We start from the raw sequence: 54,463 nt of genomic DNA, 5'->3' as shown, positions 1-54,463 counted from the left end.
TGCTCTCCGACGAGCCCTCGTCGTCCAAGCGGATCCAGAAGTTCGCCGAGGACGGCAGCCGCTGGATGGTCGCCGTCCGCATGGTCTCCGAGGGGGTCGACGTGCCGAGGCTGGCGGTCGGCGTCTACGCCACCACCACGGCGACGCCGCTCTTCTTCGCGCAGGCGGTCGGCCGCTTCGTGCGTGCCCGCGCCCGCGGCGAGACGGCGTCGATCTTCGTGCCGTCGGTGCCCGCGCTGCTCGAGCACGCCGGGCAGCTGGAGCTCGAGCGCGACCACGTGCTCGGCCGCCCGGTGCGCGACGCCGACGACCTCTTCGCCGCGGAGGACGACCTGCTCGCGCGCGAGCAGCAGTCGGAGGCGGCCTCCGACGACCTGCAGCAGCTCCCCTTCGAGGCGATCGGCTCCAGCGCGACCTTCGACCGGGTGCTCTACGACGGCGCCGAGTTCGGCCACGCCGGCGAGGTGCACGTCGGTTCCGAGGAGGAGATGGACTTCCTGGGGATCCCCGGGCTGCTCGACGCCGACCAGGTGCGCGACCTGCTGCACCTGCGGCAGCGCGAGCGCGCGAGCCACCGCAAGGCCGAGGTGCCGCGGCAGCACGACGAGCCGCGCGAGCAGGTGACGCACGAGCAGCTCGCGACGATGCGGCGCGAGCTCAACGGCCTGGTCGCCGCGTGGTACCACCGCACCGGCCAGCCCCACGGCGTCACCCACGCGACGCTGCGCAAGGAGTGCGGCGGCCCTCCGGCCGCGGCCGCCTCGGCCGACCAGCTCCGCGCCCGCATCGAGCGGCTGCGCGACTGGGCCCGACGCGGCTGACCGACCCGCCGACCCGCCCCAGATGTACGCCGACCCGCCTGAGATGTACGCCGACCCGCCCCAGATGTACGCCGACCCGCCTGAGATGCCGTCATCTCAGGCGGATGGGCGGCTCACTCAGCCGGCGTCGCCGGTCGCCACGAGCTGAGCCTCCGCGGCGCCGTGCTCCTGGGCGTGCTCCGGGCGCGACAGGTGGTGCCGGCCGAGCAGCAGCACCGCGGCGCCCACCAGCACGGCGGCCGCGCCCATCCAGAAGGGCGCGTGCACCGAGACGTCCTCGCCCAGCCGCCCCGCGGCGTACGGCGCCACGGCCCCGCCCGAGAAGCGCACGAAGCTGTACGCCGCCGACGCGACCGGTCGCTCGACCGGGGCGGCGCCCATGACGGCCTCGGTGATCACCGTGTTGTTGACGCCGAGGAAGCCGCCCGCCAGCACCACGCTGATCACCAGGGCGGGCTTGGAGTCGGTCAGCAGCGCCATGGCGGCCAGGTCGGCGGCGAAGAGCACGAGCGAGACCACGACGGTGGGCACGGTGCCGTAGCGCCGCTGCAGCACCGGCGCCAGCCACACCGAGGTCACGGCGAGCATCAGTCCCCAGCCGAAGAACACCCAGCCGACCTGGGCCGCGGGCAGGTCCAGCGGGAAGGGCGTGAAGGCGAGCAGGGTGAAGAAGCCGACGTTGTAGAAGAGCGCCGTCAGGGCGATGGTCAGCAGGCCGGGGTGGCGCAGGGCGCGGAACGGGTCGGCCAGCGTCGTACGCCGTTGCGCCGGCGGGGTCGAGGGCAGCAGCACCGCCGTGGCGAGGAGCGCGACCCCCATGAGCACGGCGACGCCGAAGAAGGGTGCGCGCCAGCTGAGGGAGCCGAGCTGGCCGCCCACGATCGGGCCCATGGCGATGCCCAGCCCGAGGGCGGCCTCGAAGAGGATGACCGCCTGGGCGACGGAGCCGCTCGCGGAGACGACGATCGTCGAGAGGGCCGTGGCGATGAAGAGCGCGTTGCCCAGTCCCCAGCCCGCGCGGAAGCCCACGATGGCGCCGACGGTGTCGGAGGCGCCGGCGAGGGCGGAGAAGACGATGATCAGCGCGAGCCCGAGCAGCAGCGTGCGCTTGGCGCCGAGCCGCGACGAGACCACGCCGGTCACGAGCATCGCCACGCCCATCACCGCCATGTAGCTGGTGAAGAGCAGCGACACCTGGCTGGGGGAGGCGCCGAGCTCGTCGGCGATGGGCTTGAGGATGGGATCGACCAGGCCGATGCCCATGAAGGCGATGACGCAGGCGAAGGCGACGGCCCAGACGGCCCGGGGTTGACGCAGCACGAGCACTCCTAGTGGTTGTATTCGGCAACCACTTTAGCGAGGACTCCGATGCATCGACCCCTCGGGGTCACCGAACGCCGGGCGTGGCGGGCTGCGTGACGTCGCGGAGCAGCCGCACCGCGGCGGAGAGCTCGGCCACGGAGTGACCGGACTCGGCCACGCGGCGCGCCATCACCGAGGCGTTGCGCGAGCGCACGTCCGCGAGCACCGAGCGGCCGTCGTTGGTCAGGTCGACGACGGTGGAGCGGGCGTCGGTCGGGTGGGGGCTGCGGTCGGCCCACCCCTTGACGACCAGTCCCTTGACCAGTCCGCTCATCGTCGGCTGCGTGCAGCGGTCGACCTCGGCCAGGGTGCCGATGCTGCTCGGCCCGATCTCGTCGAGCAGGGCGAGCAGCCGGAAGCCGGCGGCCGAGACCTCGGAGGTGCCGCGACGCACCTCTCGCACCAGGCGGCCGCTGAGCACGACCAGGTCGTTGCTGAGGCGGTGGGCGTCGTCGTTGTCCACGGCAACCAGATTGTCGTGCCCCCGACCCGCGCAGCAAGTCCGCCACGCGGTGGACCAGCCCGCCGAGAGGTCACTCGCTGACGGTCGAGGAGTCACTCGCTGACGGTCGAGGGGTCACTCGCTGACACTGGGCGGTCAGGCAGTGACCTCTCGGTGGTCAGGCAGTGACCTCTCGGTGGTCAGGCAGTGACCTCTGGGCGGTCAGGGAGTGACCTCTCGGCGGAGGGGAGGTCGGGGACGACGAGAGCGCGGCACCAGCGGCGGGTGCGGGCGGCGGCGTCGGGGTCGGTGGTGAGCCAGTCGGGTGCCGGCGCCGCGCCGTCCAGGACCGTGCGACAGGTCGTCAGCGCCGCGACGACGTCGTCGGGGGAGTCCGCCGTGACGACCATCGCCAGCTCGCGGTCGAGGGCGGCGTCGACCACGCCCGGGTCGGGCGGCCCGTCGAGCAGCAGGCCAACCTCGCGGAGGGCGAGCTCGTCGAGGGCGCCCAGCCAGGCCGGTGAGACGGGGCCCGGCGGGGGAGCGGCGTAGACCTCGACGTCGTCGTCGAGCTCCACCGAGTCGAGCACCGCGACGACGCGGCGGGCGTTGCGCGCGGGGGTCTCCTCGCCGCGCAGCCGCACCGAGACCCGGCGCAGGCTCACGCGCCCGGGGTTGCCCGTCGTCCAGCGCAGCGCGGCCTCGAGCGCGCCGGCGCCGCCGGTGATCGCGAGGTGCACGGGCAGGTCGTCGGTGCGCAGGTGCGTCAGCTCGCGCTCGGTGACGCAGAAGGCCCCGACCGCCTCGCCGCCGGGGCCGCGGCGTACGGCGTGGTGGGCCTGCAGCGCGGGGGCCAGCGCCCGGCCCGAGAGCACCGCGGCGTCGTCGAGGAGGCCGGCGGTCCAGGAGGTCACCGCCCGACACTAGCCTTGGGCCGCGTGAGCGAGCAGCAGAGCAGTCCCGGGTCCGAGTGGTGGCGCCACGCCGTGATCTACCAGGTCTACCCGCGGTCGTGGGCCGACGCCGACGGTGACGGCATGGGCGACCTCCCCGGCATCACCGCGCGGCTGCCGCACCTGGCCGAGCTGGGAGTCGACGCGCTGTGGCTCTCGCCCTTCTACACCTCGCCGCAGCACGACGCCGGCTACGACGTGGCCGACTACCGCGACGTCGACCCCCGCTTCGGCACGCTCGCCGACGCCGACGCGCTCCTCGCACGGGCGCACGAGCTCGGCCTGCGCGTGGTCGTCGACCTGGTGCCCAACCACTCCTCGAGCGACCACCCGTGGTTCCAGGCCGCGCTGGCCTCGCCCCCCGGCAGTCCCGAGCGGGCCCGCTACGTCTTCCGCGACGGCCGCGGGCCCGACGGGGAGGAGCCGCCCAACAACTGGCGCAGCAACTTCGGCGGCCCGGGGTGGACGCGGGTGACCGAGGCCGACGGCCGGCCCGGCCAGTGGTACCTCCACCTCTTCGACGTCACGCAGCCCGACTTCGACTGGACCAACCCCGAGGTCGGCGACGAGATGGAGTCGGTGATCCGCTTCTGGCTCGACCGCGGGGTCGACGGCTTCCGCATCGACGTCGCGCACGGCCTGGTCAAGGTCGAGGGCCTCCCCGACACGGAGGTCAACATCGTCGACCTCCCGCCGGGCGAGCAGGTCACGGTGACGACGTCGAGCATGCCGATGTGGGACCAGCCCGGGGTCCACGACATCTACCGCCGGTGGCGCCGCGTCACCGACTCCTACGGCATCCCCGGCGAGGACGCCGACCGGATGCTGTGCGCCGAGGCCTGGGTGGTCCCGTACGACGCCCTCGCGCTCTACGTCCGCCCCGACGAGCTCCACCAGGCCTTCAACTTCCCCTTCCTCGTCACCCCGTGGATCGCCTCGGCGCTGCGCGAGTCGGTCACCGAGTCGCTCGCGGTCGTCGCGCCGTACGACGCCCCCCAGACGTGGGTGCTCTCCAACCACGACGTCGTGCGCCACGCCACCCGGCTGGGCTACGAGCCGACCCCCGGTCCGACGCGCATGGACGCGGTGGGCCCCGACGACCCGCAGCCCGACGCCGCCGTCGGGCTGCGCCGTGCGCGGGCGGCGACCGCGCTGATGCTGGCGCTGCCGGGGTCGGCGTACCTCTACCAGGGCGAGGAGCTGGGCCTGCCCGAGGCGACTCAGCTGCCCGACGACGTGCTGCAGGACCCGACCTGGGTCCGCTCGGGCCACACCAGCCGGGGCCGCGACGGCTGCCGGGTGCCGGTGCCGTGGGAGGGCGACGCCCCGTCCTTCGGCTTCGGGCCGTCCGAGCGCAGCTGGCTGCCCCAGTCCGACGTCTACGGCGAGCTCGCCGTAGACCGTCAGCGCGGCGTCCCGGGCTCGACGCTCGAGCTCTACCGCGAGCTGCTGCGCGTCCGCCGCGAGCTCGGGCTCGGGATGCGCGAGCTGGTCTGGGTCGAGAGCGGCGTCGACGACGTGCTCGCCTTCGACAGCGTGGGCCGTGACGGCCCCGCGGTGCGCGTGGTGACCAACGTCGGGGGCGAGCCGTACCCGCTGCCCGAGGGGGAGGTGCTCGTCGCGTCCACCGAGCTCGACGGCGACCTGCTGCCGGCCGACGCGACGGCGTGGGTGCGTCACTCCTGACACTCTTGTGGTCCTCAACCCCGCGCGACTAGGGTCCGTCGTATCCCGCCTGTGAGCCAGATCACAGCCGGGGCTCGGGGAAGGGGAGCGGTCGATGACTCGACAGGCACGATCCCGACGATGGCTCGCGGCAGGCGGCAGCGCCGTGGTCGCCTGCACGGTGCTCTCAGCCTGTGGGGGCGGTGACTCCGGGGCGATCGACCTGAACTACTACGGCGACGCCTCCCAGCTGGGCATGGCCGAGATCATGCAGCGCTGCAGCGAGGAGTCCGACGGCCGTTACCGGATCATCGGCAACCTGCTGCCGAGCGACGCCGACGGCCAGCGCGACCAGCTCGTACGCCGCCTCGCCGCCGGCGACACCGGCATCGACGTGGTCGGTCCCGACGTGACCTGGACGGCCGAGTTCGCCGAGGCGGGCTGGCTGGAGCCGATCGAGGGCGAGGACGCCGAGCGCGCGACCGAGGGACTGCTGCAGCCCCCGATCGACACCGCGACCTGGAACGACACCCTCTACGCGATCCCGAAGAGCACCAACGTGCAGCTGCTCTGGTACCGCACCGACCTCGTCGACGAGCCTCCCACCACCTGGGAGGAGATGTTCGAGATGTCGCTGGACCTCAAGGAGCAGGGCGAGCCCTACGTCATCGGCTTCACCGGCGCGCAGTACGAGGGCTACGTGGTGGGCTTCAACACCGTGCTGGCCTCCTTCGGCGGCGAGATCGTCAACGAGGACAGCACCGAGGTCGAGATCGACGACAAGACCGTGCAGGCGCTGGAGCTGCTGCGCGAGCTCGGCACCAACGGCACGGCGTCCCGCTCGCTCTCCAACAGCCAGGAGCCCGAGGTCTTCGCCCAGATGCAGACCGGCGAGGCGGCCTTCATCCTCAACTGGCCCTACGTGTCGAGCGCCATGGCCGCCGCGGCCGAGACCGACGAGCAGAGCGCCGAGGTGCTCGACAACCTCGCCGCGACCAGCATCCCGCAGACCACCGAGGACCAGCCGGCCCGCGTCACCCTCGGTGGGCGCAACATCGGCGTCAGCTCGACCTCCGAGCACAAGGCCGAGGCCTTCGAGGCCGCGCTGTGCATGGCCTCCCCGGAGAGCCAGGTGACCCAGGCGATCGAGGCCGGTGACGTGCCGGTGACCGAGGCGCTCTTCGAGCGGCCGGAGATCCGCGAGGCCTTCCCGCAGTACGAGATCATCCTCGACTCGCTGCAGACGGCCTCCAACCGCCCGAAGTCGCCGGTCTACCAGAACATCTCGACGACCATCTCCAACGTCATCTCGCCGCCCTCGCAGATCGAGCCGGAGGAGACCGCGGAGCGGCTGCGCAGCGAGATCCAGGACGCCCTGGACGGAAAGGGGATCCTGCCGTGAGCGCGACCACCACCCAGCCGGGCCCGGGCAGGTCGGAGGCCGAGGACGAGGCCGCCCGGATCGCCCGACAGCGACACAACGAGGGCATCCGCGCCGAACGACGCTTCGGGCTGATGCTCTGCGCCCCCGCGGTCATCGTGATGGCGGCCGTGACGGCCTACCCCATCGCCTACGCGGTCTACCTGTCCTTCATGCGGGCCGACCTGCGCAACCCGAGCGACCGCGAGTTCGTCGGCCTCGACAACTACATCACCATCCTGTCGAGCCCCTACTGGTGGAACGCCTTCTTCGTGACCTCCTTCATCACCGTGGTCGGCGCGGCCCTGCAGCTGGTGCTCGGCATGGCGCTGGCCATCGTGATGCACCGCACGATCGTGGGTCGCGGCCTCGTGCGCACCTCCGCGCTCGTGCCCTACGCCATCGTCACCGTCGTCGCGGCCTTCTCCTGGCGCTTCGCCTGGAGCCAGGGCATCGGCTGGCTCGCCGGCCCCGACTCGGCCCCGCTGACCGAGCGATGGCCCTCGCTCTTCATCATCCTGCTCAGCGAGGTCTGGAAGACCATCCCCTTCATGGCGCTGCTGCTGATGGCGGGCCTCGCGCTGGTGCCCGAGGACCTGCTCAAGGCCGCGTCGATGGACGGCGCCAACGCCTGGCAGCGCTTCATCAAGGTCACCGTGCCGCTGATGAAGCCGGCGATCCTCGTCGCACTGCTCTTCCGCGTCATGGACTCCTTCCGGATCTTCGACAACATCTTCGTGCTCACCAGCGGCGCCAACGACACCTCGTCGGTCTCCGTGCTCGCCTACAACAACCTGATACGCGGGCTCAACCTGGGCATCGGGTCCGCGATGGCCGTGCTGATCTTCCTCACGATCGCGATCGTCGCCTTCGTGTTCATCAAGGGCTTCGGCACCGCCGCGCCCGGTGCGGACGGGGGTCGGTGATGGCGGCCACCAACACGCTCGAGACGCCGCGCCGCAAGCTCTACTGGGGCGCCGTCAACGCGGTCGTCCTGATCTACGCCTTCGTGCCGGTGATCTGGATCGTCTCGCTCTCGCTGAAGTCCGACGGCGAGCTCAACAACGGCCGCTACATGACTACCTCGCCGACCTTCGAGGCCTACCAGCAGATCTTCAGCAACGACGACTTCACCCGGGCGCTGATCAACTCGATCGGGATCTGCCTGATCTCGACCTTCCTGGCCCTGCTCATCGGCACGTCGGCGGCGTACGCCATCGCGCGGCTGCAGTTCCCGGGCAAGAAGGCGATCGTGGGGGCCTCGCTGCTGGTCGCGATGTTCCCCCAGATCGCGCTGGTGACCCCGCTCTTCAGCATCACCGTCGCCATCGGCATCTTCGACACCTGGCTCGGGCTGATCATCCCGTACATCACGTTCGCGCTGCCGCTGGCGATCTACACGCTCTCCGCCTTCTTCCGGGAGATCCCGTGGGAGCTGGAGAAGGCCGCCAAGATGGACGGCGCCACGCCCTACCAGGCCTTCCGCAAGGTGATCGCGCCGCTGGCGATGCCGGGGGTCTTCACCACGGCGATCCTGGTCTTCATCAACTGCTGGAACGACTTCCTCTTCGCGCTCTCGCTGACGACCTCGACCGACGCCCGCACGGTCCCGGCGGCGCTGTCGTACTTCCAGGGCGCCACGACCTTCGAGAAGCCGACCCAGGCCATCGCGGCGGCCGCGGTCATCATCACCATCCCGATCGTCATCTTCGTGCTGTTCTTCCAGCGGCGGATCGTCGCCGGTCTGACGTCCGGAGCCGTCAAGGGCTGAGGCCCTCGACCCCTACCCAAGGAGCGAACCGTGGCAGAGATCGTCCTGGACCACGTGGTCAAGCGCTATCCCGACGGCGCGCTCGCCGTCGACGACTTCAACCTCGAGATCGCCGACGGCGAGTTCATCATCCTGGTCGGTCCGTCGGGCTGCGGGAAGTCGACCACCCTCAACATGGTGGCCGGCCTGGAGGACATCACCCAGGGTGAGCTGCGCATCGACGGCAAGGTCGTCAACGACAAGGCGCCAAAGGACCGCGACATCGCCATGGTCTTCCAGTCCTACGCGCTCTACCCCCACATGACCGTGGGGGAGAACATGGCCTTCCCGCTCGTGCTCGCCGGCGTCGACAAGAGCACCATCAACGAGAAGGTGGGGGAGGCGGCGGAGATGCTCGAGCTCACCCACCACCTCGACCGCAAGCCCGCCAACCTCTCCGGGGGCCAGCGGCAGCGCGTCGCGATGGGCCGCGCGATCGTGCGCAGCCCGAAGGCCTTCCTCATGGACGAGCCGCTCTCCAACCTCGACGCCAAGCTGCGGGTGCAGATGCGCACGCAGGTCTCGCGGATCCAGAAGTCGCTGGGCACCACCACCCTCTACGTCACCCACGACCAGGTGGAGGCGATGACACTGGGCGACCGCGTCGTGGTGATGCGCGGCGGCATCGTGCAGCAGGTGGGGTCGCCCACCGAGCTCTACGAGCGTCCGCGCAACCTCTTCGTGGCCGGCTTCATCGGCAGCCCGTCGATGAACTTCCTGCCGGCCCAGGTCGAGGGTGACTCGCTGCAGACCGGGCTCGGCTCGCTGCGCATGCCCGACCGCATCCGACAGGCGGTCGACCAGAGCTCCTCGCGCGAGGTCATCGTCGGCATCCGGCCCGAGCACTTCGAGGACAACGCGCTGGTCGGCGACAAGGCAGGCTCCACCGTCGAGGTCACCGTCGACCTGGTCGAGTCGATGGGCTCCGACGTCTTCGCCTACTTCACGGTGCGGGGCGACGCCGCCACCTCGGGCGACCTCGCCGACCTCGCCGCCGACGCGGGCCAGGACATGCACGGCGAGGGCACCCAGGTCAACGCCCGCCTCGACCCCGCCTCGCGGGTCTCGGCCGGTGGCCAGTCGACGTTGTGGGTCGACACCGCGAAGATCCACGTCTTCGACGCGGAGTCGGGCCAGAACCTCACCCTGGAGGCGCACGAGCCGACCCCGGCCGCCACCGCCTGACCCGGGGTCAGGCGCGCACGGAGCCGCCGGGGGAGGCGCGCCGCCGGCGTGCCTGCTGGTCGCGGATCACCTCCAGCACGTCCATGTTCCAGTCGTGCTCGCGGATGAGCCGGTAGCGCTCGCCCGCGACCCGGATGTAGGCATCGGCGCCGGTCTCGTCGGGTCCACGGACGCCGGCGCGGTCGATCATCTCCAGCACCGGGGTGTACTCCTCGTCGAACCACCGCCGGGCCATCGTCTCCTTGTCGAAGTAGGCGCCCTCGGCGTGCATCAGCCGGCACGCCCACGCCTCGACCATCTCGGCCAGCCGGTGGTAGTCGGTCGGGTCGGTGCAGCTGATCGCGGCGCGGCGGTGCCCGGTGAGGGGGACCCGCTTGAGGAAGCGCAGCCCCCAGTTCTTGGCGTCGAGGTCACGGCGCCCACCGATCCCCTCGGTGTCGATGACGGTGTCGATCTCGGTGACGTCGGCCTCGATCTCGCGCTGCCCCATCGCCCGGGCCACGGAGACGCGGTGGTGCCCGTCGCTGACGAAGTAGAGGTTGCCGAGCTTGTAGACCTGGATCGGCGGCAGCGCGTGGCCCTCGCGGGCGAGCCGGGAGACCCGCTCCCAGCGCTGCCGGCTCCGGTCGGAGGTCGGGCGGAAGCGCCGGTCGAAGTCGCGCACCTTGTCGACCGAGCCGACGATCTGGTCGAGCGGGATCAGCCGGACGCCGAGCCGGCGCTCGCCCCGGCGTCCGAGTGCCTGCACGGCCTCGGTGAAGGAGAGGCTCTCACGCGCCGCCTGCGGGTCGGCCCGCAGCCAGCCGGCCAGCTGCGAGAGCGTCTGGTGACGCCTCGCGCGCAGGAAGTCGCTCTCCGCGTCCTGGCGGGGCGATCCGGTGTCTCGAGCCATGCCACCCATTGTCTCCCGCTCTCAGGCCGGGCGTGCCGCCTTGACGGCGGATCGCGGGGTGATGTCCAGCACGCGCCACGGGATCACGTTGCGGATCGTCGTGGGCCCGACCTGGCGGTCGGGCATCTGCATCCCGTAGGGGTGGATGTGGCCGTGCAGGTGCCAGGTCGGCTGCAGCCGGTCGAGCACGCGGTGGAGCGCCTCGATACCCTCGTGGGGCTTGTCGTCGCCGTCGCCGAGACCCTTGGGTGGGGCGTGGGTGAGCAGCACGTCGATCGGGCCGCCACGGCGGGCGCGCCGCAGCAGCCGGGCGGCGCGGCCGGCGTACTGGCGCTGGGAGTACTGGTGCGGCCCGGGGCGGTAGCGCACGCAGCCGCCCAGCCCCGCGATGCGAAGCCCCGCGGCGTCGACCACCTGCTGGTCGGCGTGCAGCACCCCGAGCGGGCGGGTGCCGTGGAAGAGGTCGGAGGGGTCCTCGCGGATCTCGGGGTCGTGGTTGCCGGGCACGTAGACCATCGGGCAGTTGACGGTGCTGGCCACCCACTCGACGTAGTCCCACGGCAGGTCACCGGCCGACAGCACGAGCTGGGGGGCGAGGTCGCGCAGCACCGTGGAGGTCAGGTTGGACGCGACCTCGTCGGCGATGACGAGCGTGGTGACCATCACGTCAGACTAGTGCCATGACCGACTCGGTGCAGGTGCGCCAGGAGGGGGCCGCGCTGTGGCTGACCCTCGACGAGCCGGAGCGCTACAACGCGCTCACCAGCGACATGACGGCGGTGCTGCTGCGGGAGCTGCGCGCCGTGGCGACGCGCGACGACGTCCGCGTGGTGGTGCTGACCGGCCGGGGGCCGGCCTTCTGCGCGGGCGCCGACCTCGGCGGCCCCGACCCGCAGGACCGGTACGACGGCGGCTCGGTCGACGCGGCCAACGCTCTGGTGCGTGCCGTGCTCGAGCTGGACCGGCCGGTGGTGTGCGGCCTGGGGGGCGTGGCGGCCGGGGTGGGGATGTCCCTCGCGCTGGCCTGCGACCTGGTGGTGGCCACGGCCTCCGCCTCGCTGACGCTCGCCTTCTCGCGGATCGGCCTGATGCCCGACGGGGGCGCCTCCGCCCTGCTCGCCGCCTCTGTCGGGCGGGCGCGCGCGATGCGGCTGGCGCTGACCTCGGACCGGGTGGGCGCCGAGGAGGCCCTCGCCATGGGGCTGGTCACCCACCTGCTCCCCGACGAGGAGTACGCCGCCGGGCTGGAGACGCTGGTCGACCGCCTGGCGGCCGCCGCCCCCCTGGCCGTGGCCGCGACCAAGAAGGCCGTCAACGCCGCCACCCTCGCGGAGCTGGAGGGCGCCTTCGCGCGGGAGCGGTCGGGCCAGGCCGTGCTGCTGCGCACCGTCGACGCCGCCGAGGGCATGGCGGCCTTCGCCGAGCGACGTCCGCCGCGCTTCGAGGGCCGCTGAGCCGGCTCAGGCCAGCCGGGCGCCGGCCTCCCGCATCGCCGCGAGCGCGTTCTCGGTCGACTCGGGTGCGACGCCGGCGCAGAGGTCGAGCAGCACCGTGGTGGTGAAGCCCTCGGCGACGGCGTCGAGCACCGTGGCGCGCACGCAGTGGTCGGTGGCGATGCCGACGACGTCGACGGCGTCGACGCCGCGCTCGCGCAGCCACCCCGCGAGGGACGCGTCGTCGGGGGAGCGGCCCTCGAATCCGGAGTACGCCGCCTCGTGCCGTCCCTTGCGGAAGACCTCGTCGAAGCGGGCGGGGTCGAGCTCCGCACGGAAGTCCTCGCCGGGTGTGCCGACCTCGCAGTGCACCGGCCAGGAGTCGACGTAGTCGGGCTCGATCGACCAGTGGTCGCCCGGGTCGACGTGGTGGTCCTTGGTGGCCACGACCGCGTCGTACCCGTGGTCGCCGGCGAGCAGCGCGGCGACCTTCCCGGCCACGGCGATCCCCCCGGTGACGGGCAGCGAGCCGCCCTCGCAGAAGTCGTTCTGCACGTCGACGACGATCAGTCCGCGGGTCATGGGGCGAGGGTAGTCGCGGCCACGGTCGCCCACGTCGACCGGGGAAACCGGCGCGGGCCGCCGGCTAGGCGTCGCCCACCAGCAGCGTCTCGATCACCGGCTCGCCCTTGGAGAGCTGCCTGGCGATGGGCGGGAGCTCCTCGCGCACCCGCAGGTGCCGGTCGCGCGCGACGTCGAGCGGCTCGCGCCAGACCGGCTGGCCGTCGCGCACCAGCGGCTCGAGCAGGGCGCGCGCGTCCTGCTGGTCGTGGTCGGGCCGGCCCACGCCGACCACCTCGGCGTTCGCCCGCCCGTCGGGGCCCAGGCGGCGCAGGGCGTACTTGCGGCCACCGATCGAGACCTTGCCCGAGCTGCGCTTGGCGACCGACTCCAGGCGGCCCTCGTCGTCCTCGCGGGCGACGAGCTTGTAGACGAAGCCGCTGGTCGGGGCGCCGCTGCCGGTGACCAGCTCGGTGCCGACGCCGTAGCCGTCGACCGGTGCCGAGGCCAGACCGGCGATGGCGAACTCGTCGAGGTCGGAGGTCACGATGATGCGGGTGTCGACCGCGCCGAGGTCGTCGAGCTGCGAGCGCACCTCGTGGGCGAGCATGCCGAGGTCGCCGGAGTCGAGCCGCACGGCGCCCAGCCCCGGGCCCGCGAGCTCGACCGCGCGGCGTACGGCGCCCGCCACGTCGTAGGTGTCCACGAGCAGGGTGGTGCTCGCGCCGAGCGAGCTCAGCTGGGCACGGAAGGCGTCCTCCTCGGTGTCGTGCAGCAGCGTGAAGGAGTGGGCGCTGGTGCCGGTCGAGGGGACGCCGTAGAGCCGCCGCGCCATCAGGTTGGAGGTGGCGGTGAAGCCGCCGACGTACGCCGCCCGGGCGCTGGCCACGGCCGACCACTCGTGGGTGCGGCGGGAGCCCATCTCGATGCAGGGCCGGCGTCCGGCGGCCCAGGTCATGCGCGAGGCGGCCGAGGCGATGGCGGAGTCGTGGTTGTAGATCGAGAGCAGCACGGTCTCCAGCAGGACGGCCTCGGCGAAGCTCGCCTCGACCACGAGCACCGGCGAGAAGGGGAAGTAGACCTCGCCCTCGCGGTAGCCCCAGACGTGCCCGGAGAAGCGGTAGTCGGCCAGCCAGGCCAGGGTGCGGGCGTCGACGATGCGCTGCTCCTCCAGGAAGGCCAGCTCGGCGTCGTCGAAGCGGAAGCGCTCGATCGCGTCGAGGGCGCGACCGACGCCGGCGACCACGCCGTAGCGGCGTCCCTCGGGCAGCCGGCGGGGGAAGAGCTCGAAGTAGGAGCGCCGGTGCGCGGCGCCCGACGCCAGCGACGCCTGCAGCATGGTGAGCTCGTAGTGGTCGGTCAGCAGCGCCGTGGAGGCGGGCTCCGGCGACGGCGCGGGCACGGCGCCCGGGGCAGTGGTCACCGGGTCAATCTAGGGCGTGGCGCGCTCCGGCAGCGGGGCGCCGGCCCACCCGGCGCGCCCGCCGGGTCGGCGGCCCTGTGCACAATGGGGCCGTGTCCACCTCACCGGTCGAACTGGACGAGCCCGAGGTCGCCGACCTCGCGCAGACCGCGACGCCGTGGGTGACGATCGTGTGGAACGACCCGGTCAACCTGATGTCCTACGTGACCTTCGTCTTCCAGACCTACTTCGGCTACTCCAAGCGCAAGGCGGAGAAGCTGATGATGGAGGTGCACGAGGACGGCCGGTCGGTGGTCTCCACCGGCTCCCGCGAGGAGATGGAGCGCGACGTGCAGGCGATGCACGAGTTCGGTCTGTGGGCCACGCTGCAGAGGTCCGACCAGCCGTGAGCGACCCGAGGAGCCACCGATGAGCGCCGGCTTCCGCAGGCACCGCAGGAGCGGCGCGGCGCTCGCGACCTTCACCGTCTTCGAGGCCGACCTGCTGCGCTCGCTGGCCGCCCAGCTCATCGAGCTGCTCCGCCACGAGGAGGCGGCGCCGAGCGATGCCGACCCCCTGGAGCAGATGCTCGACTTCAGCGGACCCACGACCGCGCCCGACGACCCGGTGCTCGCCCGGCTCTTCCCCACGGCGTACGCCGAGGACGACGAGGCGGCCGCCGACTTCCGCCGCTTCACCGAGGCGGCGCTGCGCGACGGCAAGGCGGCCGGGGCGGCCGCGGTGATCGAGGCCCTCGAGGAGGCCGGACTCACCGCCGAGCCCGAGGACGGCGTCTTCATCGACGTCGAGCTCGACGCCGCCGCGACGATGACCTGGCTGCGGACCTTCACCGACATGCGGCTGGCGATCGCGACCCGGCTGGGCATCGAGGACGGCGACGAGGAGCGCTGGGCCGAGCTCGACGACGACGACCCGCGCGCGCAGGTGCACGACATCTACGACTGGCTGGGCTTCCTGCAGGAGACCCTCGTCCGCAGTGCGGCCTGACGCCGAGCTCCGCACGCCCTCCCCCTAGGCTTGAGCAGTGCTCACGCTGACCACCGAGATCCGTGACCGGATCGTCGCCCACGCCAAGCGGGACCACCCCGACGAGGCCTGCGGCATCGTCGCGGGTCCCGAGGGCAGCGACCGGCCCGAGCGGCTGGTCGAGATGGTCAACGCGGCGGGGTCGCCGACCTTCTACGAGTTCGACTCCACCGAGCTGCTGGCGCTGTACAAGCAGATGTGGAGCAACGACGAGGAGCCGGTGGTGGTCTACCACTCGCACACCGCGACGGAGGCCTACCCCAGCCGCACCGACATCGGCCTGGCCAGCGAGCCGGGCGCCCACTACGTGCTGGTGAGCACACGTGAGCACGGGAATAGCGAGGGACCTGTGGAGTTCAGGTCGTATCGCATCATCGACGGCGAGGTGACCGAGGAAGAGGTCACGCTCGTGGAGAGGTACTGAGCATGTCCATCGACGTCCGCATCCCCACCATCCTGCGCACCTACACCGGCGGCGCCAAGGAGGTGCAGGGCAGCGGGGGCACCCTCGCCGACCTGATCGACGACCTGGAGGCGAACCACCCCGGCCTGAAGGACCGTCTCGTGGAGGCGAAGAACGGCAGCGACGACCTGCGCCGCTTCGTCAACCTCTACGTCAACGACGAGGACGTCCGCTTCACCGGCGGCCTCGGCACCGAGCTCTCCGACGGCGACCAGGTCGTGGTGCTGCCGGCGGTCGCGGGCGGCTGAGCCGCGCCCCCATGCGCTTCGACAACCTGCTCGACTCCGTCGGCGGCACCCCCCTGGTGGGGCTGCCGCGGCTCTCGCCGTCCCCCGACGTGCGGCTGTGGGCCAAGCTGGAGGACCGCAACCCCACCGGCTCCATCAAGGACCGGCCGGCGCTGCGGATGATCGAGCAGGCGGAGAAGGACGGCACGCTGCGCCCGGGCTGCACCATCCTCGAGCCCACCTCCGGCAACACCGGCATCTCGCTGGCGATGGCGGCCAAGCTCAAGGGCTACCGCATCGTGTGCGTGATGCCGGAGAACACCTCCGAGGAGCGCCGCCTGCTGCTGCGCATGTGGGGGGCCGAGATCGTCTCCTCGCCCGCCGCGGGCGGCTCCAACGAGGCCGTGCGCGTCGCCAAGCTCGTCGCCCAGGAGCACCCCGACTGGGTGATGCTCTACCAGTACGGCAACGACGCCAACGCCCTCGCGCACGAGGAGGGCACCGGGCCCGAGCTGCTGGCCGACCTCCCCGAGATCACCCACTTCGTCGCCGGGCTCGGCACCACCGGCACCCTGATGGGCACCAGCCGCTTCTTCCGGGCCCACAAGCCCGAGGTCCGGATCGTCGCGGCCGAGCCGCGCTACGGCGAGCTGGTCTACGGCCTGCGCAACCTCGACGAGGGCTTCGTGCCCGAGCTGTACGACGAGTCGCTGATCGACTCCCGCTTCTCGGTCGGGCCGCGCGACGCCGTACGCCGCACCCGCGAGCTGCTCGAGCAGGAGGGCATCTTCGCCGGCATCTCGACCGGCGCCATCCTGCACGCCGCCCTGGGCCAGGCGGCCAAGGCGGTCAAGGCGGGGGAGCGCGCCGACATCGCCTTCGTGGTCTGCGACGGCGGCTGGAAGTACCTCTCCACCGGCGCCTACGAGGGCACCGTCGACGAGGCCGAGGAGCAGCTCGAGGGCCAGCTGTGGGCCTGAGCGCGAGCCCGGGGCGCTCATGGACCTGCTGATGGTCGGCGTCGCCGCGCTGTGCGGCGTCGCCGCCGTCGGCCTGGTCGTGGAGATGGTCCGCAACCGGCAGCCCGGTGGCCTGCTGCTCGACTTCCTCGGCCTGGTCGCCGCGAGCGTGCTCGTCGTCACGGTCTGGGGCGTGGTGCGGCTCTTCGGCGACCGCGGCGACGTCCCGGTCTGGGAGTACCTGGGCTACCTGCTGCTCGTCCCCTTCTGCATCCCGGCGGGCATCGTCTGGTCGCACGGCGAGAGGTCGCGCGGCGGCACGGCCGCGCTGCTGGTCGCCGTGCTGGTCGTGCCCTTCCTGCTGCTGCGGCTGCACGACATCTGGGCGGCCGGCACGTGAGCGGCGCGCCGCGCTCGCCCGAGCTGCGCACCGGCTGGGGTCGCACCCTGGTCTTCGTCTACGGCGTCTTCGCCGTCGCCGCGACCGCGCGGTCGTCCTACCAGCTGCTCACCAAGGCCTCCGAGGCACCGCTGGCCTACGGCCTCTCCGCGCTGGCCGCGGTCGTCTACGTGGTCGCGACCTACGCCCTGGCCACCGGACGCCGGCGGCTCGCGTGGACGGCCGTGGGCGTCGAGCTCGTCGGGGTGCTCGTGGTCGGTGCCGTGACGCTGCTCGACCGCGCCGACTTCCCCGACGCCACGGTCTGGTCCGGCTTCGGCGCGGGCTACGGCTACGTGCCGCTGCTGCTGCCGCTCGCGGGCACGTGGTGGCTGTGGCACTCCTCTCGTTCCCCCCGCAGCGGCGCGTCGGCGACTAGCGTGTCCTCTCGTGAGTGACGCGCCGATCGGGATCTTCGACTCCGGCTTCGGGGGCCTGACCGTCGCCCGGGCGGTGATGGACCAGCTGCCCCACGAGTCGGTGGTCTACCTCGGCGACACCGCGCGGCAGCCCTACGGGCCCAAGCAGATCGGCGAGGTCCGCGAGTACGCCCTGGAGTGCCTCGACCACCTGGTCCTGCAGGGGGTCAAGGCCCTGGTCATCGCCTGCAACTCCGCCAGCGCGGCGGTGCTGCGCGACGCCCGCGAGCGCTACGACGTGCCGGTCGTCGAGGTGATCCTCCCGGCCGCCCGGCGTGCGGTGGCCGCGACGCGGTCGGGCGAGGTCGGCGTGATCTGCACCCGGGCGACCGCCCAGTCGCTGGCCTACGCCGACGCGCTCGCCGCGGTGCCCGGCGTGACGCTGCACACCCAGGTCTGCCCTCGCTTCGTCGACCTCGTCGAGCAGGGCGTGACCAGCGGCCCCGAGCTGCTGGCCGTCGCGCACGAGTACCTCGACCCGCTGGTCGCGGCCGGCGTCGACACCCTGATCCTCGGGTGCACCCACTACCCGCTGCTGACCGGTGTCATCTCCTTCGTGATGGGGGAGCAGGTGACGCTCGTGAGCAGCGCCGAGGAGTGCGCCAAGGACGTCTACCGCACCCTGATCGAGCACGGCCTGGAGCGCCCCGACGACGCCACGGCTGCCCACGTCTTCGTGACCACCGGCCAGCCCGACGAGTTCGCCACCGTCGGCCAGCGCTTCCTCGGCCCCGAGCTGCAGCAGGCCACGCAGTTCGCCGGCGCGTGGGCCTCGGCGTGAGGGTGCCATGAGACTGACCGTCGTCGGCAGCTCCGGCTCCTACCCCGGACCCGGGTCCTCCGCCAGCTGCTACCTCCTCGAGGCCGACCACGCGGGCCGCACCTGGCGGATCCTGCTCGACCTCGGCAGCGGGGCGCTCGGCACGCTGCAGTCGCTGACCGACGCCAAGGGGATCGACGGGGTCTTCCTCTCGCACCTGCACGCCGACCACTGCCTCGACCTCTGCGGCTACTACGTGATGCGCAAGTACCACCCCGACGGCGCGCTGCCGCGGATCCCGGTCTGGGGTCCGGCCGACACCGCGGGGCGGATGGCCCGGGCCTACGACCTCGACCCCGACCCGGGCATGACCGAGGAGTTCGACTTCCGCCCCTACGGCACCACCGCGATCACCTTCGGTCCCTTCTCGGTGATCGCGCGGCGCGTCGTGCACCCCGTCACGGCGTACGCCCTGCGGGTCACCGCCGACGGCCGCTCGGTCGCCTACTCCGGTGACACCGGCGTCTGCCACGGGCTCGACGACACCGCCCGCGACGCTGACCTCTTCCTGTGCGAGGCGTCCTTCCTCGAGGGCGCTCCCAACCCTCCCGACCTGCACCTGACCGGGGCCGAGGCCGGTCGCACCGCCGCCGGCGCGGGGGCCCGCCGGCTCGTGCTCACCCACATCCCGCCCTGGCACGACCCGGCCACGGTGCTGGCCGAGGCGCGGGGCGAGTACGCCGGCGACATCGCCCTCGCCGCCCCGGGGCAGGTCTACGACCTCTAGCCCGGCTCCTCAGGAGTCGGGGGCGGCCGCGAGCACGGCGATGGCGATCTGCACGCGGTTGTCGACCCGCAGCTTGGTGAAGAGTCGCGAGATGTGGGTCTTCACGGTCGGCACGCTCAGGTGCAGCTCGCGGGCGATGTCGGAGTTGGAGAGGCCCCGGGCGATGGCCTCCGCGACCTCCCGCTCCCGGTCGGTCAGCGCGGCGAGCCGGTCGCGGGCGGCCTCGGCCTCGGCGTCGGGACCGGCGGCGCCGAGCTGCTGGACCTGGGCGATCAGCTGGCGGGTGACGCTGGGCGAGAGGATCGGCTCCCCGCGCGCCACCCGGCGCACCGCGTCGACGATCAGGTCGGGGGCGGTGTCCTTGAGCAGGAAGCCGGCGGCGCCCGCCGCCAGGGCGCGCACGACGTGCTCGTCGGCGTCGAAGGTGGTCAGCACCAGCACGGCCGGCGGCTCGGCCGGGGCGAGCAGCCGCTCGGTGGCCTCGAGCCCGTTGAGCCGGGGCATCCGGATGTCCATCAGCACGACGTCGGGCCGCTCGCGGGCCACGACCTCGAGCGCCTCCTCGCCGTCGGCGGCCTGCGCCACGACCTGGAGGTCGCGTGCGCCGCCGAGGATGAGTGCCAGGCCGGAGCGCACCAGCGGGTCGTCGTCGACCAGCACCACGCGGGTCACTCCGGCCACGGCAGGGTCACCTCCAGCACGAACTGTCCGCCCTCGACGGCCGAGCGCAGCGTGCCGCCGCTCAGCTCGGCCCGCTCGGTGAGCCCGACGATGCCGAAGCCCGCGCCCGTCGTGGGGTGCCCCCACGCCGGCAGCGGGTTGGCCACCGACACCTCGAGACCGGCGCCGGGGGCGCCGCCGAGGCTCACCGTGGCGTGCGCGGCGGGGGCGTGCTTGCGCACGTTGGTCAGGCCCTCCTGCACCACGCGGTACGCCGTCCGGGCGACGCCGGGGGGCACGGTGGCTCCGGGGGGCAGGTCCTGCACCAGGTGCACCCGGGCCCCACCGGCGTCGGCCTCGGCCACCAGCGTCTCGACGTCGGCGAGCGTCGGCGGTGGCTGGTCGGGCGCGAGCTCGCCCTCGTCGCCCCGCAGCACGCCGAGCACCGAGCGCAGCTCGCTCATCGCCAGCTGCGCGTTGTCGAGGATCACCTGGGCGCTCTGCGAGACCTGCTCGCGCTCGAGGTCCTCGCGGAAGCTCAGGGCGCCGGCATGCATCGTCACCAGCGAGATCCGGTGGCCGAGCACGTCGTGCATCTCGCGCGCGATGCGCTGCCGCTCCGTGGCGCGGGCCTGCTCCACGCGCAGCGCCTGCTCGGACTCGGCCCGCTCGACGCGGTCGCGCAGCGACCACAGCAGCTCACGGCGGGAGCCGGCGTACATGCCGGCCATGAGGAAGGCCGTGACGATGACGACGTTGAAGCTCAGCGTGAGCCACCAGGGGTCGGTGCCGGCGCCGGGGCTGGTGGCCGCCCAGAGCTGCGCCGAGACCACCGACAGCACGCCGATGCCGACGACCTCGGCCCACCGCCTCCGGGTGGCCAGCGAGACCACGGCGAGGATGCCGGGGCCCGCCGAGGCGGCGGAGGCGATGCCGACGAGCGTCAGGCCGACGGCCACCGCCCGCGGGAAGCGTCGTCGCCACCCGACGACGACGAAGGAGACGACACCCAGCAGCAGGTCGACCGCCAGGATCGCCTCGCTGCCGTCGGGGGCCTCGGAGACGGTGATGCCGAAGGCCGTCGCCGAGACCGCGAGCATGAGCAGGTAGCGCCAGGTGTGGCCCCAGACGCTCAGCCGCGGCTGCCACGGAGCGTCGGCAGGAGCACGGTCGTCGGGCACGCCCCCACCCTAGGAGCGAGGAGGGCGGCGCGGCATCGTCCCGGAGACGCGCCCAGCCGGGCGCGGCGTCGTACTTTGGTCGCGCGACCAGAGTCCCCGGGCCGACGCGCGGGGGCGACCGCAGCGGCCAGGCTGACGGCATGGCTCCCGGAAGGAATCCTCGATGATCCAGCTCGACCACGTCACCAAGCGGTACGGCGGGTTCACGGCGGTCGACGACGTGTCGTTCACCGCTCGCCCCGGCCGCGTCACCGGCTTCCTCGGCCCCAACGGGGCCGGCAAGACCACCAGCATGCGCATCATGGTCGGCCTGACGCACCCCGACCAGGGCAGCATCACGATCGGCGGTCACCGCTACCACGACATCCCCAACCCTGCCCGCCACGTCGGCACGCTGCTCGACGCCTCGGCCCAGCACGCCGGCCGCACCGGCCGGGAAGTGCTGCGCATCACCGCCGGCACGATCGGCGTCGGTCGCGACCGGGTCGAGGAGATGCTGACCCTGGTCGGCCTCGACGGCTCCGAGGCCAAGCGCCGGGTGCGCAACTACTCCCTGGGCATGCGCCAGCGGCTCGGCATTGCCAACGCGCTGCTGGGCGACCCCTCCGTGCTCGTCCTCGACGAGCCGGCCAACGGCCTCGACCCGGCCGGCATCCACTGGATGCGCGGGCTGCTGCGGTCCTTCGCCTCGCAGGGCGGCACCGTGCTGCTCTCCTCGCACCTGCTGCACGAGGTGGAGATGATCGCCGACGACATGGTGCTCATCGGGCGTGGGAAGATCGTCGCCCAGGGCACCAAGGCCGAGCTGCTGCAGACCCGTGGGTCGTTCGCCCGCGCCGAGCAGCCCGACGCGCTGGCGGCCGCGCTCCGCGAGGCCGGCGTCGAGGCCGTCACCTCGGGCGACCAGGGCGTCCGCGCGGAGTGCGACCCCGTCGAGATCGGCCGCGTGGCCGCTCGCGCCGGCGTCGTCCTCGTCGAGCTGCGCCCGGCCGACGGCGCCGGGCTGGAGGAGATGTTCCTCCAGCTCACCGCGGGCGACGCCCGCGAGCAGGTGGGTGCCTCGCCGGCCCCCCAGACCGACCCGTCCGCCTCGACCGCCGGAGCGACCCGATGAGCACGACCACCGCCACTCCCGACCCCCGCACCACCCTCGACCTCTCGCACACCAAGCCGATCTCCTTCCTCACCCAGCTGCGGGTGGAGCTGCGCAAGAGCTACGACACCCGCGCCGGGCTGTGGCTGCTCATCGTCATCGCCGCCTTCGCCGCCCTCGGCATGGCCATCGTGGTCGCGGTCGGCCTGACCCAGGACGACTTCGAGCCGGAGTTCGGCACCTTCTTCTCCACGACCAACTACACGACGGCCGTGCTGCTGCCCGTGCTCGGCATCATGCTGGTGACGAGCGAGTGGAACCAGCGCACCGCGATGGTGACCTTCACCCTGGAGCCACGGCGCACGCGGGTGGTGCTGGCCAAGCTGGTCGCGGGGCTGCTGCTGGCCCTGGTGGTGGCCGTGGTCGCCACCGGCATCGCCGCGATCTGCAACCTGCTCTACGGCCTGCTCTCCGGCGACGGGGCGTCCTGGAGCCTCGGGGAGGTCTCGGTGCCCGGCTTCCTGCTGCTCCAGACGATCGGCATGCTGTCGGGCTTCGCGCTGGCCGCGCTCTTCCTCAACACGGCGGCCGCGATCGTCGTCTTCTTCCTCTACTCCTTCGTGCTCCCGCCGGTCTTCCTGCTCGCGGCCGCGCTGCTCGAGTGGGTGCGCGACATCCAGCCGTGGATCGACTTCAGCGCCGCGCAGGGCCCGCTCTTCGACTGGAGCATCGAGGGCGAGGAGTGGGCCCACCTCGCGGTCTCGGGCGCGATCTGGCTGTTGCTCCCGCTCGCCATCGGCGTGTGGCGGGTGCTGCGGGCCGAGGTGAAGTAGCCACCCTCTCGAGGCCCACGAGAGGCCCACTAGGGTCGCCGGCATGACTTCGCGTGCTGACGGCCGGGCCGACGACCAGCTCCGCCCCGTCCGGGTGACCCGCCACTGGCAGGACCACCCGGCGGGGTCGGTGCTGGTCGAGTTCGGTCGCACCCGCGTGCTGTGCGCCGCCTCGGCGTCGGAGGGTGTGCCGCGCTGGCGCAAGGGCTCGGGGCTCGGCTGGGTGACCGCGGAGTACGCGATGCTCCCGTCGGCCACCAACACCCGCTCCGACCGCGAGTCGGTCAAGGGCCGCATCGGGGGGCGCACCCACGAGATCTCCCGCCTCATCGGCCGCTCGCTGCGTGCGGTGATCGACTACCGGGCGCTGGGGGAGAACACCATCGTGCTCGACTGCGACGTGCTCCAGGCCGACGGCGGCACCCGCACCGCCGCGATCACCGGGGCGTACGTCGCCCTCGCCGACGCCGTCGCCCACCTGCGCACGCAGGGGGCGCTCGCCGGCGACCCGCTCACCGGCTCGGTCGCGGCCGTCTCGGTCGGCATCGTCGACGGCCTGCCCCGGCTCGACCTGCCCTACGAGGAGGACGTGCGCGCCGAGACCGACATGAACGTCGTGATGACCGGGCAGGGCAGCTTCGTGGAGGTGCAGGGCACCGCCGAGGGCGCGGCCTTCGACCGCCGCGAGCTCGACGGCCTGCTCGACCTCGCCGTCAAGGGCTGCGCCGACCTGACCCGCATCCAGGAGCAGGCGCTCGCGGATGGCTGACGCTGCACGCCTGGTCGTGGCCTCGCGCAACGCCGGCAAGGTCGCCGAGATGCACCGGCTGCTCGTCGCGCACGTGCCCGACGTGGAGGTGCTCGGCCTCGCCGACGTGGCGGCGTACGACGAGCCGGTCGAGGACCAGCCCACCTTCGAGGGCAACGCCCTGCTCAAGGCCCGGGCCGGCGTCGCCGCCACGGGCCTGCCCTGCATCGCCGACGACAGCGGGCTGTGCGTCGATGCGCTCCAGGGCATGCCCGGCGTGCTCTCGGCGCGGTGGTCGGGGCCGCCGAAGTCCGACGAGCGCAACAACCGGCTGCTGCTCGACCAGCTCGCCGACGTGCCGGCGGAGCGCCGCGGTGCGGAGTTCCGCTGCGCCGTCGCGTGCGTGCTGCCCGACGGGCGCACCGTCGTGGTCGAGGGCGTGATGCGCGGCCGCGTCATCACCGAGCTGCGCGGCGAGGGGGGCTTCGGCTACGACGTGCTCTTCGTGCCCGACGACCAGGAGGGCGAGCTCACGTCGGCGGAGATGACGCCGGCGCAGAAGGACGCCGTCTCCCACCGCGGCCGTGCGCTGCGCGAGATCGCGCCGCAGGTCGCGACGCTGCTCACGTCGTAGGCCCGCTCAGGCGGCCGGTGCGGCCACCGAGGTGCGCCGCACCAGCAGCGAGCCCCAGGCGACGGCGAAGGCGAACATGAAGAGCGAGTAGACCGCCGCCGGCACGGAGGCCTCGGTGCTGCCCAGCACCTCGACCGCGACGAAGATCGCGAGCGTCGCGTTGTGGACGCCGATCTCCATCGACGAGGCGATCGCCTGCGGCACGCCGACGCCGAGCGCGCGCGGGACGGCGTACCCGAGGACCAGGCTGGTCGCGCAGAAGACCGCGCAGGCGACTCCGACGGAGGCGAGGTAGCCGACGACGTCCTCGCGCTGGTCGAGCAGGATCCCGAGCACCAGGACGGCCAGCACGACCGCGGACCCGACGCGCACCGGTCGGTCCATCCGCTCCGCGAAGTCGCGCCGCCGGGCCCGCACCACCATGCCCACGACCACCGGCACCAGGATGATCGCGAAGACGCCGAGCACCTCGCCGAGCGGCAGCGAGACCTCGCCGGCGAGGTCGAACCAGGAGATCGCGAAGCCGGTGATGAGCGGCAGCGTGACGAAGGCGATCACGCTGTTGATGGCGGTCAGGGTGATGTTGAGCGCGACGTCGCCGTGGAAGAGGTGGCTGAAGAGGTTGGCCGTGGTGCCACCGGGGGACGACGCGAGCAGCATCATGCCGACCGCGAGCAGGGGCGGCAGGTCGAGCGCGAGCACCAGCCCGAAGCAGAAGACGGGCAGCACGACCAGCTGGCACACCAGCGCCACGACCACGGCACGCGGGTGGCGCGTGACGCGCCGGAAGTCCTCCAGGGTCAGGTCGAGCCCCAGGCCGAGCATGATGACGGCCAGGGCCAGCGGCAGCCCGACCGTGGTGAGCGCGCTGTCCATGGCCGGACTGTAGTGACCTCAGAGGGTGACGACGACCTTTCCGCCCGGGTGGCCCTCCTCGGAGTGGCGGTGCGCCGCGGCGATCTCCTCGAGCGGGTACGTCGCCGCGACGCGCACGCGCAGCCGGCCGTCGTCGGCGAGCGCGGCCAGGGCCTCGAGGCCCTCGCGGTCCGGGCGTACGAAGACGTAGGTGCCGCCGAGGTCCCTGACGGCGGGGTCGATCACGGAGACGATGCGGGTGCCGCCCTCGACCTGCCGGGGGGCGTCGTCGAGCGCGTCGCCCCCGATCAGGTCGAGCACGGCGTCGACCTTGCCGCTGCCGGCCGCGAGCTGCTCGCTGATCGGTCCGGCCGTGTAGTCGAGCACCTCGTCGGCCCCGAGCTCGCGCAGCCAGTCGTGGGCACCGGCGCTCGCCGTCGCCACCACGTGCGCGCCCTGCGCCTTGGCGATCTGCACGGCCAGGTGGCCGACGCCCCCGGACGCGGCGTGCACCAGCACCCGGTCGCCGTCGGTGACCTCGAGCCCCTCGGTGAGGGCCTGGTAGGCCGTCAGTCCCGCCAGCGGCAGGGCGGCGGCCTCCTCGAAGGAGAGGGAGGCGGGCTTGGGAGCCAGGGTGCGCTCGGGCGCGGCGACCAGCTCGGCGGAGGTGCCCAGGGCGACGTCGTCGCGGCGCACGTAGCCGTAGACCTCGTCACCGGGCACCAGCCCCGTGCGCACGGCGGGACCGACGGCCTCGACGACGCCGGCGACGTCCCACCCGGGCACGATGGGCAGGTGGTGGGGCAGGGCCCCCTGCAGGTAGCCCTGGCGCACCTTCCAGTCGACCGGGTTGACGCTGGTGGCGCGGGCGCGCACCAGCACGCTGTCGGGCCCGACGGGAGGCTCGGGGACGTCGCGGACCTCGAGCACCTCGGGGCCGCCGAACTCGTCGTAGATCGCTGCTCGCATGGCTGTCACAACGTCGCGCCACCCCGGGGATGTTCCGTGCCACGACGTGCCGGAGGGGGGACTCGAACCCCCACGCCCGAAGGCACGGGCACCTAAAGCCCGCGTGTCTGCCGATTCCACCACTCCGGCCGAGGCGGCACGATCCTACGAGGCGGAGGTCTCCAGCCCGAGGTCCCTGCGGAGCTTGGCGACGTGACCGGTGGCCTTGACGTTGTACTGCGCGACCTCCACGGTGCCGTCCTCGTTGACGACGACGGTCGAGCGGATCACGCCCTGCACCACCTTGCCGTAGAGCTTCTTCTCGCCGAAGGCGCCGTACGCCGTCATCACCGACCGGTCCTCGTCGGAGGCCAGCGTGATGCCCAGGCCGTCGCGCTCGCGGAAGCGGGCGAGCTTGGCCGGCTTGTCGGGGGAGATGCCCACCACCTCGTAGCCGGCGGACCGCAGCGACTCCAGGGAGTCGCTGAAGTCGCACGCCTGCTTGGTGCAGCCGGGCGTCATCGCGGCGGGGTAGAAGTAGACGATCACGCGGCGTCCGCGCAGGTCGGCCAGCGAGACCTCGCCGCCGTCGTCGGTGGGCAGGGTGAAGTCGGGGGCCACGTCGCCGGGGGACAGCCGGGCAGGGGGCGTGGCGTCGGTCTGGGTCACGGGCTCTCCGAACGGCTAGTTGCGAACAGTTTGCAGAAGGTGTTTGCTCGCGACATGCACGTACCCGACGGATTCCTCGACGCGCCGACGTCGATCGCGACCGGGGTGGTCGCGGCCGGGGCCGTGGCGGTCGCCCTGCGGGGTGCGCGCCGCGAGCTCGACGACCGTACCGCGCCCATGGCCGGGCTGGTCGCGACCTTCGTCTTCGCCGCCCAGATGGTCAACTTCCCCGTCGGTGCCGGCACCTCCGGCCACCTCATGGGCGGGGCCCTGGCCGCCGTGCTCGTCGGTCCGTGGACCGGGGTGCTGTGCGTCAGCGTCGTGCTGATCGTGCAGGCGCTCTTCATGGCCGACGGCGGGATCACCGCGATCGGCACCAACATCACGCTGCTCGCCCTCGTGGGCGTCGCCGTGGGCTGGCTGGTCTTCGTGGCCGTGCGCGCGATCCTGCCGCGGCGGCTGAGCAGCGTCGCCCCGGCAGCCGCCGTCGCCGCGCTGGTCAGCGTGCCCGTCGCGTCGCTCGTCTTCACCGCGCTCTTCGCCGTCGGCGGCACCGCGCCGATCGCCACCGACCGGGTGCTGACCGCGATGCTCACCTGGCACCTCGCCATCGGCGTGGGCGAGGCCGTGGTGACGGCGCTGGTGGTCGGGGCGGTGGTGGCCTCACGGCCCGACCTCGTCCACGGGGCCCGCCCGGCCCTGGCCGCACGGCGCGCCGAGACCGCCGCGCGCGTCGCGGCCGCGACCCCCACGGGGGAGCGGGCGTGAGCGGGGGAGCGCGGTCCAACCGCCGCTTCTTCGCGGCGTTCCTGCTCGTCAGCGTGCTGGTGGCCGCCGGGCTGAGCTACTTCGCCTCCTCCCACCCCGACGGGCTGGAGTTCGTCGCGGAGGAGACCGGCTTCCTCGACCGGGCGGAGGACTCGCCCACCGCGGCCAGCCCGCTCGCGGACTACACGACCGAGGGCGTCGACAACGCCTGGGCGAGCGGCGCCATCGCCGGGGTGGCCGGGCTCGCGCTGACCCTCGGCCTCGGTGGGGGGCTCTTCTGGGTGCTGCGCCGCAAGGGCGAGGACGACGCCGCCGACGCCGACGAGGACGCCGACGGGCCCGTCACGGCCGGGAGCCGCTGACGTGGGTGCCGGGCACGGCCACCGGCTCCACTACCACGGGCACAGCCCGGTGCACCGCGCTCCGGCGCACCTGAAGATCGCCACCCTGCTGGCCTTCGTGCTGCTCGTCGTGGCCACGCCCCACGCGTGGGTGTGGGCCTTCGCGGCGTACGCCGCGCTGCTGCTCGGCGTGGTCGCGCTGAGCCGGGTGCCGGCGGCGTACCTGGCCAAGCGGATGGTGGTCGAGGTGCCCTTCGTCGTCTTCGCGGTGCTGGTGCCCTTCGTCTCCCACGGCCCGCGCACCGAGGTGCTCGGGCTGAGCGTCTCGGAGCCCGGGCTGTGGGCGGCCTGGGGCCTGCTGGCCAAGGGCACCATCGGCGTGCTGGCCTCGCTCACGGTCGCCGCGACCACCGAGCCGCAGCAGCTGCTCGCCGGGCTGCGGCGGCTCCGGCTGCCCGACCAGCTGGTCCAGATCGCGGGCTTCATGCTGCGCTACCTCGACGTGGTGACCGAGGAGCTGGGCCGGATGATGGTCGCGATGCGCTCGCGCGGCTGCGACCCGCGCTCGCCGCGGCACTGGCCGGCGGTGGGCCGCACCCTCGGCGCGCTCTTCGTGCGCTCCTACGAGCGCGGCGAGCGGGTGCACCTGGCGATGCTGTCGCGGGGGTACGACGGACGCATGCCCGACCTTCCCGCACCGGCCCACCGGGAGCACGCGTGAGCGAGCCCGTCCTCGACGTACGCCGCCTCGCCCACGCCTACCCCGACGGGCACGAGGCGCTGCGCGGCGTCGACCTGCACGTGCACCGGGGCGAGCGGGTGGCGCTGCTCGGTCCCAACGGCGCCGGCAAGACCACGCTGGTGCTGCACCTCAACGGCATCCTCACGCCGACCGCGGGCTCGGTGAGCGTCTCGGGGCTGCCCGTCGGGGCACCCCACCTGCAGGAGGTGCGGCGCCGGGTCGGCGTCGTCTTCCAGGACCCCGACGACCAGCTCTTCATGGGCAGCGTGCACGACGACGTCGCCTTCGGACCGGCCAACCTCGGGCTGCGCGGCGAGGCGCTGCGGGCGCGGGTGCGGCGCGCGCTCGAGCAGGTCGGCATGCAGGACTACGCCGACCGGCCGCCGCACCACCTCTCCTACGGGCAGCGCCGTCGGGTGGCCGTGGCGACGGTGCTGGCGATGGAGCCCGAGGTGCTGGTGCTCGACGAGCCGTCGTCCAACCTCGATCCCGCCTCGCGTCGTGAGCTCGCCGACATCCTGCGATCCCTCGACGTCACGGTGCTCATGGTGACCCACGACCTGCCCTACGCCCTGGAGCTGTGCCCGCGCGCGGTCGTGCTGCACGACGGCGTCATCGCCGCCGACGGCGCGACCGTCGACCTGCTCGGCGACCCGGAGCAGATGGCGCGCCACCGCCTGGAGCTCCCCTTCGGCTTCGACCCGCGCGCCGCACTGGGCCACCGGCCCGCTTGATAGCCTGCGGCGCGTTGTCCCCTCGCCAGTCAGGAGCCCCGGAGTGACCGATCAGCAGGTGTCGTCCCTCGAGCGCGACATCGAGGAGACCCGCGACCGGCTCGCCGCCACGATCGACGAGCTGGTCTACCGCGCCAACCCCAAGACCATCGCCCGCCGGCAGGTCCGCGACGTCAAGGCGCACTTCGTCGCCCCCGACGGCTCGCCCCGGCAGGACAACATCCTCAAGGCCGTGGGTGGCGTCGTCGGCGTGGTGGCGCTCTTCGTGCTCGTGCGCCGCGTCGCCGGCAGCTGAGCGAGCCGTACGCCGTGGCAGCCGGAGGCGCGGGCGGACTCGCCAGCATGACGCAGCCGTCGGGGGAGAAGACCCCGATCCGGATGCTGCACGACCGGCTGCTCGTGGCCGTCGACAGCGAGCCGGGGGAGCGCCGGTCGACCGGCGGCATCCTGATCCCGGCGACGGCGGCCCTGGGCGGGCGCCGGCTCTCCTGGTGCAAGGTGGTGGCCGTCGGCCCGCACGTGCGCACCATCGAGGTGGGTGACCGGGTGCTCTTCGACCCCGACGACAAGGCGGAGGTCGAGGTGAGCGGCGAGCTCTACGTCGTGGTGCGCGAGCGTGACGTGCACGCCGTGGCGGCCGACCGGCTGGGCGACGCCCAGACCGGCCTCTACCTGTAGCCGCCCGCTCCCAGGCTGCCCCTAGGCCGGTACCTCGACAGGCTCCGCGTCGGCCGCGGGCTCCGGTGGTGAGGGGTCGACCGGCACCCGGAAGACGAAGGTCGTGCCGGACCCGGGCGTCGAGGTGAAGCTGATGTCACCACCGTGGGCCTCGGCGATCGAGCGCACGATCGACAGGCCCAGCCCGGTGCCCTGGATGGCGTTCTGCGTCGCGGTGCTGGAGCGGAAGAAGCGGGCGAAGAGCTGCGCCTGCTCGGCCTCGGGGATGCCGACGCCGGTGTCGGCGACCTCCACGAGCGCCTCGTCGGCCGCCACGTGCACCGCGACGTCGACCCGGCCTCCGGCGGGGGTGAACTTCACGGCGTTGCCGACCAGGTTGAGCACCAGCCGCTCCAGCTGGTGGGGGTCCGCCTGCAGCAGGACCTGCGACGGCCGCTCGGGCAGGCGCAGCTCCAGGGCGACGCCGCCCTTGCGCGCGGCGTGCGCCATCTCCTCGACGGCGCCGCGCACGGCCGTCACCAGGTCGGTCGGCACCTTGTCGACCCGCAGGCCGCCCTCCTCGACCCGCGCCAGGGTGAGCAGGTCCTCCACGAGGTGCAACAGCCGCTCGCTGTTGCGGTCGATCTTCTCCACCAGGTGGTCCTGCGCCGGGGTCAGCGCCTCCGCGACCTCCGAACGCAGCAGCTCGGTGTAGCCGATGATGCTGGTCAGCGGGGTGCGCAGCTCGTGGCTGACGGCCGAGACGAAGTCGTTCTTGGCCTGGTCGAGCTGGCGCATCCGCTCGATGGTCTCGCGGTCCTTGTCGCGGGCCTGCACCAGCGCCTGCTCGGCGGCACGCCGGTCGGTGACGTCGCGCACCACCGAGAGGTGGCCGACGACCTCGCCGCCGCGGTCGCGCACCACGGTCACGCTGACCGACACGGTGAGCCGGTGGCCGTCGCGGTGCACGTAGGTCCAGTCGCGCGTCCCGGTCGGCTCGCCGGCCCGGGACTGGTCGGTGACGACCGCGTAGCCGTAGCCGACACCGAGCTGGGTGGCGCGCGAGAGGACCTCGCGAGGGTCGTGCAGCAGCAGCGGGTCCCGCCGCCCCACCAGCTCCTCGGCCTGGTAGCCGGTGAGCCGCTCGGCGCCGGGGCTGAACCACGTGACGACGCCCGCGAGGTCGGTGGCGACGAAGGCGGTGCTGTCGGCCGACTCCATGAGGTGGCCGAGGCGCACCTCGTCCTCGCGGATGCGGTGCAGCGAGGCCCGCAGCGCGCCCATGGCGACGACGAAGGTGACCGAGGTGACGCCGGCGACGGCGAGGAAGGTCTGGGCGGAGGCCGCCATGTCGACGAGCGAGGCGTCGGGGTGCATCGGGCCGAAGGGACCCACCCCCGCACGCGAGGCGAGCACGACGGCCAGCGAGACGGCGTACAGCTCCGCCGCGGCCCAGGAGGGCGGGAAGCGCGAGGCCGACCAGGCGAGCATCGGCAGCAGCAGGTAGCCGACCGGCTGGTCGGCGGAGGCGCTGCCGTAGAGCAGCGCACCCACCGCCAGCAGCCCCAGGTGCAGTGCCACCTCCGAGGTGCTCACCCGCTCGGGACGCGACTCGCGCGCGACGAAGAGCGGCAGCACCAGCAGCAGGGCCGAGCCGTGGGTGAGGCTGAGCCAGGTCAGCACCCGCCAGGGCCCCGTGTCGTGGTGGATGGCCTCGACGAAGGCGATGGTCGACGCGCACGCGAGCGAGCCCGCCACCACGGCGACGAACCAGCGTCGGAAGTCGCTCCAGGAGGCCAGTCGGGCGCGGCCCGCGGTGCCGCGGCGGGCGAGACCCACGACGAGCAGCACCTCGAGGGTGCAGCCGAGGGCGAGCGCGACGCTGAGCACCTGCTCGACCCCGGTGATGGCCGCCGCGAGGCCCACCACACCGCCCGTCGTGGCGGCTCCCAGGAGCAGCGCCCCGCGGGGGAGGAGCAGCAGGGTGACCACCGCCACGGCGCTCGAGAGCCACCACTGCACCACCAGGCCGTCGAGGGCGCTGTGGCGCAGCGAGGTCCGCGCGAGCTCGTGCACGAGGACGGCGGCGAGCGCCGCCGCAGCGGCACGACGCAGGGGGAAGCGGGTCACGGCGGGTCCTCGGGGCGCGGAGCGACTGGCAGCAGCGTAGGGCGCCCGGACCCGATGACCGGCCGAATCCCCTAGATCGGGCGGGGTGTCAGGTGTACGTCGTGCGGCGGTGCGCCGTCAGCGCCATCACCAGCGCCACCACCCAGCCCACGACGGTCCAGCCGAGCACCAGGTTGACCCAGAAGACCACGCCGGTGTTGGACTTGCCGCGCGTCGCGGCGATGGCCCAGGGCAGGAAGTAGCCGGCGGTCAGCACGGTCAGCACCCAGGCGACCACGACCTGCACGGGCCGGGGACGCTCATCGGTGACCGTGATCGGGTGACGGATGCTCATGGCTCCGAGGGTAGGCGGGTGGGCAACCGCGCACGTGGCCTGCACCACACCGGCTCGATTTCATCTGCGCTGAGCGCCGCTGCTATGGTTCTGGTCGCCCTGAGGGCACTGCGGCATTAGCTCAATTGGCAGAGCAGCTGACTCTTAATCAGCGGGTTCGGGGTTCGAGTCCCTGATGCCGCACCACGCAGTCCCGTGACACGCAGTGCCGCCCGGCCCCTCCTCGGAGGGGCCGTTCGCGTGTCCGGGGTGGGCGCGCGCGAGAAGGTTTACTGCTCAACCACGTTGAGGCACACTGGGAGTCCCCCTGGAGGTGCGCGATGCCCGCAGTGACCCACCCCGACCTGACCCTGCTCGACCGGCTGCCCGGTGTGGGCCTGGGCGACACGGTGCGACCGGTCAAGCAGCTGGTCGACGCCCCGCGCGGCTACGAGGGCGAGGGCTTCCCGGTGCGCCGTGCCTTCGCCGGCGTCGACCTGCGTGACCTCGACCCCTTCGTGCACATGGACCAGATGGGCGAGGTCGAGTACGCCGCCGGCGAGCCCAAGGGCACGCCGTGGCACCCCCACCGAGGCTTCGAGACCGTCACCTACCTCATCGACGGCGTCTTCGACCACCACGACAGCCACGGTGGCGGCGGCTCGATCACCAACGGCGACACCCAGTGGATGACCGCCGGCAGCGGGCTGCTGCACATCGAGACCCCGCCGGAGTGGCTGGTGCAGCAGGGCGGGCTCTTCCACGGCGTGCAGCTGTGGGTGAACCTCCCGCGCGACGCGAAGTGGAACCCCCCGGCCTACCAGGACATCCGCTCGGGCGCCGTCGGACTCGCCACCTCGGCCGACGCCGGGGCGCTGGTCCGCGTCATCGCCGGGACGGTCGGCACGACCCGCGGGCCGGGCTCGACGTACACGCCCATCACGCTGGTGCACGCCACCGTCGAGGCCGGGGCGCGGCTCGACGTGCCCTGGCAGGCCGACCACAACGCGCTCGTCTACGTGCTCTCGGGCCACGGCACGGTGGGCGAGGAGGAGCGACCGGTGCGCACCGGTCACCTCGCCGTGCTCGGCGCCGGCGACGTCGTGACGGTGCACGGCGCCGCCCGGCAGGACAGCCGCACGCCGGCGCTCGACGTGCTGGTCCTGGGCGGTCGGCCCATCCGCGAGCCCGTGGCCTGGGCGGGTCCCTTCGTGATGAACACCAAGGCGGAGGTGCTCCAGGCGCAGGAGGACTTCATGAAGGGACGGCTGGGCACCGTGCCGAGCGTCCACGGCGCACCGACGCGGATGCGCTCGACCCCCTAGCCGGTTCGTGCGAAGGACCCGCAGGCAGGTGCCTGCGGGTCCTTCGGCTGTGGGGTGAGTGACGGGGCTTGAACCCGCGGCCCCCGCGACCACAACGCGGTGCTCTACCAGCTGAGCTACACCCACCACGACCCTCGGGCGGTCACCCGCCTGAAGGCCGCGGCAATACTAGCGGCTGGAGGCGGTCGTGGCCGAATCGGGGCCGCCCTCGTCGCCGCCCCGGTCGCCGCCGTCGTCGCCGAAGCCGGTGAGGGCGCCGCGGTGGAGCCGGGCGATGCGCTTGGCCTCGGTGGAGTCGGGGCCGGGCGGGGCGACGAAGACGGCGTCGCGGTAGTAGCGCAGCTCCTCGATGCTCTCGCGGATGTCGGCCAGCGCGCGGTGGCCGCCGCCCTTCTCGGGGGCGTTGTAGTAGGCGCGGGGGAACCAGCGCCGCGAGAGCTCCTTGATCGAGGAGACGTCGACGATCCGGTAGTGCAGCGCGGCGTCGAGGTCCGGCATGTCGCGGGCCAGGAAGCCGCGGTCGGTGGCCACGGAGTTGCCCGCCAGCGGCGGGCGGCTGCCCTCCGGGCAGTGCTCGGTGACGTACTCCAGCACTCGCTTCTCGGCCTCGGCGAGAGAGACCCCGCCCTCCAGCTCGTCGAGCAGTCCGGACTTGACGTGCATCTCGCGCACGAAGTCGATCATCTGGTCCAGCGCCTCCTGCGGAGGTCGGACCACGATGTCGACGCCCTCGCCGAGCACCTCGAGGTCGTAGTCGGTGACCAGGGCCGCGACCTCGATGAGGGCGTCGGCCTCGAGGTCGAGCCCGGTCATCTCGCAGTCGATCCACACCAGTCGCTCGGTCACGACAGGCACCCTATCCGTGCGTACGTCGCCTCCTGCGATGCTGCCGCCATGGCCGACCGTGACCTCACCCCGTCAGAGCACCCGCTGCGCGCCTTCGTCGAGGGCCTCCCGAAGGCCGAGCTGCACGTGCACCAGGTCGGGTCGGCCTCGCCCGCCATCGTCTCGGCGCTGGCCGAGCGCCACCCCGGCACGGTGCCGAGCGACCCCGACGCGCTGCGCGACTTCTTCCGCTTCCGCGACTTCGCGCACTTCGTGGAGGTCTACCTCGCGGTGGTGGCCCTGGTCCGCGAGCCCGAGGACGTGCGGCTGCTCACCTACGAGGTCGCGCGCGAGATGGCCATCGCGCAGTCGGTGCGCTACGCCGAGCTCACGTGCACGCCGTACACCGCGGTGGCGGCGGGCGTGCCCATCGAGGCCTACACCGAGGCGATCGAGGACGCCCGCGTCGCAGCGGAGCGCGACCACGGCATCGTGCTGCGCTGGATCTACGACATCCCGGGGGAGTCGGGGCTGCCGGCAGCCGACGCGACCCTGCGCCACGCGCTCGACCACGGCCCGCAGGCGCTGGTCGGCTTCGGCCTCGGCGGACCCGAGATCGGGGTGCCGCGGCCGCAGTTCGCCCCGCACTTCGAGGCGGCCCGCGCCGCCGGGCTCCACTCCGTGCCGCACGCGGGCGAGACCACCGGGCCGGAGACCGTGTGGGACGCGCTGCGCCACCTCGGTGCCGAGCGCATCGGCCACGGCGTCTCCGCCGCGCGCGACCCCGAGCTGCTCGCCCACCTGGCGGAGCGCGGCGTGCCGCTGGAGGTGTGCCCGACCTCCAACCTGGCCACCGGCGCGGTGGCCTCGCTGGCCGACCACCCGCTGCGCGCCCTGCGCGACGCGGGCGTCGTGGTGACGGTCAACAGCGACGACCCGCCGATGTTCGGCACCACGCTCAACCAGGAGTACCTCGTCGCCGCCGACCTGCTCGACCTCGACGAGCGGGGGCTCGCCGACCTGGCGCTCACCGCGGTCGAGTGCTCCTTCGCGCCCGAGGAGTTCAAGCAGCGGGTCCGGGCTGAGGTCGGTGCCTACGCCGCACCGGCCTAGGGTCGCCGGGCTGCTCGGCGTAGATCTGCTCCCAGGAGTTGTGCTCGGTGCGGCCGTCGGGTCGCCGGCACTCCAGCCGCACGCGCAGCAGCAGGTGACTGACCTCCCAGTCCTCCTCGTCGCCGTACGCCGCCTCGTCGCGCCGCCAGCGGTAGCCGTGCGCCGTGGCGTCGAAGGGCAGCTCGACGAGCTCCTCCGGCAGCACCCGGTCGACGCGCGCGCGGGGCTCGCCGCCGAGGTCGTCGTGCCACCACACGCGCACGTCGTCGGCGGGCTCGCTGCCGACGTGCCGCAGCACGAGCACCCCGGCGGCCTCGTCGTAGGTGCCCTGGAACTCCACCGGCAGCTGCGGCAGCGCCACTGGCTCGCCGTCGTGCGCCGTGGGGTCGGCGCGGCGGGCCCGCCGCGCGACGTACACCGCGAGCACGGCCAGCGCCGCCACCACCGCCACGAGCCACTCCATGGACGGGGAGCCTAGGGGGAGGGGCGGCGGCTCAGCCCGCGACCACCGGGTTGACCAGGTGGCCGATCCGCGGGATCCGGCACTCCGCGACGTCGCCCGCGCGCACGTGGATCGCGCCGGGGGTGCCGGTGGAGATGACGTCGCCCGGGAAGAGCGGCATCACGGCGCTGTGGAAGGCGACCAGGAAGGCCGGGCTGTAGCGCATGTGGGCCACGGTGTTGGTCCGGGTCTCGGAGCCGTTGACGACCGTGGACACCTCGACGTCGGCGAGGTCGCCGAAGGACTCCAGCACCTCGCCCATCGGGACGATCTCGGGTCCGAAGGAGAAGAAGCCGGGGAAGTTCTTCGACCGGGTCAGGAAGCGCGGGTTGCGCTGCAGGATGTCCTCGGCGGTCTGGTCGAGCACGGTGGTCACGCCGAAGACGTGGTCGAGGGCGTCGGCCTCCGAGACGTTGCGGCACTCCCGGCCGATGACCAGGCCGAGCTCGGCCTCGGCCGTCGTGCGCTCGCTCTGCGGCGGCACGGGGATGTCGTCGCCGGTGCCGATGATGGTGTGGTCGCCCTTGATGAAGGACGCCGGCTCGTCGGGCACGCTCTCCGAGAGGTCGGCGGCGTGGTCGACGTAGTTGAGCCCGATGCCCCACAGCTTGCGGGGGCGGCGGTACGGCGCGGTGAAGCGGACGTCGGCGGCCGGCACGAAGAGCGCGTCGTCGGCCGACCCCGCGGCCCGGCTCAGCGCGTCGTACAGGTCCAGCTCCAGGACGTCGAGCAGCGTGCGCACGTGCGCGTCGGTGAGGGAGGCGACCGGGGCGACGCCGCGGGCGGGGTCGACGACGACCGGCACCTCGGCGCCGTCGCGCAGGATCGTGGCGAGCCGCATCAGTAGCCCCCCACCAGGCCGCCGTCGACGCGCAGCTGCTCGCCGGTCACGTACGCCGCCCGCGTGCTGGCGAGGAAGGCCACCACGGCGCCGTACTCCGCGGGGTCGCCGTAGCGTCCGACGGGGATGGCGGCCTGCGAGGCGGCCTGGGTGTCCTCGACGCTGCGACCGGTGCGGTCGGCCGCCGCCTGGTCGAGCGAGGCCAGCCGGTCGGTGGCGATGCGGCCCGGGAGCACCATGTTGACGGTGACGCCGTCGGCGGCCACGGCACCCGCGAGGGTCTTCAGGTACGCCGCCAGCGCGGCGCGTCCGACGTTGGAGGCGGTGAGCGTGGGGATCGGCTGCTGCACCCCGCTGGAGCCGACGGCCAGCACCCGGCCCCAGCCGCGCGAGCGCATGCCGGGCAGCACCTCGCCGACGAGGGCGACGTGCTGCTTGAGCAGCAGGTCGACGGCGGCCTGGGCGTGGTCGGCGGTGAAGTCGTCGGCGGTGCCGGGCGGCGGGCCGCCGCCGTTGAGCACGAGCACGTCGACCTCGCCGGCGGCCTCGCGCGCCTCGGCGACGATGCGCGCCGGAGCGCCCTCCTCGGTGAGGTCGGCGACGACGCCGTGGGCGGAGGGGAGCGAGCCGGCCAGCTGCTCGACCAGGTCGGCCCGCCGGCCGACGACCACGACGTGCGCACCCTCGGCGGCGAGCGCCTCGGCGCTGGCACGGCCGAGGCCGGAGGTCGAGCCGAGGACGAGGGCGACCTTGCCGTTGAGTCCGAGTTCCATCTGTGCTCCTTCTACGTGGTGGGGAGGTGGGCGAGGTGCTGCTCGAGCACCGGCAGCAGCGAGGCGGGCAGCGAGGGGGCGGGTGGTCGCACCCGCCCGGTCGTCAGCACGCCGCGGCGGCGCAGGATCTCCTTGCGGATCGCGAGGCCGATGCGCAGCTGCCCCTCGAAGTTGGCCAGCGGCAGCCACGGCGCCCAGGCCGCGTGCGCGCCGGCGAAGCCGTTGCGCGCGAAGCCGTCGAGCGCAGCCCGCAGCCCCTCGGGGTGGCTCATGCCGGTCATCGCGCCGGCCGCGCCGCAGGCGAGCTCATCGACCAGACCGACGCCGCCGAGGCCGCCGAAGACGGGAGCGTCGACCGCCTCCGCGAGCGTGGCGACGGCCGGCGAGACCGGCGTCGACTCCGCCTTGACCGCGGCGACGTACGGCGCGCAGCGGCCCACGACCTCGACCAGCACCTCGGGGGTGACGGTGACGTGGGAGACGGCGGGGTAGTCCTGCACCACGACGGGCAGGTCGGTGGCGGCGTGCACGGCCGCGAAGTGGTCGACGAGCACGTCGGCGCGCGGCGAGCTCACCTGCACCATCAGGGCCTGGGGCGCCCGCGCGGAGGCCGCGACGCACGCCCGGGCCTGGTCGACCGCGCCGGCCGTCGACCGGGCGGAGAGGCCGAGCACGAAGGGCAGTCCACCGCCCGAGACGGTGCGCACGACGTCGCGCTGCTCCTCGAGCGAGAGCTGCTCGGCCTCGCCGAAGACGCCCAGCGCGACGACGCCGTCGGCCCCGACCTCGTCGGCGAGGGCAAGTTGCCGCTCCAGCGAGCCGAGGTCGAGCGCCAGGTCGTCGTCGAAGGGCGAGGCGAGCACCATCCACAGACCGCGCGAGAGGTGCGCCGTCATCGGCGTACCTCCGAGCGACGCTGCACCAGGTCCTCGACCACGTGCTCGGCGATCGCCAGGCTCGAGGTGGCGGCGGGCGAGGGCGCGTTGCGCAGCGCGGTGACGCGGCCCCGGCTGGTGATGCGGAAGTCGTCGACCAGAGACCCGTCGCGCTCCAGCGCCTGGGCGCGGATGCCGCTCGGGCCGGGCACCACGTCGTCGACGTGGATCTCGGGCACGTAGCGCCGCGCGGCGGCCACGAAGCGGCGCTTGCTCAGCGAGCCGGCCATCTCGGCGATCCCGGTGCGCCAGTGCTGCCGGGCGAAGCGCCGGAAGCCGTCGTACGCCGCCACCTCGCGCAGGTCGCGCAGGCTCAGCGTGCGCCAGTCGTAGCCCTCGCGGGCCAGCGCCAGCACGGCGTTGGGTCCGACCATCACCTCGCCGTCGACCCGGGGCGTCAGGTGCACGCCGAGGAAGGGGTAGCGCGGGTCGGGCACGGGGTAGACCAGGCCGTTGACCAGCGAGCGACGCTCGGGCCGCAGCAGCCAGTACTCGCCCCGGAAGGGCACCACCTTGGGGGCGGCGTCGTCGCCGGCCAGCGCCGCGGTGTGGTCGGCCCACAGCCCGGTGCAGAGCACCACGTGGTCGTAGCTGGCGCGCACCGGCTCGCCCGCGGTCGTCCGGCCCTCGACGTGGACCTCGGCGCCGGCGTTGCGCAGGCCCACCAGCTCGTGGCCCAGACGCACCTCGCCGCCGTGCTCCTCCACCAGCGCCGCCAGCCGGCGGGTGACACCCGGGTAGTCCACGATCGCAGTCGTGGGGGAGTGGAGCCCCGCCACGCCGCGCACGTGCGGCTCGAGCTCGCGCAGCTCGGCGGCGTCGATGCGGCGGATGCCGGGCACGCCGTTGGCGCGGGCGCGGTCCTCGATGTCGCCGAGCCGACCCTCCTCCACCTCGTCGAGGGCGACGAGCACCTTGCCGCACTCGTCGTAGGCGATGTCGTGCTCGGAGCAGAAGTCCTTGAGCATCCCGACGCCGCGACGGCACAGCGTCGCCTTCAGCGAGCCGGGCACGTAGTAGAGCCCGGCGTGCACGACGCCGGAGTTGCGGCCGGTCTGGTGCGCGGCGAGCTCCTCCTCCTTCTCCCAGATCGTCACGTGGGCGGAGGGGTCGACCTCCTGGATCCGTCGGGCGACCGCCGCCCCGACGATGCCGCCCCCGACGACGGCGTACGTCGCGCTCATCGCACTCCCTCGGTGTGCTCGGCTCGCGCCTGGTCCAGCCAGGGCGCCTCCCAGTCCAGGTTGTCATGCTCGCCGAGCAGCGGTGGCGCGACCTCGGCGGCCGCGGTGGCGCCGTCGTAGCGCAGCGCGCCGCCGGGCACGCTCACCTCGCCCAGCGAGGGGTGGCCGAGCGTGTGGATCAGGCCGAGGTGCCGCACCTGCTCCCAGGCGTAGACCTCCGGGATGCTGCGGATGCGGCCCGCGGGCACGCCCGCCGCCACCAGCTCGGCCAGCACGACGTCGGCCTTGCGGTCGGCGAGCAGCGCGTCGATCTCGGCCTGCAGCGCGTCGACGCCCGCGACGCGCTCGCGGTTGGTCGCGACGTCGGGCCGGGCGGGGTCGATGCCGACCAGCGGGGCGAAGCGGCGCCACAGCGCCTCCGAGCCCACCGCGATGACGAGCGCCGCGTCGGCGCACCGGAAGGTGCCGTAGGGCGCGATCGAGGGGTGCCGGTTGCCGGTGCGCCGCGGCTCGGCGCCGGCGCTGAGCCAGCCCGCGCCCTGGAAGGCGTGCACCGCGGTGACCGCAGCGAGGAGGCTGGTCTCGACGGCGCGGCCGGCGCCGGTGCGCTCGCGCTCGTGCAGCGCCGACATCACCCCGAAGGCGCCGAACATGCCGGCGAGCAGGTCGCTGATCGGGAGCCCCACGCGGGTCGCCTCGCCGTCCGCCGGGCCGGTGAGGCCCATCAGGCCGGCCTCGGCCTGCACGATCTGGTCGAAGCCCGGGCGGTGGCCGTCGGGTCCGCCGGCCCCGAAGCCGGTGATCGACAGCGTCACCAGGCGGGGGTTGGCCGCGCGCAGGTCCACGGGGTCCAGGCCCAGCCGGGCGAGCAGCCCGGGGCGGTAGTTCTCGACCAGCACGTCGGCGCCGGCGCAGAGCGCCCGGAGCCGGTCGGCGCCCTCGGGGCTCTTCAGGTCCAGGCGCACCGAGCGCTTCCCGCGGTTGGCGGAGAGGTAGTAGGCCGACTCGGGTGACTCGTCGTCGCCGTCACCCTGGCCCGGCACGAAGGGCAGCCAGCCGCGGCTGTCGTCACCCGAGGGGGGCTCGACCTTCAGCACGTCGGCGCCGACGTCGGCCAGCATCATCGTGGCGTAGGGGCCGGCGAGGGCGCGGCTCAGGTCGACGACCCGGACGCCCTCCAGGGACCGGTGCGGGCTCTGCTCGTTCACGTACGTCCTCCCATCAGCTTCAGTCCGAGACTCATCAAGACGATCACCGAGGTGACCCGCAGCACGTGGATCGCGAGCACCACCGGCACCTGGGCCTTGGCCTCCGCCGACAGCACGCCCATCTGGGCGATGCCGCCGGGGGCGGTGGCCAGCAGGGCGGTGTGGGCGTCGAAGCCGGCGAAGCGCCAGAGCGCGAGCGCGAGCACCAGCCCGAAGACCAGGAAGGCCAGGACCGTGACCAGGATCGGCACCGCCGCCGAGCGGAGCGCGGCGAGCGACTCGGAGGTCACCTGCTGCCCGAGGAATGCGCCCACGGCGGCGTACACCACCCACTTGGCGGCCCCCGGCACGGGCACCTGCACGTCGCGCAGCAGCGAGTACGCCGCGACCCCGGCCATCGCCCCCAGCAGCGGGGCGGCCGGCAGCCGCAGCAGCGTCGCGAGACCCGCACCGCCGGCCGCGGCCGCCACGGTCAGGACCGCGTGCAGCACGGCAGCGTTCATCGGCTGGGACCGGACGACCGGGCGTGGTCGTCGGTGCCCTGCGGGGTGTCCGCCGCGTCCTCGTCGACGGACGTCGCGGCGTCCTGGCGCTCGGCCCGACGGCGGCTGCCCAGCTGCGCCAGGCCGCTCTTGGCCATCGCGCTCAGCTGCGGCAGCAGCAGGGGCAGCAGCAGCATCACGACGATGAGGACGAGCAGCACCTGCGAGGTGGAGCGGTCGAGGAAGATCCCGAAGCTGCCGCCCGAGATGATCATCGTCTGGCGCAGCGACTCCTCGGCGAGAGGACCGAGCACCAGGGCGATCACCAGCGCGGCGGGGGAGAGCCCGAAGCGGCGCATGAAGAAGCCGAGCACGCCGCAGACCAGCATGATCGCGACCTCCACGATGGAGGCGTTGACCGTGAAGGTGCCGAGCACGCAGACCACGATGATGATCGGGCCGAGCACCCGGAAGGGGACGCGGGCGATGCTCGCGAAGGCCGGGATGCAGAAGATGTTGACGACCAGCAGCATGATGTTGCCGAGGAACATGCTCGCGATCAGGCCCCAGGCGAACTCCGGGTTCTGCGTCATCAGCAGCGGGCCGGGCTGGAGCCCCCAGAGCAGGAAGCCGCCGAGCAGCACGGCCGTCGAGGCCGAGCCGGGGATGCCGAGGGTCAGCAGCGGCACCATCGCGCCGGACGACGCGGCGTTGTTGGCCGCCTCGGGACCCGCGAGCCCGGGCATCGCGCCCTTGCCGAACTTCTCGGGGGTCTTGGAGACCGACTTCTCCAGGTTGTAGGACATCAGCGACGCGACGGTGGCGCCGGCGCCTGGGGTGGCTCCGACGAAGAAGCCGAGCAGCGAGCCGCGGGCGATCGGCGCGGCCGACTCGCGGTAGTCGGCCTTGGTGGGCCAGAAGCCGCGGGAGCGGGCCGAGACGTTGAAGTAGGCGAGCTTCTCGAGGTGGCCACCGCGCCACAGCGTGTGCAGCACCTCGCCGACGCCGAAGAGGCCGATCGCGACCGGGATGAAGTCGATGCCGTTGATCAGCTCGACCGAGCCGAAGGTGTAGCGCTGCTGGCCCGTGCCGATGTCGATGCCGACGGTCGCGATCGCGAAGCCGATCAGCGCCGAGAGCGCGCCGAGCAGCTTGTTGCCGCCGATGATCACGATCAGCGTCAGCAGGCCGAGCACCACGATGAGGAAGAGCTCCGGCGGGCCGAAGCTGGCCGCCACCGACGCCGTGAGCGGCGAGGCGATGCTGATCAGCACCGCACCGGTGATACCGGCGACGAAGGAGCCGACCGCGGCCATCACCAGGGCCGGCCCCGCCCTGCCCTGCTTGGCCAGGGGATAGCCGTCGAAGGTGCTCGCCACCGTGGCGGACTCGCCTGGTGTGTTGATCAGCACCGAGGTGATCGTGCCGCCGTACATCGCGCCGTAGTAGACGGCGGCGAGCATCACGATCGCCCCCGTGGGGTCGAGCGCGAAGGTGATGGGCAGCAGGATGGCCAGGCCGGCGGAGGGGCCGAGCCCGGGCATGACGCCCACGACCATCCCCATCATCACGCCGGCCAGCAGGAGCAGGATGTTCTGCACCGTGAGGATGGACACGATGCCGTTGGCGAGGTTGTCGAAGACGTCCATGGTCGGGACCCCGATCAGAGGAAGGGCAGCACGCCGGCGGGAAGCCCGGCGTTGAGCAGCGTCTGGAAGAGCAGGTACATGACGAGGGGCAGGCCGATCGACACCGCGACGTTGACCACGGGGCGCGTCCGGTTGAGCGTCCACAACATCCCCGCGAGGAAGAGCGCGGAGGCGACGATGGCGCCCAGCGAGAGCAGCGTGGCCGCGAAGAGCGCGGCCGCCAGCACCATCAGGGCCAGCAGCCGGGGGTGCTTGCCCAGGTCGGCGTCACCGACCTCGTCCTCGAGCGCGACGGTCTCGTCCTCCACGTCGGGGGCACGCAGGGTCACCACGAGCGACCAGAGCGTCACGGCGAGGCCGGCCACGCCCAGGAGGCGCGGGAAGAAGCCGGGGCCGATGCGCCCCGCGGTCGTGCGCCACTCGAGGGCGAAGGCCATCTCGGTGTAGGCCGCGAGGACGACGAGCAGGAGGGCGAGGAAGACCACCTTCGGCCGCCGCCACGCGGGGGCCCGGTCGTGCGACCGGGCCTCCGCGTCGGCGGGCAGGTGGCTGCCTGCGTGCAGCGGCATGGTCACAGAGCCCCCAGCTCGGTCAGCTGCTCCTCGAAGGAGGTCTGGGTCTCGTCAAGGTAGGTGGTGAAGTCCTCGCCCCAGCGCTCGTCCTCGACCAGGAAGTTCTCCTCGAGGTAGTCCTGCCAGGCCTCGCTCTCGGCGACCTCCTGCATGGTCTCGATCCACCACTCCTGCGCCTCCTCGGGCGCGTCGGGCGGCAGGATCAGGCCGCGCGGCATCGAGGGCATGTCGCTGATGCCCTCCTCCTCGCCGGTCGGCACGTCGGGCAGCGCCTCCAGGCGCTCGGGCCCGGTGAAGAGCAGCGCCGAGGTCTGTCCGGCCTCGATCTGGCCCATGATCGAGCCGGGGTTGGAGATCATCGAGTCGATGGCGCCGGAGAGCAGCGAGGTCTGCATCTGGCCCTCGTCGTTGTAGGGCACGTAGTCGATCTCGTAGCCGTTGGCGTCGGCGATCATCTGCTGGAGGATGAAGTCGACGTTGACGGTGCCGATGCCCCCCACGACGACCTTGCCCTTCTCGGTGGCGTAGTCGACCCACTCGTCGTAGGTCTGCCAGTCGCTGTCGCCGGCCGTGATCAGCAGCGCGTTGTCGGCGGCCATCAGCCCGACCGGGGTGAAGTCGGTCGGCTCCCAGCCGGTGTCGGCCTGCAGCGGCGTGGTGATGAAGGAGCCCGAGGTCGTGGAGATGCCGTAGCCGCTCCCGCTCTGGCCGAGCAGGTAGCCCCAGCCGGTCGCGCCCGAGCCGCCGTCGCGGTTCTCGACCACGATGTTCTCGGGGTAGAGCTCCTCGCGCTGCAGGATGTCGACGATGGTGCGCGCCATGATGTCGTTGCCGCCACCGGGCCCGAAGGCGATCGTCCAGTCCATGTCCTCGGAGGGGTAGTCGCCTCCGGCGAGCCCACCTCCCGAGTCGCCCCCGCCGCAGGCGCTGAGCGCCAGCACCGCTGCGGTGGCCGCCGCGGCGGCCAGCGTCTTCGTGATCTTCATGGTTCCTCCAGGTGCGTACGGCACGGGCGTGCCGGGTGAGTGGGCGGTGTAGGGGGCTGGTGCGGGTGCGTCTCAGCCGGCGTCGAGCCGGTGCCAGGAGCCGGTGCCCATGGCGGTGAGACGGCCCTCGGCGTCGTGCAGGCGCGACTCGAGGTGGACGAGGCGGCGGCCGGCGCGGATCACGCGGCCGGTGCAGGTCCCGTCCCCGGTGAGCGGGCGGAAGAAGCGCACCTGCATCTCGACGGTGACCGCGGCCGAGAGGTACCGGCGGCACAGGTGACCCATCGAGATGTCGATCGCGGTGGTGACGACGCCACCGTGCACCGAGCCCTGCGGGTTGCACAGGTGCGCGGCGTACGGGAGGACCACGGTGCAGGTCTCGGCCTCGTCGTCGTAGCCGATGTCGAGCTGCAGGAAGCGGCTGAGGAAGAAGTTGCCGAACTCCATGGCCGGGTCGCTCCCGGCCGCGTGCGCGAGCGCGGCGACGGCGTCCGCGTCGACCGGCGTCCGAGGTGTCGAGGTCGTGGTGCTCACGTCAGGACCACGTGAAGCGCGGCGCGCGCTTCTCCATGAAGGAGCGCACGCCCTCGGTGAAGTCCTCGGTGTCGAAGGACGAGTTGCGCAGCTCGGTGGTGGCCTCGTCGTCGCGGACCTGCCCGCGCACGACCTTGTCGACCATGACCTTGCCGGCGCGCACGCTGAACTGTGCCCGCGAGCAGATGGTCTCGGCGAAGTCGTAGGTGAGGCCCTCGAGCTCGTCGGGCTCGACGACCTCGTCGAAGAGCCCCAGCTGCACCGCGCGCTCGGCCGGGATCTGCTGGCCGCTCATCAGGATCCACTTGGCCCGCGACGGGCCGACGAGGTCGACCGTGCGCTTGGTCGACTCCAGGCTGTAGACCAGCCCGAGCTTGGCCGGGGTGATGGCGAACTTGGCCCGCGTGTCGGCGAAGCGGATGTCGCAGGCGAGCGCGAGGCCCGCGCCGCCGCCGATGCAGTAGCCGTGGATCATCGCGATCGTGGGCTTGGTGAGGCCCTCGATGGCGTGCTCGGCGGCCGCGACCTTCTCGTTGTAGGCCTTGGCCTTGACGGCGTCGCTGCGCTCGGCCTCGAACTCCTTGATGTCGGCGCCCGCGCCGAAGGCACGCTCGCCGGCGCCGCGGACGACGACGACCTTGACGGCGCTGTCGTTCTCGAGCTCCTGGACCAGGTCGGGCAGGTCGCGGTACATCGCGACGCTGAGGGCGTTGTGGCTCTCGGGACGGTTGAGCACCAGCGTCGCGATCGCGTCGCGTCGCTCCACCACGAGGTGGTCGGACATGTCTCAGGCCTCCTGGGTCTGGTCGGTGGTGGCGTGCAGGTCGGGGTGGGCGTCGAAGGCGACCGCGTCGGTGAAGGCGGCCTCGATGTCGGCGTCGGAGACCCCGACCTCGCGCAGCACCTCCGCAGTGTGCTGGCCGAGCCACGGCGCGGGTCCGCGCACGGTGAAGTCGAGTCCCGAGAACTTGGTCGGGGGACCGATGGTCTTCATCTCGCCGATGATCGGGTGGTCCATCTCGGCGACCATGTCGCGCGCCACGACGTGGGGGTCGCTGAGCGTCTCGTCGAAGGTGAGCACCGGACCGCAGGGCACGCCCACGGCGTCGATGATCTTGATCCACTCGTCGGTGGTGCGGGTCTGGGTGATCGCCTCGATCTCCCGCTCCAGCTCGTCGATGTTCTCCATCCGGTCCGGCAGCGTGGCGAAGCGCGGGTCGGTCTCCCACTCGGGGCGCTCCAGGGCGCCGAGCAGCCGCAGCCAGAGCCGGTCGTTGGCGGCACCGACGGTCACGTAGCCGTCGCTGGTGCGGAAGGCCTGGTAGGGCGTCGACCGGCGGTGCCGGGTGCCGGTGGGCTGCGGGACCTCGCCGGCGCCGAAGAAGGCTCCGGACTCCCACACCGACCAGGCCAGGCCCGCGTCGACCAGCGAGATGTCCATGTACTGGCCCTCGCCGGTGGCGGTGCGGTGCATCTGCGCGGCGAGGATGGAGTAGATGGCGGTGGCGCCGGCGGCGATGTCGTTGATGGCGATGCCGACCTTGGCCGGACGTCCGCCGGGCTCGCCGGTCATCCGCAGCAGGCCGACCATGCCCTGGGCCATGATGTCGAAGCCCGGGCGGTCCCGGTAGGGGCCGGTCTGGCCGAAGCCGCTGATGGAGCAGTAGAGGATGTCCTCGCGCAGCGCCTTGAGGTCGTCGTAGCCGATGCCGAGCCGGCTCGCCACACCCGGGCGGAAGTTCTCGATCACCAGGTCGGCCTCGGCGGCCATGGCGTGGAAGAGCTCCTTGCCGCGGGCCGTCTTGAGGTCGAGCGAGACCGAGCGCTTGCTCCGGTTGGGCATCGCGAAGGGGTAGCTCTCGCCGTTGATCTTGGGCGCCAGTCGTCGCGAGTCGTCGCCGGTGTGCGGCTGCTCGATCTTGATGACGTCGGCACCGAGCTCGGCGAGGACCATCGTGCAGTAGGGGCCCGAGAGGAAGCGGGTCAGGTCGAGGACACGGAAGCCGGTGAGTGGACGCTTGCCGGAGGCTTCCCGTATCGTGGGATCAGTTGCCGTCATGCGGGAACTGTGTCAGACGCCACACCGAGCGTCAAGAGGTGCCGCCCGTGTCGGGCACACTTCATCCGTGCCAGACGAGAGGCCCGTGACGGGGTCGGACGGGGGAGCCATGCCGGCTCGCAACGGAGTCCAGTCGATCGATCGCGCGGTCGCGATCCTGCGCTGCTTCGACGCCCACCACGCCGATCTCGGCATCAGCGAGATCGCCCGCGCCACGGGGCTCTCGACCAGCACGACCCACCGCCTGCTCGCCTCGATGACGACCAACCGGCTGCTCGGGCAGGGGCCCGACAAGCGCTACCGGCTCGGGCCGCTGCTCGTGCAGCTGGGCCGGTCGGGAGCCGTGCCGTCGTCGCTGCGCGAGGCGGCGCGGCCCTTCATGGTGGCGCTGCGCGACGAGGTCGACGAGACCGTGGGCCTGCACGAGCTGCTGCCGACCTACGAGCGCGTCGTGGTCGACCAGGTGGAGTCGCGCCAGGAGCTGCGCCGTCACTACACCGACATCGGCATCCCGATCGCGCTGCCCAACGGCGCGCCCGGCAAGTGCATCCTCTCCCGGCTGCCCTGGGAGCGGCAGGAGGCGGTGCTGGCGCGCCCGATCGCTGCCGTCACCGACCGCACCGTCACCGACGCGGAGGCGCTGCGCGTCGAGCTCGCGCTGTGCCGGTCGCGCGGCTGGGCCGGCTCCGACGCCGAGCGGACGCCGGGCATCCGCGCCGTCGCCGCGCCCGTCTTCGACCACACCGGCCGGGTCGTCGGCGCACTGGGCCTCTCGGTGCCCACCGTGCGGATGGACGACGCCCGCGCCGACGAGCTGGGCCACCGCGTGGCGGAGGTCGCGTGGGAGGTCTCCGAGGCGCTGGGGGCGACCCGCGCCGAGGTCGACCGACTGCTCCGCGAGGCGGAGCCGCCGCCGGCAGGGTGAGTCCGGCCGTCGCGACCCCTCGCCCGACACTCCGTGGACGGTCGAGCGCCGTGCCGCGACACGGCGTACTCTTCAAACATGATCAACTCACTCAAGTTTTTCGGAGGGCTCGTGTCGGAGCTCGTCGTGATCCTCGGCTACGTCGCGCTGCAGGGGCGCGGAGGGCGCCGCGCCTGACGGCGTGCACCGCCACCTAGCATCCCGCGTGTGGCGTACTTCGAACGGCTCGACGAGACCACCTTCCGGGCGACCGAGCACACCAGCGGTGCGTGGGAGCTCGAGCACCAGCACGTCGCGCCCGCCCTCGGGCTGCTGACGCACCTCGTCGAGCGCGACCGCGACGCGCGGCGCGACGACGGTCTCGTGCCGACCCGGCTCGCCTTCGACATCCTCGGCGTGATGCCGGTCGACGAGCTCGTCGGCACCGTGCGCGTCGTACGCCCCGGCCGCACCGTCGAGCTGGTGGAGGCGACGCTGCAGCACGCCGGACGTGACGCCGTGGTGCTGCGCGCGTGGCTGATGCAGCCCGGCGAGACGGCCGGCGTCGCCGGCACCGACCTCCCGGCCATGCCGGGACCGGACGACACGCCTCCCTGGGCCGCGGCGGACTTCTGGCAGGGCGGGCTGATCGCCACCACCGAGGTGCGGCGTACCTCGCACGGGCCCGGGCGGGGGCACGTCTGGGTGCGCGCCCAGGAGCCGCTGCTCGCCGACGAGCCCGTCGGCCCCCTCGCCGCCACCGCCGGACTGCTCGACGTCGCCAACGGCATGTCGGTGCGCGTCGACCCGCGCGAAGTGCGCTTCCCCAACGTCGACCTCGCCGCCCACCTCTTCCGCCAGCCCGCCGGCGACTGGGTCGGCTTCGACACCACGGTCTCCCTCGGCACGCACGGCGTCGGCCTCACCAGCAGCGTCCTCCACGACGTCCACGGCCCCCTCGGCACGCTGGCCCAGTCCCTCACCGTCCGGCCCGTCGCCTGACACCGCCCGCCCGCACGCCGCCCGCCCACCACCCCCCTTCGGGTGGTCGAGGAGGTCGCGCAGCGACCGTCTCGAGACCCCTGGAGAAACTTCCCGACATCGTCCGGATGGTGGACGAAACCGCAGGTCAGCGGCCTGGACTGTCGGTGGTCACGGGTTCAATAGGGCCATGAGCGAGCAGTCCGGCGGTGGTGTGGGAGGCGACACAGCCACCTCGCCCGCGCATCCGGTCGCGGACCTCGCCGCCCGGTTGCGCCACCGGCTCGAGGACCTGACCACCAGCCCGGTGCCGGTGTGGGCGATGAGCACCGGGGAGAAGGCCCAGACCCTGCTCGACCTCGCCACCGCCCAGGCGCAGCTCGACGCGCTGCGGCTGCAGGTGCTGGCCGAGGCCGACCGCGACCCCGACGTCACCGACCCCGGCGACCGCACCGTCGCGGAATGGGTCGCGCGCCAGACCCGGCAGACCAAACCGGCCGCACGTGGCGACCTGAAGCTGGCCCGCACCCTGGAGACCCAACGCCCCGTCCTGGCCGCGGGGATGGCGGACGGTCGGGTGAGCCTGGCGCAGGCCCGGGCGATCAGCCGGGCGCTGGACCTGCTGCCGGTCACCGGCCGCTTCGCCACCACCGCCGAGCAACGGTCGACCGCGGAGGCGCACCTGGTCGACCTGGCCGGCGACTTCGACGCCACCGCGCTCGAGCAGCTCGGCCGCCGGATCTACGCGGTCATCTGCCCCGACGCCGTGGATGCCTACGAGGGCACCCTGCTCGAGGCCGAGGAGGCCCGCGCCGCCCGCAAGACGACCTTCGAGATGTGGCAGGACCACCAGGGCACCTGCCACGGCCGCTTCCGCATCCCGCAGCTGCACGGGCAGATGCTGAAGAAGGCCCTGCAAGCCCTGACCCACCCGACCCGGGTCCCGACACCAGAGCCGGTCGAGCCTGTCGAGACCGACAACCCGGCCGCCGAGCCCGCCCAGGTCTCGACAAGCTCGACCGGCAGCCAGATGGTCGAGCCTGTCGAGACCCGCCCGCTGCCGGTCGAGCCTGTCGAGACCACCCCGGCGCCCGTCCGGCGGGGGCAGGCGTTCTGCGAGCTGCTCGAACGCCTCCGCGCCGAGGACCTCCCGGCCACCGGTGGCGGTGACGCGACCGTGGTGGTCACGATGACCCTCGAGGACCTCGAGGGCCGGCTCGAGCAGGCCGGGGTCGCCACCCTCGACACCGGCGCCCGGATCTCCGCACGCGAGGCCCGGAGGCTTGCCGCCCGCCACCGGTTGATCCCCGCGGTCCTCGGCGGTGCCGGCCAGGTCCTCGACCTCGGCGCCACCCAGCGGCTCTTCACCAAGGCCCAGCGCCTCGCCCTGACCATCGGCCAGCGCACCTGCCGCGCCGAGCACTGCACGGTGCCGGCGGCGTTGTGCCAGGTCGACCACGCCATCCCCTGGGCGCGAGGCGGACCCACCGACCTGGCCAACGCCCGGCTCCTGTGCGGACCGCACCACCGCCGCCTGACCCACCCCGGCTACCGCCACGAGACCACCCCCGGCGGCCGCGTCCGCTTCCACCGACGCGAGTGAGGCGCAATGCGGTCGAGCGCCCCCGGCAGGACTCGAACCTGCGACCTAGAGATTAGAAGGCTCTTGCTCTATCCAGCTGAGCTACAGGGGCGGGGGATCGGAAGTACAGTCGGGAAAAACATAGGTACAACCCTGATGTAGTTCGACGAGGCCGCCGATCCGCGCACAGTATGCCGCAGCTGGCCCGGAGGCGGCCTTCACGGGACTGTAGTACTCGGTGCCTCGGATGAGAGGCCGCAACGTTCGAATGCATGCCCGGGTGTGCGCCGGGTGGGGGCCCGAGCGCAGGGGTTGAACCCCGCAGCTGTCGTCGTTCGGAATGCGCCTCGGTGGGGGGCTCTGTCGAACACGCCTTGGCGCCATCCTCGTGCGTTTGTGCGGATCCAGTGCTCCTGGATTCAAGCTGCCATAGGTTTGCGGGCGTGAGATCCCATTCCGGCGTAACGAGTCTTCATGTGCGCCGCTGACGGCGAGCCGGAAGAGGCTCCAGTGGAGACCAGCAGCCCTGGGGCAGCCCCGGGACCTCTCGACGAGACTCCGGAGTCGTCTGGTGGACAGCGAGCCCGAGGCTCGCTGGGCCTGGATGCGGCCGCGCTGTCGTTGGGCGGCAGCGAAGCCGTCTCAAGCGCGGTGCGCGGTGCGTTAGAGGGCGTCGTGAAGGATGCGGTGCGCGGTGTCGATGTGCGGGCCGCGGTTCGTGATGCCGTGCGCAGGCAGACGTGGTCTCTTGGTGGTGCTGGGGCGGCGGGACTCGATGATGCGGTGCGCACGGCGCTGGAGGGCGCGGCGAGGGACGCGGTCGGCCGTGCCGATGCGCGGGCCGCGGTTCGTGATGCCGTGCGCAGGCAGACGTGGTCTCTTGGTGGTGCCGAATCGGCGGGACTCGATGATGCGGTGCGCACCGCGCTGGAGGGCGCGGCGAGGGACGCGGTCGGCAGTGTCGATGCGCGGGCCGCGGTTCGTGAGGCGATCCGCAGGCGGACCTCCCTGCTGGGCGAGTCGCGCTTCGTTGATCCTGCGCTTGCCCTAGAGCTTGCAGACTCCCGACCGACGAGTCCGGCACTGACCGAGCCGGCGCCGGACGTCGTAGCCCGGCGACGAGACAGACGAGTTCCCAGCGATGGTCTCTTCTCCGAGAACTTCACAGGCCCCGGAAGCTTCTTCGCGACCCACGAGGTGGTCATCGACTCCTTCGTAAGCCTCAGCAGGGAACTGAGCGCTCTCTCGGAACGGAACCCAGACCTCAGCATGGTGTGGCGCGGACAACAAAACGCGGACTGGGGGTTGCACAGCAGCCTGTATCGAAAGCTGCTGGAGCACCACGACGTGAAGACTTCGAGGGCCGATGGCGAGTCCGGCCCGGCCCCTCAGACGTTCCCCGACGAGTCGGCAATGGTCGAGGCAGAACGCTCAATCTTGGAAGAGGCCGCGGACTGGCGTATGTCAGATCTCTCCGCGCTCGAGTTGATGGCTCGGCTGCAGCATCATGGTGGTCCCTCGCGACTCATCGACGTCACGCGCAACCCGCTGATTGCAGCTTGGTTTGCCGTGGAGGACGGGGAGGCCGACAGCCAAGACGGCCGACTGTTCGCCCTGGCGACTGCGCCAGTCGGCAAGAACAATCCTGGAAACGCGGTGTTGAGCGAGGTTCTAGCTAGTAAGCGGTACCCGTTCTGGGCGTACGAGAGTGAGGAGGAGCGGAGCGAAGCTGAGTGGGGCACTGGGGCACGTCGCCGGATCTGGGTCCCTCCTGCTTACGACGCGAGGATCGCAGCACAGAACGCCGCGTTCTTGCTGGAAGGGGTGCCGATGTTCACCGCAGCCAAGTTGCGAATGTTCAGGTCATCCGAGAAGCGGCAGTGGCGGGCAGTGGATGTGGCCGCCTCCACATCGATCTACGCTAGACCGGCGCATCCCCACCGGCGGGCGAGAGCCAACGAAGCCGGGTTGGCTCCCGTCTTCACTTTCCGAATCAAGGCTGAGGCCAAGAGCGAGATCAGGCAGGCACTGACGCGCGTCTATGGCTACACAACGGCCCTTCTCTATCCAGACATCCAGGCGCTCAGCCTGCGCTTGCGTTCGCGCTCCGATTGGGTAGGGCGGATGCGGGATCAGCAGTGAGTCGGGTTCACGCAGGAGTCGGCGGCGAAAGGCCTAGCTCGGCCTCTTGCCAACCGTCGCAGTCGCAGTCGCCATTCGCCGAGCGGCCGCGTTTCGGATCCTCACGTCTTGGATGGCAAGAGGGCACGAACAGTTTCGCGGCCATCTCGCCTAGGTGAGCGCCAGCTGGTCGCGGTCTGACTGCGCCCTCAGCTGCACGCTGGGATCTCGGCGACGTGGCGAGCCTTGACTTTGGCGACGGGGTGGCCGGACTCCTTGTCGAGGAGGAGGATCTTGCCCTTGTGGTGGTCGGTCTCTTCGATGGTGCAGCTGATGTCGTTGAGGAGGTTGTTGGTCTTGCCGCCGTGGATCTTCCTGGCGGTCTTGAAGTCGCGGTCGTGGAGGATGATGCGCCAGGGGCGGGCGACGGTGAGGCTCTTGACGGTGACGTCGGGGTCGGCGACGCCTGCGCGGCGCAGGAAGCGTGTGACGACCGGGTTGAGGGAGGCACAAGCCTCCTTGGTGCCGGGGCTGGTGCCGGTGTAGGTGAGGCGCTGGGTGCCGGGGGCGTTGGTCGACAGGGTGCGGGCCAGTGCGTGAGCGGTGAAGGTGTCGAGGGAGACGGTGCGGCCGGACCAGCCCCAGAGGCCCTTGGCGTGGATCTTGGTGGGTTCGGTGCGATGGTTGAGGTGGTCGGTGGTCAGGGCGGTGCTCTCCATGGTGTGCACGCCGGCGGCGCCGATGAGGTAGGCGGTGATGGGGAGGAGAGGCGCGTTCTCGTGGAGGTCGATCTCGACGAGGATGTTGCCCAGGAGGATCTCGTCGTCGGTCATGGGGCGGCGGGCGCGGTCGTAGCGTGGGGGAAGCGTCGGCAGGCCGCGGTCGAGGCTGTCGTGGGCAGGGCGGTCGCTGCGCTTGCGCGGGTTGGTCATGTGGAGCAAGACGGTGCCGCGCAGCGCGCTGAGGGTGTTGCGGAGCAGGTGCAGCCGGTCGAGCTTCTTGGGTGACAGGTAGCCGTCGAGGGTCTTGGCGCCGGCGAGCTTGCGCAACATCTTGTCGGCGTCGAGGTCGCGCAGGTCGGGCGCGTTGTTGGCGTGGGCCCACTGCTCGATGACCTGGACCGTCTCCAGGATGGTCTCGACGTCGCCGGGGTAGAGGCTCATCAGTTCCCAGCTGGCCCGGGCCAGCTCGGCGGCCTGCTGGACCGTCACGTGGGCGAGGTCGTCGACCATCGCGTGCAGGCAGCGGCGGCCGCGGCCCACGCGCTTGGCGCCGGGGCCGGTGGGCTTCGAGGTGGCGGTGGGCTTCGAGGCAGCGATGAGGTACGAGGCGCCGGCGGGCTTGGCGGCGGTGGACATCTGGAGTCTCCTTCGTTGGGGTGGCGAGGAGACCTGTCCGAGGGTGAGCGAGGTGCGCAATCGGGCACGTGTGAGAACTGAACCGCCCCGGCGAGTCCGGAGGCTGGGTTTGATGGCTCAGCCGGTCGGCTGGAGCCCGTTTCTTGCAGCGTAGTGAAGTTCCTCGGCTGCGATCG

General features: G+C 72.6%; 61 protein-coding genes and 4 tRNA genes (1 of these 65 cut by a window edge). 33 read left to right on the top strand and 32 right to left on the bottom strand.

Annotated elements, in window-relative coordinates; all coding sequences use genetic code 11:
* On the top strand, positions 1-821 hold the 3' portion of the coding sequence (locus IG63_RS0113485; protein ID WP_030484884.1) for a DEAD/DEAH box helicase. Its footprint begins 955 nt before the window's first position; only the last 821 of its 1,776 coding nucleotides appear in the window; its start codon lies beyond the left edge, outside the window; its stop codon occupies positions 819-821.
* A gap of 117 nt (positions 822-938) precedes the next feature.
* Here IG63_RS0113485 and IG63_RS0113480 read toward each other — a convergent pair whose 3' ends face one another.
* The 3 genes from IG63_RS0113480 to IG63_RS0113470 form a co-directional block, all read right to left on the bottom strand.
* Positions 939-2,141: an MFS transporter gene (locus tag IG63_RS0113480; RefSeq protein WP_036195624.1), complete on the bottom strand. Its 1,203-nt coding sequence runs from the start codon at positions 2,139-2,141 to the stop codon at positions 939-941.
* Between the two features lie 67 nt (positions 2,142-2,208).
* Entirely contained in the window at positions 2,209-2,646 is a 438-nt protein-coding gene (locus IG63_RS0113475) for a MarR family winged helix-turn-helix transcriptional regulator (RefSeq protein WP_030484882.1), read from the bottom strand.
* A 179-nt stretch (positions 2,647-2,825) separates the two neighbouring features.
* Positions 2,826-3,539: a hypothetical protein gene (locus tag IG63_RS0113470; protein WP_030484881.1), complete on the bottom strand. Its 714-nt coding sequence runs from the start codon at positions 3,537-3,539 to the stop codon at positions 2,826-2,828.
* A 24-nt stretch (positions 3,540-3,563) separates the two neighbouring features.
* Between IG63_RS0113470 and IG63_RS0113460 the strand changes: the two genes are divergently transcribed.
* The 5 genes from IG63_RS0113460 to IG63_RS0113440 all read left to right on the top strand — a co-directional run bounded on the left by IG63_RS0113460 (position 3,564) and on the right by IG63_RS0113440 (position 9,658).
* Positions 3,564-5,264 (top strand): glycoside hydrolase family 13 protein, encoded by a 1,701-nt coding sequence (locus IG63_RS0113460; RefSeq protein WP_030484880.1) that lies wholly within the window; start codon positions 3,564-3,566, stop codon positions 5,262-5,264.
* A gap of 145 nt (positions 5,265-5,409) precedes the next feature.
* Positions 5,410-6,645, top strand: a complete 1,236-nt coding sequence (locus IG63_RS0113455; RefSeq protein ID WP_211249324.1) for an ABC transporter substrate-binding protein — start codon at positions 5,410-5,412, stop codon at positions 6,643-6,645.
* Positions 6,642-7,589, top strand: a complete 948-nt coding sequence (locus IG63_RS0113450) for a carbohydrate ABC transporter permease (RefSeq protein ID WP_030484878.1) — start codon at positions 6,642-6,644, stop codon at positions 7,587-7,589. Before IG63_RS0113455 ends, IG63_RS0113450 begins: the two co-directional genes overlap by 4 nt.
* Complete coding sequence (locus tag IG63_RS0113445; protein WP_030484877.1) at positions 7,589-8,434, top strand: carbohydrate ABC transporter permease; 846 nt, start codon at positions 7,589-7,591, stop codon at positions 8,432-8,434. The genes IG63_RS0113450 and IG63_RS0113445 overlap by 1 nt, the downstream gene beginning before the upstream one ends.
* A gap of 30 nt (positions 8,435-8,464) precedes the next feature.
* Positions 8,465-9,658 (top strand): ABC transporter ATP-binding protein, encoded by a 1,194-nt coding sequence (locus IG63_RS0113440; RefSeq protein WP_030484876.1) that lies wholly within the window; start codon positions 8,465-8,467, stop codon positions 9,656-9,658.
* A gap of 7 nt (positions 9,659-9,665) precedes the next feature.
* Here IG63_RS0113440 and IG63_RS0113435 read toward each other — a convergent pair whose 3' ends face one another.
* Positions 9,666-10,550, bottom strand: coding sequence for a ParB N-terminal domain-containing protein (locus IG63_RS0113435; RefSeq protein WP_030484875.1), 885 nt, complete (start codon positions 10,548-10,550; stop codon positions 9,666-9,668).
* 21 nt (positions 10,551-10,571) lie between these two features.
* Positions 10,572-11,213, bottom strand: coding sequence for a metallophosphoesterase family protein (locus IG63_RS0113430; RefSeq protein ID WP_030484874.1), 642 nt, complete (start codon positions 11,211-11,213; stop codon positions 10,572-10,574).
* Positions 11,214-11,230: 17 nt separating this feature from the next.
* Between IG63_RS0113430 and IG63_RS0113425 the strand changes: the two genes are divergently transcribed.
* Positions 11,231-12,004, top strand: coding sequence for an enoyl-CoA hydratase-related protein (locus IG63_RS0113425; protein ID WP_030484873.1), 774 nt, complete (start codon positions 11,231-11,233; stop codon positions 12,002-12,004).
* 6 nt (positions 12,005-12,010) lie between these two features.
* Here the strand turns inward: IG63_RS0113425 and IG63_RS0113420 are convergent, their stop codons facing one another.
* Complete coding sequence (locus IG63_RS0113420; RefSeq protein WP_030484872.1) at positions 12,011-12,565, bottom strand: isochorismatase family protein; 555 nt, start codon at positions 12,563-12,565, stop codon at positions 12,011-12,013.
* A 64-nt stretch (positions 12,566-12,629) separates the two neighbouring features.
* Positions 12,630-13,967 carry a nicotinate phosphoribosyltransferase gene (locus IG63_RS0113415; protein ID WP_281174296.1) on the bottom strand — a complete coding sequence of 446 codons (1,338 nt, stop codon included), beginning with the start codon at positions 13,965-13,967 and terminating at the stop codon, positions 12,630-12,632.
* A 92-nt stretch (positions 13,968-14,059) separates the two neighbouring features.
* Here IG63_RS0113415 and clpS point away from each other — a divergent pair, with 92 nt between their 5' ends.
* Genes clpS through IG63_RS0113370 form a run of 9 tightly spaced genes read left to right on the top strand, consistent with a single transcriptional unit; the run spans position 14,060 to position 19,047 of the window.
* Positions 14,060-14,356: an ATP-dependent Clp protease adapter ClpS gene (clpS, locus tag IG63_RS0113410; RefSeq protein ID WP_030484870.1), complete on the top strand. Its 297-nt coding sequence runs from the start codon at positions 14,060-14,062 to the stop codon at positions 14,354-14,356.
* A 19-nt stretch (positions 14,357-14,375) separates the two neighbouring features.
* On the top strand, positions 14,376-14,954 hold the full coding sequence (locus IG63_RS0113405) for a DUF2017 domain-containing protein (RefSeq protein ID WP_030484869.1): 579 nt from the start codon (positions 14,376-14,378) through the stop codon (positions 14,952-14,954).
* A 37-nt stretch (positions 14,955-14,991) separates the two neighbouring features.
* Complete coding sequence (locus tag IG63_RS0113400) at positions 14,992-15,417, top strand: M67 family metallopeptidase (protein ID WP_030484868.1); 426 nt, start codon at positions 14,992-14,994, stop codon at positions 15,415-15,417.
* Between the two features lie 2 nt (positions 15,418-15,419).
* The gene (locus IG63_RS0113395) at positions 15,420-15,704 is read left to right on the top strand and encodes a MoaD/ThiS family protein (RefSeq protein ID WP_030484867.1); all 285 of its coding nucleotides are present in this window, start codon (positions 15,420-15,422) and stop codon (positions 15,702-15,704) included.
* An 11-nt stretch (positions 15,705-15,715) separates the two neighbouring features.
* Positions 15,716-16,663 carry a PLP-dependent cysteine synthase family protein gene (locus tag IG63_RS0113390; protein ID WP_030484866.1) on the top strand — a complete coding sequence of 316 codons (948 nt, stop codon included), beginning with the start codon at positions 15,716-15,718 and terminating at the stop codon, positions 16,661-16,663.
* A 19-nt stretch (positions 16,664-16,682) separates the two neighbouring features.
* The gene (locus IG63_RS0113385; RefSeq protein ID WP_051706772.1) at positions 16,683-17,042 is read left to right on the top strand and encodes a hypothetical protein; all 360 of its coding nucleotides are present in this window, start codon (positions 16,683-16,685) and stop codon (positions 17,040-17,042) included.
* Positions 17,039-17,479: a hypothetical protein gene (locus tag IG63_RS0113380; protein ID WP_030484864.1), complete on the top strand. Its 441-nt coding sequence runs from the start codon at positions 17,039-17,041 to the stop codon at positions 17,477-17,479. The genes IG63_RS0113385 and IG63_RS0113380 overlap by 4 nt, the downstream gene beginning before the upstream one ends.
* Positions 17,472-18,281 (top strand): glutamate racemase, encoded by an 810-nt coding sequence (murI, locus tag IG63_RS0113375; RefSeq protein WP_030484863.1) that lies wholly within the window; start codon positions 17,472-17,474, stop codon positions 18,279-18,281. Before IG63_RS0113380 ends, murI begins: the two co-directional genes overlap by 8 nt.
* Positions 18,282-18,288: 7 nt before the next feature.
* Complete coding sequence (locus IG63_RS0113370) at positions 18,289-19,047, top strand: MBL fold metallo-hydrolase (RefSeq protein ID WP_030484862.1); 759 nt, start codon at positions 18,289-18,291, stop codon at positions 19,045-19,047.
* Between the two features lie 9 nt (positions 19,048-19,056).
* Here the strand turns inward: IG63_RS0113370 and IG63_RS0113365 are convergent, their stop codons facing one another.
* Together IG63_RS0113365 and IG63_RS22205 are read right to left on the bottom strand one after the other, a co-directional pair.
* The gene (locus tag IG63_RS0113365) at positions 19,057-19,728 is read right to left on the bottom strand and encodes a response regulator (protein WP_036195537.1); all 672 of its coding nucleotides are present in this window, start codon (positions 19,726-19,728) and stop codon (positions 19,057-19,059) included.
* Positions 19,716-20,888 (bottom strand): sensor histidine kinase, encoded by a 1,173-nt coding sequence (locus IG63_RS22205; RefSeq protein ID WP_030484860.1) that lies wholly within the window; start codon positions 20,886-20,888, stop codon positions 19,716-19,718. The genes IG63_RS0113365 and IG63_RS22205 overlap by 13 nt, the downstream gene beginning before the upstream one ends.
* A 163-nt stretch (positions 20,889-21,051) precedes the next feature.
* Between IG63_RS22205 and IG63_RS0113355 the strand changes: the two genes are divergently transcribed.
* From IG63_RS0113355 to rdgB, 4 genes are read left to right on the top strand one after another with little or no spacing between them, the layout of a single operon-like run.
* Positions 21,052-22,002, top strand: coding sequence for an ABC transporter ATP-binding protein (locus tag IG63_RS0113355; protein ID WP_051706768.1), 951 nt, complete (start codon positions 21,052-21,054; stop codon positions 22,000-22,002).
* Positions 21,999-22,814, top strand: a complete 816-nt coding sequence (locus IG63_RS0113350) for an ABC transporter permease (RefSeq protein WP_030484858.1) — start codon at positions 21,999-22,001, stop codon at positions 22,812-22,814. The genes IG63_RS0113355 and IG63_RS0113350 overlap by 4 nt, the downstream gene beginning before the upstream one ends.
* Before the next feature lie 43 nt (positions 22,815-22,857).
* A complete protein-coding gene (gene rph / locus IG63_RS0113345; RefSeq protein ID WP_030484857.1) occupies positions 22,858-23,583 on the top strand; it encodes a ribonuclease PH in 726 nt (241 codons plus the stop codon).
* Positions 23,576-24,196: an RdgB/HAM1 family non-canonical purine NTP pyrophosphatase gene (gene rdgB, locus IG63_RS0113340; RefSeq protein WP_030484856.1), complete on the top strand. Its 621-nt coding sequence runs from the start codon at positions 23,576-23,578 to the stop codon at positions 24,194-24,196. Before rph ends, rdgB begins: the two co-directional genes overlap by 8 nt.
* A gap of 6 nt (positions 24,197-24,202) precedes the next feature.
* Here the strand turns inward: rdgB and IG63_RS0113335 are convergent, their stop codons facing one another.
* From IG63_RS0113335 to bcp, 4 genes are all read right to left on the bottom strand, one after another.
* Complete coding sequence (locus IG63_RS0113335) at positions 24,203-25,072, bottom strand: bile acid:sodium symporter family protein (protein ID WP_030484855.1); 870 nt, start codon at positions 25,070-25,072, stop codon at positions 24,203-24,205.
* 18 nt (positions 25,073-25,090) lie between these two features.
* On the bottom strand, positions 25,091-26,020 hold the full coding sequence (locus IG63_RS0113330; RefSeq protein WP_030484854.1) for an NADP-dependent oxidoreductase: 930 nt from the start codon (positions 26,018-26,020) through the stop codon (positions 25,091-25,093).
* A gap of 47 nt (positions 26,021-26,067) precedes the next feature.
* Positions 26,068-26,149: transfer RNA gene (locus IG63_RS0113325), tRNA-Leu, on the bottom strand.
* Between the two features lie 15 nt (positions 26,150-26,164).
* A complete protein-coding gene (gene bcp / locus IG63_RS0113320; protein WP_030484853.1) occupies positions 26,165-26,668 on the bottom strand; it encodes a thioredoxin-dependent thiol peroxidase in 504 nt (167 codons plus the stop codon).
* 54 nt (positions 26,669-26,722) lie between these two features.
* On the opposite strand from bcp, the gene IG63_RS0113315 reads away from it, so the two are divergent.
* From IG63_RS0113315 to IG63_RS0113290, 6 genes are read left to right on the top strand one after another with little or no spacing between them, the layout of a single operon-like run.
* The gene (locus IG63_RS0113315) at positions 26,723-27,436 is read left to right on the top strand and encodes an energy-coupling factor ABC transporter permease (RefSeq protein WP_030484852.1); all 714 of its coding nucleotides are present in this window, start codon (positions 26,723-26,725) and stop codon (positions 27,434-27,436) included.
* Positions 27,433-27,798 carry a PDGLE domain-containing protein gene (locus IG63_RS23065; protein WP_051706766.1) on the top strand — a complete coding sequence of 122 codons (366 nt, stop codon included), beginning with the start codon at positions 27,433-27,435 and terminating at the stop codon, positions 27,796-27,798. The genes IG63_RS0113315 and IG63_RS23065 overlap by 4 nt, the downstream gene beginning before the upstream one ends.
* Position 27,799: 1 nt before the next feature.
* Positions 27,800-28,498 carry a cobalt ECF transporter T component CbiQ gene (gene cbiQ, locus IG63_RS0113305; protein ID WP_030484850.1) on the top strand — a complete coding sequence of 233 codons (699 nt, stop codon included), beginning with the start codon at positions 27,800-27,802 and terminating at the stop codon, positions 28,496-28,498.
* Entirely contained in the window at positions 28,495-29,253 is a 759-nt protein-coding gene (locus tag IG63_RS0113300; RefSeq protein WP_030484849.1) for an energy-coupling factor ABC transporter ATP-binding protein, read from the top strand. Before cbiQ ends, IG63_RS0113300 begins: the two co-directional genes overlap by 4 nt.
* Before the next feature lie 43 nt (positions 29,254-29,296).
* Complete coding sequence (locus IG63_RS0113295; protein WP_030484848.1) at positions 29,297-29,548, top strand: DUF3618 domain-containing protein; 252 nt, start codon at positions 29,297-29,299, stop codon at positions 29,546-29,548.
* A 47-nt stretch (positions 29,549-29,595) separates the two neighbouring features.
* Positions 29,596-29,931 (top strand): GroES family chaperonin, encoded by a 336-nt coding sequence (locus IG63_RS0113290; protein ID WP_030484847.1) that lies wholly within the window; start codon positions 29,596-29,598, stop codon positions 29,929-29,931.
* A gap of 21 nt (positions 29,932-29,952) precedes the next feature.
* Here the strand turns inward: IG63_RS0113290 and IG63_RS21590 are convergent, their stop codons facing one another.
* Both IG63_RS21590 and IG63_RS0113280 read right to left on the bottom strand, forming a co-directional pair.
* Positions 29,953-32,040 carry a sensor histidine kinase gene (locus IG63_RS21590; protein ID WP_051706765.1) on the bottom strand — a complete coding sequence of 696 codons (2,088 nt, stop codon included), beginning with the start codon at positions 32,038-32,040 and terminating at the stop codon, positions 29,953-29,955.
* Positions 32,041-32,128: 88 nt separating this feature from the next.
* Complete coding sequence (locus IG63_RS0113280) at positions 32,129-32,374, bottom strand: superinfection immunity protein (RefSeq protein WP_211249323.1); 246 nt, start codon at positions 32,372-32,374, stop codon at positions 32,129-32,131.
* A 110-nt stretch (positions 32,375-32,484) separates the two neighbouring features.
* Between IG63_RS0113280 and IG63_RS0113275 the strand changes: the two genes are divergently transcribed.
* Both IG63_RS0113275 and IG63_RS0113270 read left to right on the top strand, forming a co-directional pair.
* Positions 32,485-32,560 (top strand) — tRNA-Lys (locus IG63_RS0113275).
* Between the two features lie 134 nt (positions 32,561-32,694).
* Positions 32,695-33,678, top strand: coding sequence for a pirin family protein (locus tag IG63_RS0113270; protein WP_030484844.1), 984 nt, complete (start codon positions 32,695-32,697; stop codon positions 33,676-33,678).
* 50 nt (positions 33,679-33,728) lie between these two features.
* Here IG63_RS0113270 and IG63_RS0113265 read toward each other — a convergent pair.
* Together IG63_RS0113265 and orn are read right to left on the bottom strand one after the other, a co-directional pair.
* Positions 33,729-33,804: transfer RNA gene (locus IG63_RS0113265), tRNA-His, on the bottom strand.
* 42 nt (positions 33,805-33,846) lie between these two features.
* Positions 33,847-34,524: an oligoribonuclease gene (gene orn / locus IG63_RS0113260; RefSeq protein ID WP_281174295.1), complete on the bottom strand. Its 678-nt coding sequence runs from the start codon at positions 34,522-34,524 to the stop codon at positions 33,847-33,849.
* Positions 34,525-34,572: 48 nt separating this feature from the next.
* Here orn and IG63_RS0113255 point away from each other — a divergent pair, with 48 nt between their 5' ends.
* Entirely contained in the window at positions 34,573-35,616 is a 1,044-nt protein-coding gene (locus tag IG63_RS0113255; RefSeq protein ID WP_030484842.1) for an adenosine deaminase, read from the top strand.
* Here the strand turns inward: IG63_RS0113255 and IG63_RS20775 are convergent.
* The 13 genes from IG63_RS20775 to IG63_RS0113190 all read right to left on the bottom strand — a co-directional run bounded on the left by IG63_RS20775 (position 35,567) and on the right by IG63_RS0113190 (position 47,341).
* Positions 35,567-36,079: a hypothetical protein gene (locus tag IG63_RS20775; RefSeq protein WP_036195534.1), complete on the bottom strand. Its 513-nt coding sequence runs from the start codon at positions 36,077-36,079 to the stop codon at positions 35,567-35,569. The genes IG63_RS0113255 and IG63_RS20775 overlap by 50 nt on opposite strands.
* Positions 36,080-36,110: 31 nt before the next feature.
* Positions 36,111-36,959 carry a fumarylacetoacetate hydrolase family protein gene (locus IG63_RS0113245; RefSeq protein WP_030484841.1) on the bottom strand — a complete coding sequence of 283 codons (849 nt, stop codon included), beginning with the start codon at positions 36,957-36,959 and terminating at the stop codon, positions 36,111-36,113.
* Positions 36,959-37,732: an SDR family oxidoreductase gene (locus IG63_RS0113240; RefSeq protein ID WP_030484840.1), complete on the bottom strand. Its 774-nt coding sequence runs from the start codon at positions 37,730-37,732 to the stop codon at positions 36,959-36,961. Before IG63_RS0113240 ends, IG63_RS0113245 begins: the two co-directional genes overlap by 1 nt.
* Before the next feature lie 11 nt (positions 37,733-37,743).
* Complete coding sequence (locus tag IG63_RS0113235; protein WP_030484839.1) at positions 37,744-38,628, bottom strand: dihydrodipicolinate synthase family protein; 885 nt, start codon at positions 38,626-38,628, stop codon at positions 37,744-37,746.
* A complete protein-coding gene (gene lhgO / locus IG63_RS0113230) occupies positions 38,625-39,851 on the bottom strand; it encodes an L-2-hydroxyglutarate oxidase (protein WP_030484838.1) in 1,227 nt (408 codons plus the stop codon). The genes IG63_RS0113235 and lhgO overlap by 4 nt, the downstream gene beginning before the upstream one ends.
* Positions 39,848-41,059, bottom strand: coding sequence for a CaiB/BaiF CoA transferase family protein (locus IG63_RS0113225; RefSeq protein ID WP_157210170.1), 1,212 nt, complete (start codon positions 41,057-41,059; stop codon positions 39,848-39,850). Before IG63_RS0113225 ends, lhgO begins: the two co-directional genes overlap by 4 nt.
* A complete protein-coding gene (locus IG63_RS0113220) occupies positions 41,056-41,550 on the bottom strand; it encodes an AbrB family transcriptional regulator (RefSeq protein ID WP_169741799.1) in 495 nt (164 codons plus the stop codon). The genes IG63_RS0113225 and IG63_RS0113220 overlap by 4 nt, the downstream gene beginning before the upstream one ends.
* 8 nt (positions 41,551-41,558) lie before the next feature.
* Positions 41,559-43,190, bottom strand: a complete 1,632-nt coding sequence (locus IG63_RS0113215) for a tripartite tricarboxylate transporter permease (protein ID WP_084597145.1) — start codon at positions 43,188-43,190, stop codon at positions 41,559-41,561.
* Positions 43,191-43,204: 14 nt separating this feature from the next.
* Complete coding sequence (locus IG63_RS0113210) at positions 43,205-43,759, bottom strand: tripartite tricarboxylate transporter TctB family protein (RefSeq protein WP_157210169.1); 555 nt, start codon at positions 43,757-43,759, stop codon at positions 43,205-43,207.
* 2 nt (positions 43,760-43,761) lie between these two features.
* A complete protein-coding gene (locus IG63_RS0113205) occupies positions 43,762-44,748 on the bottom strand; it encodes a Bug family tripartite tricarboxylate transporter substrate binding protein (RefSeq protein ID WP_030484833.1) in 987 nt (328 codons plus the stop codon).
* 72 nt (positions 44,749-44,820) lie between these two features.
* Entirely contained in the window at positions 44,821-45,282 is a 462-nt protein-coding gene (locus tag IG63_RS0113200) for a PaaI family thioesterase (protein ID WP_051706763.1), read from the bottom strand.
* 1 nt (position 45,283) lies between these two features.
* On the bottom strand, positions 45,284-46,066 hold the full coding sequence (locus IG63_RS0113195; RefSeq protein ID WP_030484831.1) for an enoyl-CoA hydratase-related protein: 783 nt from the start codon (positions 46,064-46,066) through the stop codon (positions 45,284-45,286).
* A gap of 3 nt (positions 46,067-46,069) precedes the next feature.
* On the bottom strand, positions 46,070-47,341 hold the full coding sequence (locus IG63_RS0113190; RefSeq protein WP_051706762.1) for a CaiB/BaiF CoA transferase family protein: 1,272 nt from the start codon (positions 47,339-47,341) through the stop codon (positions 46,070-46,072).
* A gap of 109 nt (positions 47,342-47,450) precedes the next feature.
* Here IG63_RS0113190 and IG63_RS20770 point away from each other — a divergent pair, with 109 nt between their 5' ends.
* The 3 genes from IG63_RS20770 to IG63_RS21585 all read left to right on the top strand — a co-directional run bounded on the left by IG63_RS20770 (position 47,451) and on the right by IG63_RS21585 (position 50,829).
* Entirely contained in the window at positions 47,451-48,266 is an 816-nt protein-coding gene (locus IG63_RS20770; protein WP_051706760.1) for an IclR family transcriptional regulator, read from the top strand.
* A 207-nt stretch (positions 48,267-48,473) separates the two neighbouring features.
* Positions 48,474-49,247, top strand: coding sequence for a thioesterase family protein (locus IG63_RS0113175; protein ID WP_030484828.1), 774 nt, complete (start codon positions 48,474-48,476; stop codon positions 49,245-49,247).
* A 169-nt stretch (positions 49,248-49,416) separates the two neighbouring features.
* Positions 49,417-50,829, top strand: coding sequence for an HNH endonuclease signature motif containing protein (locus IG63_RS21585; protein ID WP_051706757.1), 1,413 nt, complete (start codon positions 49,417-49,419; stop codon positions 50,827-50,829).
* 17 nt (positions 50,830-50,846) lie between these two features.
* Here the strand turns inward: IG63_RS21585 and IG63_RS0113165 are convergent.
* Positions 50,847-50,920: transfer RNA gene (locus IG63_RS0113165), tRNA-Arg, on the bottom strand.
* 563 nt (positions 50,921-51,483) lie between these two features.
* Here IG63_RS0113165 and IG63_RS0113160 point away from each other — a divergent pair.
* The gene (locus IG63_RS0113160) at positions 51,484-52,950 is read left to right on the top strand and encodes an FRG domain-containing protein (protein ID WP_169741798.1); all 1,467 of its coding nucleotides are present in this window, start codon (positions 51,484-51,486) and stop codon (positions 52,948-52,950) included.
* Positions 52,951-53,138: 188 nt separating this feature from the next.
* On the opposite strand, the gene IG63_RS0113155 is transcribed toward IG63_RS0113160, so the two are convergent.
* Positions 53,139-54,287: a hypothetical protein gene (locus tag IG63_RS0113155; protein WP_030484826.1), complete on the bottom strand. Its 1,149-nt coding sequence runs from the start codon at positions 54,285-54,287 to the stop codon at positions 53,139-53,141.
* Positions 54,288-54,463 lie beyond the last annotated feature (176 nt).

Origin of the sequence: Nocardioides aequoreus (assembly GCF_000720335.1) — a bacterium.
Lineage (GTDB): Bacteria > Actinomycetota > Actinomycetes > Propionibacteriales > Nocardioidaceae > Marmoricola > Marmoricola aequoreus.
This window is presented reverse-complemented; position numbering and strand designations above follow the sequence as displayed.

Excerpts from the sequence above, each read along its gene's own strand:
- IG63_RS0113390 (WP_030484866.1), top strand. The coding sequence starts at position 15,716 with ATGCGCTTCGACAACCTGCTCGACTCCGTCGGCGGCACCCCCCTGGTG.
- IG63_RS0113330 (WP_030484854.1), bottom strand. The coding sequence starts at position 26,020 with ATGCGAGCAGCGATCTACGACGAGTTCGGCGGCCCCGAGGTGCTCGAG.
- IG63_RS0113385 (WP_051706772.1), top strand. The coding sequence starts at position 16,683 with ATGGACCTGCTGATGGTCGGCGTCGCCGCGCTGTGCGGCGTCGCCGCC.
- IG63_RS0113215 (WP_084597145.1), bottom strand. The coding sequence starts at position 43,190 with ATGGACGTCTTCGACAACCTCGCCAACGGCATCGTGTCCATCCTCACG.
- IG63_RS0113205 (WP_030484833.1), bottom strand. The coding sequence starts at position 44,748 with ATGAAGATCACGAAGACGCTGGCCGCCGCGGCGGCCACCGCAGCGGTG.
- IG63_RS0113420 (WP_030484872.1), bottom strand. The coding sequence starts at position 12,565 with ATGACCCGCGGACTGATCGTCGTCGACGTGCAGAACGACTTCTGCGAG.
- IG63_RS0113190 (WP_051706762.1), bottom strand. The coding sequence starts at position 47,341 with ATGACGGCAACTGATCCCACGATACGGGAAGCCTCCGGCAAGCGTCCA.
- IG63_RS0113435 (WP_030484875.1), bottom strand. The coding sequence starts at position 10,550 with ATGGCTCGAGACACCGGATCGCCCCGCCAGGACGCGGAGAGCGACTTC.
- IG63_RS0113335 (WP_030484855.1), bottom strand. The coding sequence starts at position 25,072 with ATGGACAGCGCGCTCACCACGGTCGGGCTGCCGCTGGCCCTGGCCGTC.
- IG63_RS0113270 (WP_030484844.1), top strand. The coding sequence starts at position 32,695 with ATGCCCGCAGTGACCCACCCCGACCTGACCCTGCTCGACCGGCTGCCC.
- IG63_RS0113425 (WP_030484873.1), top strand. The coding sequence starts at position 11,231 with ATGACCGACTCGGTGCAGGTGCGCCAGGAGGGGGCCGCGCTGTGGCTG.
- IG63_RS20775 (WP_036195534.1), bottom strand. The coding sequence starts at position 36,079 with ATGGAGTGGCTCGTGGCGGTGGTGGCGGCGCTGGCCGTGCTCGCGGTG.
- rph (WP_030484857.1), top strand. The coding sequence starts at position 22,858 with ATGACTTCGCGTGCTGACGGCCGGGCCGACGACCAGCTCCGCCCCGTC.
- IG63_RS21585 (WP_051706757.1), top strand. The coding sequence starts at position 49,417 with ATGAGCGAGCAGTCCGGCGGTGGTGTGGGAGGCGACACAGCCACCTCG.
- IG63_RS0113255 (WP_030484842.1), top strand. The coding sequence starts at position 34,573 with ATGGCCGACCGTGACCTCACCCCGTCAGAGCACCCGCTGCGCGCCTTC.
- IG63_RS0113350 (WP_030484858.1), top strand. The coding sequence starts at position 21,999 with ATGAGCACGACCACCGCCACTCCCGACCCCCGCACCACCCTCGACCTC.
- IG63_RS0113290 (WP_030484847.1), top strand. The coding sequence starts at position 29,596 with ATGACGCAGCCGTCGGGGGAGAAGACCCCGATCCGGATGCTGCACGAC.
- IG63_RS0113280 (WP_211249323.1), bottom strand. The coding sequence starts at position 32,374 with ATGAGCATCCGTCACCCGATCACGGTCACCGATGAGCGTCCCCGGCCC.
- IG63_RS0113210 (WP_157210169.1), bottom strand. The coding sequence starts at position 43,759 with ATGCCGCTGCACGCAGGCAGCCACCTGCCCGCCGACGCGGAGGCCCGG.
- IG63_RS0113315 (WP_030484852.1), top strand. The coding sequence starts at position 26,723 with ATGCACGTACCCGACGGATTCCTCGACGCGCCGACGTCGATCGCGACC.
- IG63_RS0113395 (WP_030484867.1), top strand. The coding sequence starts at position 15,420 with ATGTCCATCGACGTCCGCATCCCCACCATCCTGCGCACCTACACCGGC.
- lhgO (WP_030484838.1), bottom strand. The coding sequence starts at position 39,851 with ATGAGCGCGACGTACGCCGTCGTCGGGGGCGGCATCGTCGGGGCGGCG.
- IG63_RS0113240 (WP_030484840.1), bottom strand. The coding sequence starts at position 37,732 with ATGGAACTCGGACTCAACGGCAAGGTCGCCCTCGTCCTCGGCTCGACC.
- IG63_RS0113155 (WP_030484826.1), bottom strand. The coding sequence starts at position 54,287 with ATGTCCACCGCCGCCAAGCCCGCCGGCGCCTCGTACCTCATCGCTGCC.
- IG63_RS0113370 (WP_030484862.1), top strand. The coding sequence starts at position 18,289 with ATGAGACTGACCGTCGTCGGCAGCTCCGGCTCCTACCCCGGACCCGGG.
- IG63_RS0113245 (WP_030484841.1), bottom strand. The coding sequence starts at position 36,959 with ATGCGGCTCGCCACGATCCTGCGCGACGGCGCCGAGGTGCCGGTCGTC.
- IG63_RS0113445 (WP_030484877.1), top strand. The coding sequence starts at position 7,589 with ATGGCGGCCACCAACACGCTCGAGACGCCGCGCCGCAAGCTCTACTGG.
- IG63_RS20770 (WP_051706760.1), top strand. The coding sequence starts at position 47,451 with ATGCCGGCTCGCAACGGAGTCCAGTCGATCGATCGCGCGGTCGCGATC.
- IG63_RS0113235 (WP_030484839.1), bottom strand. The coding sequence starts at position 38,628 with ATGACGGCGCACCTCTCGCGCGGTCTGTGGATGGTGCTCGCCTCGCCC.
- IG63_RS0113355 (WP_051706768.1), top strand. The coding sequence starts at position 21,052 with ATGATCCAGCTCGACCACGTCACCAAGCGGTACGGCGGGTTCACGGCG.
- IG63_RS0113430 (WP_030484874.1), bottom strand. The coding sequence starts at position 11,213 with ATGGTCACCACGCTCGTCATCGCCGACGAGGTCGCGTCCAACCTGACC.
- rdgB (WP_030484856.1), top strand. The coding sequence starts at position 23,576 with ATGGCTGACGCTGCACGCCTGGTCGTGGCCTCGCGCAACGCCGGCAAG.
- IG63_RS0113195 (WP_030484831.1), bottom strand. The coding sequence starts at position 46,066 with ATGTCCGACCACCTCGTGGTGGAGCGACGCGACGCGATCGCGACGCTG.
- IG63_RS0113405 (WP_030484869.1), top strand. The coding sequence starts at position 14,376 with ATGAGCGCCGGCTTCCGCAGGCACCGCAGGAGCGGCGCGGCGCTCGCG.